The sequence below is a fragment of the Brevundimonas sp. Leaf168 genome (assembly GCF_001423685.1).
GTDB classification, from domain to species: Bacteria; Pseudomonadota; Alphaproteobacteria; order Caulobacterales; family Caulobacteraceae; genus Brevundimonas; species Brevundimonas vesicularis_C.
The window spans coordinates 1-56,041 of record NZ_LMOY01000010.1 but is presented as its reverse complement, the minus strand read 5'-3'; the positions used below and the strand labels follow the sequence as shown (position 1 = coordinate 56,041).

General features: G+C 66.4%; 55 protein-coding genes and 1 pseudogene (1 of these 56 cut by a window edge). 26 read left to right on the top strand and 30 right to left on the bottom strand.

What is annotated here, in order from left to right; genetic code table 11:
• Positions 1–84, bottom strand: partial view of a FeoA domain-containing protein gene (locus tag ASF81_RS11000; RefSeq protein ID WP_055754847.1) — the 5' portion only. It extends 183 nt beyond the left edge of the window; the window shows 84 of its 267 coding nt (coding positions 1–84); it begins with the start codon at positions 82–84; the stop codon falls past the left edge of the window.
• A gap of 151 nt (positions 85–235) precedes the next feature.
• On the opposite strand from ASF81_RS11000, the gene ASF81_RS10995 reads away from it, so the two are divergent.
• On the top strand, positions 236–739 hold the full coding sequence (locus ASF81_RS10995; RefSeq protein ID WP_055808545.1) for a cytochrome c family protein: 504 nt from the start codon (positions 236–238) through the stop codon (positions 737–739).
• Positions 740–743: 4 nt separating this feature from the next.
• Here ASF81_RS10995 and ASF81_RS10990 read toward each other — a convergent pair whose 3' ends face one another.
• From ASF81_RS10990 to ASF81_RS10975, 4 genes are all read right to left on the bottom strand, one after another.
• Positions 744–3,950, bottom strand: coding sequence for an efflux RND transporter permease subunit (locus tag ASF81_RS10990; RefSeq protein ID WP_055754845.1), 3,207 nt, complete (start codon positions 3,948–3,950; stop codon positions 744–746).
• Positions 3,950–5,053 (bottom strand): efflux RND transporter periplasmic adaptor subunit, encoded by a 1,104-nt coding sequence (locus tag ASF81_RS10985; RefSeq protein WP_055808544.1) that lies wholly within the window; start codon positions 5,051–5,053, stop codon positions 3,950–3,952. Before ASF81_RS10985 ends, ASF81_RS10990 begins: the two co-directional genes overlap by 1 nt.
• A 112-nt stretch (positions 5,054–5,165) precedes the next feature.
• Complete coding sequence (locus ASF81_RS10980; protein ID WP_235559335.1) at positions 5,166–5,900, bottom strand: hypothetical protein; 735 nt, start codon at positions 5,898–5,900, stop codon at positions 5,166–5,168.
• A 35-nt stretch (positions 5,901–5,935) separates the two neighbouring features.
• A complete protein-coding gene (locus ASF81_RS10975; protein WP_055754843.1) occupies positions 5,936–6,700 on the bottom strand; it encodes a class II aldolase/adducin family protein in 765 nt (254 codons plus the stop codon).
• 173 nt (positions 6,701–6,873) lie between these two features.
• Here ASF81_RS10975 and ASF81_RS10970 point away from each other — a divergent pair, with 173 nt between their 5' ends.
• From ASF81_RS10970 to ASF81_RS10960, 3 genes are all read left to right on the top strand, one after another.
• The gene (locus ASF81_RS10970; protein ID WP_055808543.1) at positions 6,874–7,998 is read left to right on the top strand and encodes a DUF2336 domain-containing protein; all 1,125 of its coding nucleotides are present in this window, start codon (positions 6,874–6,876) and stop codon (positions 7,996–7,998) included.
• A 73-nt stretch (positions 7,999–8,071) separates the two neighbouring features.
• The gene (locus tag ASF81_RS10965; RefSeq protein ID WP_156363234.1) at positions 8,072–8,824 is read left to right on the top strand and encodes an NAD kinase; all 753 of its coding nucleotides are present in this window, start codon (positions 8,072–8,074) and stop codon (positions 8,822–8,824) included.
• A gap of 61 nt (positions 8,825–8,885) precedes the next feature.
• Complete coding sequence (locus tag ASF81_RS10960; RefSeq protein WP_055808734.1) at positions 8,886–9,362, top strand: hypothetical protein; 477 nt, start codon at positions 8,886–8,888, stop codon at positions 9,360–9,362.
• 118 nt (positions 9,363–9,480) lie between these two features.
• Here the strand turns inward: ASF81_RS10960 and ASF81_RS10955 are convergent, their stop codons facing one another.
• Positions 9,481–10,620: a DUF2336 domain-containing protein gene (locus ASF81_RS10955; protein WP_055808542.1), complete on the bottom strand. Its 1,140-nt coding sequence runs from the start codon at positions 10,618–10,620 to the stop codon at positions 9,481–9,483.
• Positions 10,621–10,708: 88 nt separating this feature from the next.
• Positions 10,709–11,506, bottom strand: a complete 798-nt coding sequence (locus ASF81_RS10950; protein WP_055754840.1) for a transglycosylase SLT domain-containing protein — start codon at positions 11,504–11,506, stop codon at positions 10,709–10,711.
• Between the two features lie 166 nt (positions 11,507–11,672).
• On the opposite strand from ASF81_RS10950, the gene ASF81_RS10945 reads away from it, so the two are divergent.
• A complete protein-coding gene (locus tag ASF81_RS10945) occupies positions 11,673–12,404 on the top strand; it encodes a TonB family protein (protein ID WP_055808541.1) in 732 nt (243 codons plus the stop codon).
• On the opposite strand, the gene ASF81_RS10940 is transcribed toward ASF81_RS10945, so the two are convergent.
• The gene (locus ASF81_RS10940; protein ID WP_235559334.1) at positions 12,401–13,414 is read right to left on the bottom strand and encodes an FAD-binding oxidoreductase; all 1,014 of its coding nucleotides are present in this window, start codon (positions 13,412–13,414) and stop codon (positions 12,401–12,403) included. The genes ASF81_RS10945 and ASF81_RS10940 overlap by 4 nt on opposite strands.
• A 48-nt stretch (positions 13,415–13,462) precedes the next feature.
• Positions 13,463–15,295 carry a phosphoenolpyruvate carboxykinase (GTP) gene (locus tag ASF81_RS10935; RefSeq protein ID WP_055808539.1) on the bottom strand — a complete coding sequence of 611 codons (1,833 nt, stop codon included), beginning with the start codon at positions 15,293–15,295 and terminating at the stop codon, positions 13,463–13,465.
• A 211-nt stretch (positions 15,296–15,506) separates the two neighbouring features.
• On the opposite strand from ASF81_RS10935, the gene ASF81_RS10930 reads away from it, so the two are divergent.
• Positions 15,507–16,142, top strand: coding sequence for a DUF938 domain-containing protein (locus ASF81_RS10930; RefSeq protein WP_055808538.1), 636 nt, complete (start codon positions 15,507–15,509; stop codon positions 16,140–16,142).
• Here the strand turns inward: ASF81_RS10930 and ASF81_RS10925 are convergent, their stop codons facing one another.
• Entirely contained in the window at positions 16,143–16,634 is a 492-nt protein-coding gene (locus ASF81_RS10925) for a hypothetical protein (RefSeq protein ID WP_235559330.1), read from the bottom strand.
• A 279-nt stretch (positions 16,635–16,913) separates the two neighbouring features.
• Between ASF81_RS10925 and ASF81_RS10920 the strand changes: the two genes are divergently transcribed.
• Positions 16,914–17,693, top strand: a complete 780-nt coding sequence (locus ASF81_RS10920) for a pseudouridine synthase (protein WP_055808537.1) — start codon at positions 16,914–16,916, stop codon at positions 17,691–17,693.
• Here ASF81_RS10920 and ASF81_RS10915 read toward each other — a convergent pair.
• The 7 genes from ASF81_RS10915 to ASF81_RS10885 all read right to left on the bottom strand — a co-directional run bounded on the left by ASF81_RS10915 (position 17,690) and on the right by ASF81_RS10885 (position 24,022).
• A complete protein-coding gene (locus ASF81_RS10915; protein ID WP_055808536.1) occupies positions 17,690–18,442 on the bottom strand; it encodes an ATP12 family chaperone protein in 753 nt (250 codons plus the stop codon). The genes ASF81_RS10920 and ASF81_RS10915 overlap by 4 nt on opposite strands.
• A 17-nt stretch (positions 18,443–18,459) precedes the next feature.
• Positions 18,460–19,944 (bottom strand): putative 2OG-Fe(II) oxygenase, encoded by a 1,485-nt coding sequence (locus tag ASF81_RS10910; protein ID WP_055808535.1) that lies wholly within the window; start codon positions 19,942–19,944, stop codon positions 18,460–18,462.
• A complete protein-coding gene (locus ASF81_RS10905) occupies positions 19,941–20,966 on the bottom strand; it encodes an RluA family pseudouridine synthase (RefSeq protein WP_055808534.1) in 1,026 nt (341 codons plus the stop codon). The genes ASF81_RS10910 and ASF81_RS10905 overlap by 4 nt, the downstream gene beginning before the upstream one ends.
• Positions 20,963–21,358, bottom strand: a complete 396-nt coding sequence (gene crcB, locus ASF81_RS10900) for a fluoride efflux transporter CrcB (RefSeq protein WP_055808533.1) — start codon at positions 21,356–21,358, stop codon at positions 20,963–20,965. The genes ASF81_RS10905 and crcB overlap by 4 nt, the downstream gene beginning before the upstream one ends.
• Before the next feature lie 40 nt (positions 21,359–21,398).
• The gene (locus tag ASF81_RS10895) at positions 21,399–21,887 is read right to left on the bottom strand and encodes a hypothetical protein (RefSeq protein WP_055808532.1); all 489 of its coding nucleotides are present in this window, start codon (positions 21,885–21,887) and stop codon (positions 21,399–21,401) included.
• A 64-nt stretch (positions 21,888–21,951) separates the two neighbouring features.
• Positions 21,952–22,677: an RluA family pseudouridine synthase gene (locus ASF81_RS10890; protein WP_055808531.1), complete on the bottom strand. Its 726-nt coding sequence runs from the start codon at positions 22,675–22,677 to the stop codon at positions 21,952–21,954.
• A gap of 16 nt (positions 22,678–22,693) precedes the next feature.
• A complete protein-coding gene (locus tag ASF81_RS10885; protein ID WP_055808530.1) occupies positions 22,694–24,022 on the bottom strand; it encodes a replication-associated recombination protein A in 1,329 nt (442 codons plus the stop codon).
• A 74-nt stretch (positions 24,023–24,096) separates the two neighbouring features.
• Between ASF81_RS10885 and ASF81_RS10880 the strand changes: the two genes are divergently transcribed.
• Positions 24,097–24,519 carry a VOC family protein gene (locus tag ASF81_RS10880; protein ID WP_055808730.1) on the top strand — a complete coding sequence of 141 codons (423 nt, stop codon included), beginning with the start codon at positions 24,097–24,099 and terminating at the stop codon, positions 24,517–24,519.
• A gap of 4 nt (positions 24,520–24,523) precedes the next feature.
• On the opposite strand, the gene ASF81_RS10875 is transcribed toward ASF81_RS10880, so the two are convergent.
• The gene (locus tag ASF81_RS10875; RefSeq protein WP_055808728.1) at positions 24,524–25,927 is read right to left on the bottom strand and encodes a Do family serine endopeptidase; all 1,404 of its coding nucleotides are present in this window, start codon (positions 25,925–25,927) and stop codon (positions 24,524–24,526) included.
• 218 nt (positions 25,928–26,145) lie between these two features.
• Between ASF81_RS10875 and ettA the strand changes: the two genes are divergently transcribed.
• The gene (ettA, locus tag ASF81_RS10870) at positions 26,146–27,813 is read left to right on the top strand and encodes an energy-dependent translational throttle protein EttA (protein ID WP_055755177.1); all 1,668 of its coding nucleotides are present in this window, start codon (positions 26,146–26,148) and stop codon (positions 27,811–27,813) included.
• Positions 27,814–27,842: 29 nt separating this feature from the next.
• The gene (locus ASF81_RS10865) at positions 27,843–28,769 is read left to right on the top strand and encodes a 2-hydroxyacid dehydrogenase (protein ID WP_055808529.1); all 927 of its coding nucleotides are present in this window, start codon (positions 27,843–27,845) and stop codon (positions 28,767–28,769) included.
• 2 nt (positions 28,770–28,771) lie between these two features.
• Here ASF81_RS10865 and ASF81_RS10860 read toward each other — a convergent pair whose 3' ends face one another.
• Positions 28,772–29,176 (bottom strand): EF-hand domain-containing protein, encoded by a 405-nt coding sequence (locus ASF81_RS10860; protein ID WP_055808528.1) that lies wholly within the window; start codon positions 29,174–29,176, stop codon positions 28,772–28,774.
• A 119-nt stretch (positions 29,177–29,295) separates the two neighbouring features.
• Between ASF81_RS10860 and ASF81_RS10855 the strand changes: the two genes are divergently transcribed.
• The 4 genes from ASF81_RS10855 to metH are packed head-to-tail and all read left to right on the top strand — an operon-like array spanning position 29,296 to position 34,957.
• The gene (locus tag ASF81_RS10855) at positions 29,296–30,255 is read left to right on the top strand and encodes a metalloregulator ArsR/SmtB family transcription factor (protein WP_055808527.1); all 960 of its coding nucleotides are present in this window, start codon (positions 29,296–29,298) and stop codon (positions 30,253–30,255) included.
• Positions 30,255–31,211, top strand: a complete 957-nt coding sequence (gene metF, locus ASF81_RS10850; RefSeq protein WP_055808526.1) for a methylenetetrahydrofolate reductase [NAD(P)H] — start codon at positions 30,255–30,257, stop codon at positions 31,209–31,211. The genes ASF81_RS10855 and metF overlap by 1 nt, the downstream gene beginning before the upstream one ends.
• Entirely contained in the window at positions 31,208–32,290 is a 1,083-nt protein-coding gene (locus ASF81_RS10845) for a homocysteine S-methyltransferase family protein (protein ID WP_055808525.1), read from the top strand. Before metF ends, ASF81_RS10845 begins: the two co-directional genes overlap by 4 nt.
• Complete coding sequence (gene metH / locus ASF81_RS10840) at positions 32,291–34,957, top strand: methionine synthase (RefSeq protein ID WP_055808524.1); 2,667 nt, start codon at positions 32,291–32,293, stop codon at positions 34,955–34,957.
• 45 nt (positions 34,958–35,002) lie between these two features.
• On the opposite strand, the gene ASF81_RS10835 is transcribed toward metH, so the two are convergent.
• Together ASF81_RS10835 and ASF81_RS10830 are read right to left on the bottom strand one after the other, a co-directional pair.
• Complete coding sequence (locus tag ASF81_RS10835; protein WP_055808523.1) at positions 35,003–35,557, bottom strand: hypothetical protein; 555 nt, start codon at positions 35,555–35,557, stop codon at positions 35,003–35,005.
• A 142-nt stretch (positions 35,558–35,699) separates the two neighbouring features.
• Positions 35,700–38,657, bottom strand: coding sequence for a TonB-dependent receptor domain-containing protein (locus ASF81_RS10830; protein WP_055808522.1), 2,958 nt, complete (start codon positions 38,655–38,657; stop codon positions 35,700–35,702).
• A gap of 253 nt (positions 38,658–38,910) precedes the next feature.
• On the opposite strand from ASF81_RS10830, the gene ASF81_RS10825 reads away from it, so the two are divergent.
• Positions 38,911–39,450 (top strand): hypothetical protein, encoded by a 540-nt coding sequence (locus ASF81_RS10825; protein ID WP_156363230.1) that lies wholly within the window; start codon positions 38,911–38,913, stop codon positions 39,448–39,450.
• Between the two features lie 4 nt (positions 39,451–39,454).
• On the opposite strand, the gene ASF81_RS15280 is transcribed toward ASF81_RS10825, so the two are convergent.
• A complete protein-coding gene (locus ASF81_RS15280) occupies positions 39,455–39,601 on the bottom strand; it encodes a hypothetical protein (protein WP_165116191.1) in 147 nt (48 codons plus the stop codon).
• 66 nt (positions 39,602–39,667) lie between these two features.
• On the opposite strand from ASF81_RS15280, the gene ASF81_RS10820 reads away from it, so the two are divergent.
• Positions 39,668–40,570, top strand: a complete 903-nt coding sequence (locus ASF81_RS10820) for an MBL fold metallo-hydrolase (protein ID WP_055808726.1) — start codon at positions 39,668–39,670, stop codon at positions 40,568–40,570.
• Here ASF81_RS10820 and ASF81_RS10815 read toward each other — a convergent pair.
• Both ASF81_RS10815 and ASF81_RS10810 read right to left on the bottom strand, forming a co-directional pair.
• Entirely contained in the window at positions 40,567–41,235 is a 669-nt protein-coding gene (locus ASF81_RS10815) for a DUF1499 domain-containing protein (RefSeq protein WP_055808520.1), read from the bottom strand. The genes ASF81_RS10820 and ASF81_RS10815 overlap by 4 nt on opposite strands.
• Positions 41,236–41,253: 18 nt before the next feature.
• Positions 41,254–42,882 (bottom strand): long-chain-fatty-acid--CoA ligase, encoded by a 1,629-nt coding sequence (locus ASF81_RS10810; RefSeq protein WP_055808519.1) that lies wholly within the window; start codon positions 42,880–42,882, stop codon positions 41,254–41,256.
• A gap of 158 nt (positions 42,883–43,040) precedes the next feature.
• Here ASF81_RS10810 and udk point away from each other — a divergent pair, with 158 nt between their 5' ends.
• Complete coding sequence (gene udk, locus ASF81_RS10805; protein WP_055808518.1) at positions 43,041–43,688, top strand: uridine kinase; 648 nt, start codon at positions 43,041–43,043, stop codon at positions 43,686–43,688.
• Between the two features lie 58 nt (positions 43,689–43,746).
• On the top strand, positions 43,747–44,046 hold the full coding sequence (locus tag ASF81_RS10800; RefSeq protein ID WP_055808517.1) for a hypothetical protein: 300 nt from the start codon (positions 43,747–43,749) through the stop codon (positions 44,044–44,046).
• Between the two features lie 578 nt (positions 44,047–44,624).
• On the opposite strand, the gene ASF81_RS10795 is transcribed toward ASF81_RS10800, so the two are convergent.
• Both ASF81_RS10795 and thiS read right to left on the bottom strand, forming a co-directional pair.
• Complete coding sequence (locus ASF81_RS10795; protein WP_055808516.1) at positions 44,625–45,407, bottom strand: HisA/HisF-related TIM barrel protein; 783 nt, start codon at positions 45,405–45,407, stop codon at positions 44,625–44,627.
• Between the two features lie 61 nt (positions 45,408–45,468).
• Positions 45,469–45,675: a sulfur carrier protein ThiS gene (gene thiS, locus ASF81_RS10790; RefSeq protein ID WP_055755162.1), complete on the bottom strand. Its 207-nt coding sequence runs from the start codon at positions 45,673–45,675 to the stop codon at positions 45,469–45,471.
• 344 nt (positions 45,676–46,019) lie between these two features.
• On the opposite strand from thiS, the gene aroQ reads away from it, so the two are divergent.
• The 5 genes from aroQ (at position 46,020) to lepB (ending at position 49,881) form a co-directional block, all read left to right on the top strand.
• A complete protein-coding gene (gene aroQ, locus ASF81_RS10785; protein WP_055808515.1) occupies positions 46,020–46,466 on the top strand; it encodes a type II 3-dehydroquinate dehydratase in 447 nt (148 codons plus the stop codon).
• A gap of 47 nt (positions 46,467–46,513) precedes the next feature.
• Entirely contained in the window at positions 46,514–47,005 is a 492-nt protein-coding gene (accB, locus tag ASF81_RS10780) for an acetyl-CoA carboxylase biotin carboxyl carrier protein (RefSeq protein WP_055808514.1), read from the top strand.
• A 3-nt stretch (positions 47,006–47,008) separates the two neighbouring features.
• A complete protein-coding gene (accC, locus tag ASF81_RS10775) occupies positions 47,009–48,361 on the top strand; it encodes an acetyl-CoA carboxylase biotin carboxylase subunit (RefSeq protein WP_055808513.1) in 1,353 nt (450 codons plus the stop codon).
• Positions 48,331–49,038 (top strand): leucyl/phenylalanyl-tRNA--protein transferase, encoded by a 708-nt coding sequence (gene aat, locus ASF81_RS10770; RefSeq protein WP_082503542.1) that lies wholly within the window; start codon positions 48,331–48,333, stop codon positions 49,036–49,038. Before accC ends, aat begins: the two co-directional genes overlap by 31 nt.
• 78 nt (positions 49,039–49,116) lie before the next feature.
• Complete coding sequence (gene lepB, locus ASF81_RS10765) at positions 49,117–49,881, top strand: signal peptidase I (protein ID WP_055808512.1); 765 nt, start codon at positions 49,117–49,119, stop codon at positions 49,879–49,881.
• On the opposite strand, the gene ASF81_RS10760 is transcribed toward lepB, so the two are convergent.
• From ASF81_RS10760 to ASF81_RS10750, 3 genes are read right to left on the bottom strand one after another with little or no spacing between them, the layout of a single operon-like run.
• Positions 49,878–50,216: an EF-hand domain-containing protein gene (locus ASF81_RS10760; RefSeq protein ID WP_055808511.1), complete on the bottom strand. Its 339-nt coding sequence runs from the start codon at positions 50,214–50,216 to the stop codon at positions 49,878–49,880. The genes lepB and ASF81_RS10760 overlap by 4 nt on opposite strands.
• Positions 50,217–50,242: 26 nt before the next feature.
• Positions 50,243–50,896 (bottom strand): DUF2155 domain-containing protein, encoded by a 654-nt coding sequence (locus tag ASF81_RS10755; protein ID WP_055808510.1) that lies wholly within the window; start codon positions 50,894–50,896, stop codon positions 50,243–50,245.
• On the bottom strand, positions 50,893–51,285 hold the full coding sequence (locus tag ASF81_RS10750) for an NADH:ubiquinone oxidoreductase subunit NDUFA12 (protein ID WP_026108621.1): 393 nt from the start codon (positions 51,283–51,285) through the stop codon (positions 50,893–50,895). The genes ASF81_RS10755 and ASF81_RS10750 overlap by 4 nt, the downstream gene beginning before the upstream one ends.
• 206 nt (positions 51,286–51,491) lie before the next feature.
• Between ASF81_RS10750 and ASF81_RS10745 the strand changes: the two genes are divergently transcribed.
• The 3 genes from ASF81_RS10745 (at position 51,492) to ASF81_RS10735 (ending at position 55,580) form a co-directional block, all read left to right on the top strand.
• Positions 51,492–54,062, top strand: a complete 2,571-nt coding sequence (locus ASF81_RS10745) for a hypothetical protein (RefSeq protein ID WP_055808509.1) — start codon at positions 51,492–51,494, stop codon at positions 54,060–54,062.
• A 57-nt stretch (positions 54,063–54,119) separates the two neighbouring features.
• Positions 54,120–54,611 (top strand): pentapeptide repeat-containing protein, encoded by a 492-nt coding sequence (locus ASF81_RS10740; RefSeq protein ID WP_055808508.1) that lies wholly within the window; start codon positions 54,120–54,122, stop codon positions 54,609–54,611.
• Between the two features lie 81 nt (positions 54,612–54,692).
• Positions 54,693–55,580: a pentapeptide repeat-containing protein gene (locus ASF81_RS10735; protein WP_055808507.1), complete on the top strand. Its 888-nt coding sequence runs from the start codon at positions 54,693–54,695 to the stop codon at positions 55,578–55,580.
• Positions 55,581–55,823: 243 nt separating this feature from the next.
• On the opposite strand, the pseudogene tuf reads toward ASF81_RS10735, so the two are convergent.
• Positions 55,824–56,041 (bottom strand): annotated as a pseudogene (gene tuf / locus ASF81_RS10730) (elongation factor Tu); the annotation flags it as partial.

The following is a 56,041-nucleotide window of genomic DNA, read 5'->3' as shown; positions in this document are numbered from 1 at the left end:
CTGATGGTGACAATGGGCGCCCACCTGAACGATGACGCCGCGATCGCCGCGTCGGGCCTGGCTCAACTTGATGGTGTCGGTCAATTCTACGCTCGCACGGGCGAGGCCGCTCCCCGACGGCTCCGCGTTTCTTTGACACTGATTATCAGGTGCGAGGGGTCTACGTCCAGCAGGACAGCTTGACCAATTGCCGCGCCGGTGCGTTGCGGTATCACAAGGCAAACAGGAAGCCGCCATGACACGCCACGCCCTCGTCGCCCCCCTTCTTCTGGCCCCGCTTTTGACCTTGGCCGCCTGTGGTCAGGGCGAGCCGTCCACGACTACGCCTGCCGCGCCGGTTCACGTGCTGACGGATGCGGAAAAGGCGACCCTGCTGGCCTCCCTGCCCGCCCCCTACAATGCGGGCGATCTCGAGAACGGGCGTCGGGCGTTTGCGCGCTGTCGCGCCTGCCACACCATCGGCGAGGGCGGCCCCGACATGGCCGGGCCAAACCTGTATGGCGTGTTCGGCCGCAAGGCGGGAGATCGTCCGCACTATAACTATTCCAACGCCATGCGCACGGCGACCTTCACCTGGGACGCCGAGAAGCTGGATCACTGGCTGGAAAATCCGCGCACCTTCCTGCCCGGCAACAAGATGACCTTCCCCGGTCTGCCCGACGCCACGGATCGCCGCGACGTCATCGCCTTCCTGAAGGTGGAGACGGGCTACAAGCCGGAGCCTGCGCCCGCCGCTTGATCCGTCAGGCCTCAGGCAGTTCCTTGGGGCCGCCTTCGCGCAGTTCTTGGGCTTCCCACTCCTCGATCTTGCGGGCGGTCCATTCCGGCGACTTGGTGAAGCGCGCCAGGACACCATAGATCACCGGCACCACGAACAGGGTCAGGACGGTGGCGAAGATGGCGCCGGTGAAGATTACCACGCCGATCGTCTGACGGCTGCCGGCGCCTGCGCCTTGCCACAGCACCAGCGGCAGGGCGCCAAAGGCGGTTGCGATGGAGGTCATGATGATTGGACGCAGACGCAAGGACGACGACTCAATGATCGCCTCCCTGATCGACCGGCCCTGGTCGCGCAGCTGATTGGCGAACTCGACGATCAGAATGCCGTTCTTGGCCGCCACGCCGATCAGGATGATAAGGCCGATCTGGCTGTAGATGTTCAGGCTGGAGCCCGCCATCAGCAGGCCGAACAGACCGCCCGCCGCCGCCAGCGGCACCGTCAGCATGATGACCGCAGGCGTGATCCAGCTTTCGAACTGGGCCGCCAGAACCAGGAAGACGAGCAACAGCGCCAGACCGAACGCCGCGAACACCGCCCCGCCCGCTTCCTGCTGATCGCGCGCCGCCCCACCCCACTGGGTGACGACGGCGCCTTGCGGCTGCTTGGCCGCCTCGGCGTTCAGAAACTGTATCGCGTCGTCGATCGTGGTGCCGGGATTGAGGTCGGCCTGCAGGGAGATCGCGCGCTGCCGATCCAGACGGCGACGGTCCGGCGTGTCCCCGCTGGTCTTGGTCGTGACCACGGCCGACAGCGGCACGAGTTGGCCGCCCCCGGTCGCGACATACAGGGCTTCCAGGTCGGCGACCTCGCGACGATTGTCGCGCTCGGTCTGCAGGATGACATCGTATTCCTGACCACCCTTGATGTAGGTCGTGGCGCGGCGAGAGCCAAACATTGTCTCCAGCGTGCGGCCGATCGACTGGGACGAAACGCCCAGCGCGGCGGCTTTCTGCGGATCGACATCGACCAGCAGACGCGGCGAGTTCGGCTCATAGTTCAGGCGTGGACGCGAGAAGCCGGGATTGGCCTGGGCCGCAGCCAGCATAGGCTGGAGCCAGGCGTAGATTTGCTGATAGTCGCTGCCGGTCGCGATCAGCTCGATGGAGTTGGAGTTGCCGCCGCCGCGCTGGAAGGCGCCGGGGGTCGAGGCATTGACCTGGGCGCCCGTCTGGCCGCGCAGCTTGCCATTCAGTTCCTGAGCGATCTCGGCCGCCGAGCGGTCGCGCTTGGACCAGTCGGCGAGCGTGAGGACCGCATTGCCCGAGTTGAAGCTGCCGCCGCCGAAGCCGGGCGCGGACACCAGATAGCTGTCGGCCTCGCCGCTGGTCTTGTATTCGGCCAGCAGAGGCTCCAGCCCCAGCATGATCTTCCGGGTATAGTCGAAGCCCGCGCCTTCGGGGCCGGCGACGCGCACCGTGACCCGGCCGCGATCTTCGTCCGGCACCAGTTCGTTAGGCAGGGTCAGGAAGATGCCGCCCGCGCCCGCTGCGACCAGCAGGATCAGGGCGCCGACGCCGATCACCGCGATGCGACGGCCCAACAGCATGTCCAGCGACCGGCCATAGGACGACTTCAGCCGGTCCATACCCCAGTCGACTTTGCGCGCCACCCAGCCTCCGCCATGTGCGGGTCGCAATATCTTGGAGGCCAGCATCGGCGACAGGCTGAGCGCCAGGAAGGCGGAGAACGCCACGGCCGCCGCGATCGCTGCGGCCAGTTCGACGAACAGACGTCCGACATACCCCGGCAGGAACAGCAGCGGCGCAAACACTGACAAGAGGACGATGGTGGTGGCCACGACCGCGAAGAAGACCTGGCGCGCGCCGCGTTCGGCGGCGACCAGAGGCGGCTCGCCCAGATCCAGACGGCGCTGGATGTTCTCAACCACCACGATGGCGTCATCGACCACGAGGCCGATGGCCAGAACCAGGGCCAGCAGCGTCAGAAGGTTCAGCGAGAAGCCTAGCGGGGCCAAGACGATGAAGGTCGCCAGCAGACAGATCGGCGCCACGATGGAGGGGATCAGCGCGGCTCGCAGGCTGCCAAGGAAGATGAAGTTCACCAGGGCCACCAGGGCCATGGAGATGCCGATGGTGATCCAGACCTCGTCGATCGCGTGCGAGGTGAAGACCGAGTTGTCGGATCCGACCTCGATGGTCACACCCGGCGGCAAGGTCGGCCGGATTTCCTCGATCATCTTGTGGACGCCGTCCGAGATGGCGAGGTCGTTCGACTGCGCCTGACGGGTCACGGCCAGGCCAATTTGATCCATCCCGTTGCCACGGAACAGACGCCGGTCTTCTTCCGGCGCTTCCTCGACGCGGGCGATGTCACCAAGGCGCGTCACATAGGTCGGCTGCCCCTGGATGATGGCCGACGATCCGCTGCCCGTGCCTGTGGCGACCGTCGCTGAGGCCGAGGCCGAGCCTCGCGTGCCGATGGGCAGTTGGCGGAAGTCTTCCGGCAGCGCGTAGGTGCGCGCCACGCGGACGGTGTAGTCCTTGTCCGTCGATTCCAGCGAGCCGGCGGGCAGTTCGACGTTCTGGTTCGTCAGGGCCGTCTCGACGTCGTTGACCGTCAGGCCCCGCGCCGCCATGGCAGCGGAATCCAGCCAGATGCGCATCGAATAGCGCTGCTCGCCATAGATGTTGACCTGGGCCACGCCGGGCACCGTCGCCATCCGGTCGATCAGATAGCGGTCAGCGTAATCGGTCAGCTGCAGCCGGTTCATGCTGGTCGAGCGCAGGAAGACGATGATGATCGGCTGGCTGTCGGAGTCGGCCTTGGCCACCTCAGGCGGGTCGGCCTGGTCCGGCAGGCGGCCGACCACGCGGCTGACGCGGTCGCGTACGTCGTTGGCGGCATCGTCGATGTTGCGGTCCAGCGAGAACTCGATGTTCACGTTGGAGCGTCCGTCGCGGCTAGTCGAGTTGATGCGTTCGACGCCCTGGATGCCGGCGATCTGCTGCTCAACCGGCTCGGTGATGCGGCTTTCGATCACCTCAGCCGAGGCGCCGGCGTAGCTGGTGTTGACCGACACGATCGGCGGATCGACGTCGGGCAGTTCACGCACGGGCAGGAAGAAGAAGGCCGCCGCGCCGATGACGCACAGCACGATGGCCGCGACGGCCGCGAAGACTGGCCGCCGGACCGAAACGTCGGACAGCATCATTTGGCGGCGCCCGACTTGCGACCCTGGCCGCCCACGCTGACCGGTGCGCCCGGCTGAATACGGTTCAGGCCCGATCCGACGATGCGGTCGCCGGCCTCGATGCCGGACAGTATCTCAACAAAGCCGTTCTCGACGGCCCCGGTTTCGACCTCGACCCGCTGAGCGGTGGAGCCGTTCTGACCGGGTGCGATGCGATAGACGAAGGCGCCGGCGCCTTCATATTGCACGGCTGACTCTGGCACGGCGGCGCTCTGACGCTGGCCCTGCTGGACCGCCACGCGCATCAACATGCCGGGACGGATGCGACCGCCGGGGTTGGGGAACTCCGCGCGCGCGGTTGCGGCGCGGGTCGTTTCGTTGACGCGCGTGTCGATCAGGGCGATCCGCCCAGTGAACGGCTCGTCGCCATAGGCGTCTGCCGTCGCCGTCAGCTGGGCGCCGGGACGCAGCAGGTTCAGATAGCGCTCAGGCAGGGGGAAATCGACGCGGATCGTCGATGTGTCGTCCAGCGTCGTGATCACCGCGCCCGGGTTGATCAGCGTGCCGGGCGTCACCGTCGTCAGACCGACGCGCCCGGAGAACGGCGCCCGGATCACCCGGTCGCCACGACGCGCCTGGGCCGCCTGCAACGACGCTCGCGCGGTTTCCAACCCGGTCTCGGCCTGTTCCAGCATGACCTGGGGCGCAACGCCCCGGTCGGCCAAGGCCTTGTAGCGATCGTATTCACGCTGGGCTTGATTGACGTTGGCGCGAGCCTCGATAATGGCCGCGTCTTCTTCACGCGCTTGGAGTTCGACCAGTGGCGCGCCGGCCGAGACGTACTGGCCGTCCGCGAACAGGACGCGGGTGATCAGTTCGGTGGTCGAAGAGGTGACGTTCACCGACCGCTCGCCGCGCGCCACGCCCAAAACGCGAATCTGATCCGAGAAGGGCCACTGCGCGACGACGGCCTCGGACACCTGCTGCGCCCCGCGTCCGCGACCGCCGCCCGGCCCTGCCGCCTTCTTTTCGTCTCCAGCGGAGACTTTGACGATGGCGGCGACGACCATCAGGGCAAGCAGGACGGCGGCGGCGACGAGGAAGAAGTGACGTTTGATCACGCGGGGGTCTCTCGGTCAGGGGGACGCCGCATGCATTACCGGGTAATGAAGTGCGCGCAATGTTACGTATCAGTAACGTGCCGGATCACATTTTCCGTCGCAGAAATCTTGCCTAAAATCGTCTCCAGATCGAAAGAACAGGCCCGCGGCTGATGGGGATCTCCTGGCCTGCGACGGTTTGTCTCCATCCGGCCTGCAAGCTCCAGGCGCCGAAATCACGCACCACCGAGGCTTCCAAGGACAGCCAGCGCGCGCCGCCGTCGGCCGCGCCGCCAAACGTCTGACCCAGCACCATCCAATCCTCGCCGAGCCGGGCGCCCGCCGTGGCGTCGATGCGGGTTTCATCCGGCAGGCCGTCACGCAGACGGCGTGCGGCCTGAAGCTCGACGAATGCGCCGGCCATTCCCCAGCGCTCGCCCATCTCGCCGAGAGACCGGCTGACCGACACGCGCGCCTCCCAATCGTGATCGCCGACGCCCGGCGCGGCATAGCCGGCGTTGCGCCCCTCCCCGGCTTGGGTATAGCCGCCGTAAAGGCTGACGGCGTTCCGGTCGTCGCGCCAGACCTGCCAGGTCGCACCGATCTCGATGGGGCCGCGCCCGCTGTAATCAACGAAGGCGTCCTCGCCGTCCTGCAAGTCCGCCTTCAGCTGAAGCGTCAGCCGATCCGACACGCCGTATTCGGCGAACAGACCCAAGGTCGCGTCGCGCCGCTGGCCAGGCAGATCACGCTCCTCGCCAGCAGCGTCGAAGCCCGTGTCGGCGCTCAGCCGCTCATATTTGACGATGGCCTGGCCCTTGCCCTTCGGCTGGGTCCAGGCGCCGGCGAGAGCTTGGGTCGGCGTCAACGCCGCGAGGACCAGCGTCCCCGCGACAACGGCACCTAGGCGTCGTAGCCCGGCGACTTGCGATCCAGCTGTCGCAGAGCGCCCGGCCAGGCCAGCGACGAGATGAACCCAATGCCGCGCCCCTGCTCCTTGGTCTCGGCCTGCGCTTCGTCCGGCGCCAACAGGATGTGCTCGCGCCCGCCAGACAACGCCGCAACCTGCTGCGCGCAGGCTCTCTCCAGGAAGAAGATGCCGATCCATGCCTGAGCCGCCGTTTCCCCGACCGCCAGCGTGCCGTGGTTTCGCAGCAGCATCAGCGGTTTGTCTCCCAAGTCGGCGACCAGACGTTCGCGTTCGTCATGGTTCAGAGCCAACCCCTCGTATCCATGATACGCAACCTGATGCTGTAGTAAACACGCGTTCTGACTGACGGGGAGCAAACCTTCGGCCTGAGCGGCGACGCCCACGCCGTTCACTGTATGCAGATGGATGACGAACTTGGCGTCCTCGCGCGCGGCATGGACGGCCGAGTGGATGGTGAAGCCCGCCGGATTGATGAAATAGGGCGTGTCCTGGACGATGTTCCCTTCCAGATCGACCTTCACCAGCGACGAGGCCGTAATCTCGTCGAAGTAAAAGCCGTAGGGATTGATCAGAAAATGATGCTCCGGCCCGGGCACGCGCGCCGAGATATGGGTGAAGATCATGTCGTCCCAACCGTTCAAGGCGACGAGCCGATAGAGGGCCGCCAGCTCGACACGGACCTGCCATTCGGCTTCGGACACCCGCGACTTGATCGAGGGACTGGTTCCGTCCGCCATGATTTCCTCCTGCCTCTGGATGGGCTTTTACAAACCGTCACCCCGCGCGGTCGCGTCGTCAAGCCGACAAGGCCGCGGTTGACGTGACGTCACCCCCTGCGGCGGCCTTGCTTAACCCGGTCTTCATCACGCAAGCATATGGTTAAGCATCGTCGCCGGTTCGGGGAGCCGCCTTGTCTGTCGTTCAACTGGAGCCGCCCCGCGACGCCTGGGACGACCGGACTGTGTCTGAGCTTCTGGCGCTGGCCAGCAGCCGTTCGGCCGACGACCGTCAGCGCCTGCTGCTGAAGGTCACCTCGCTGTGTGAATCCAATCCGCCGCCACCCAAGGTCGCGCCGCTGCTCAGCGACATCTTCCTCGCTCTGACAGCCCAGGCCGAGCGGGATATTCGACTGGCCCTGTCCGAACGGATCGCGGGCGTCGACTGGGCGCCGCCTGCGCTGGTCAACATGCTGGCGCTGGATGAGATCGAGATCGCCCGCCCGGTCATCACCTCCAGCCCGCTTCTTCAAAACGCCGACCTCATACGCCTGCTGATCGAGGCGACGCTGGAACATCAGATCGCTGTCGCACGGCGCCCACAACTGGCGCGGCCGGTCGTGGACACGATTGTCGATCGCGCCGAGCCCGTCACCATGACGGCGCTGGCGTCCAACCGTACGGCCGACATTGGCGAAGACGCCATGCGCAAGCTGGTCGATCATTCGCGCCGCATCGCGGGCCTGCGGGCGCCGTTGACGCGTCACCCCAGGCTGAACGAACAACTGGCTCAGCAGCTTTATCAATGGGTCGGCCAGGCTCTGCGTCAGTCGATCGGCGAACGCTTCCGCATCGACGACGCCCAGTTGAATGCGGCGGTTCAGGACGCGGCGGCGAAGGCTGTCGGCAGCCCGGAATGGCGCGCCATGTCCGCCCGGATGACCGAGGATCGCGCACGCATCGACGCGGAACGACGACTGGTGGAAAAACTTCAAGCCGCCGGCCAGCTCCGCCCCGGTCTGCTGGTCCGCGCGCTACGAGAACAGCGTTTCGAACTGTTCGAACAAACCCTGGCGGCCCTGGGCGGCTTCAGCGAGGCTCAGGTGCATCACGCCATCCGCGCGCCGACTGCCGAGCCGCTTTACCTGGCCTGCATCGCCGTGGGCGTGGACAAGGCCGTCTTCGCCTCCCTTTTGGTCGAGGTGCGCAAGCTTTCGGGCGGAATGCCTGCCGACGGCGGCTGGAAGGCGACCCCAATGAGCGCGCATGCAGCCTCTCGCGCCTTCCATCAGATGATGCACAAGCCCGCGACCGTTTGACTCTGCGCCCAAGCTGGGGCCACGTCGCCAAGTGACTCAGTCAAGCTCCCCTCCCCTGCCGTCATCGCCCCGATTGGCCTTCGTCGCCAGCGACCGGCCCGAAGCCCAGGCGGCGCGCAAAGCCCTGATCGACCGCTATGGCGCCGTGCCCGAAGACGAGGCCGATGTGATCGTGGCGCTTGGGGGCGACGGGCAGATGCTGGAAACCCTGCACGGCAACCTGCGGCAGCGCACGCCCGTGTATGGGATGAACCGGGGGTCGGTCGGCTTTCTGATGAACGACTACGACGACAACGGTCTGCTGGAGCGGATCGCGACGGCCGAAAGGACAGTCATCCATCCGCTGCAGATGGACGCCTGGACCGAAAGCGGCGAAGTGCACACCGGCCTGGCCATCAACGAGGTGTCGCTGCTGCGCCAGACGCGCCAGTCAGCCAAGCTGCGGATCACCGTCGATGAGCGCGTTCGACTGGAAGAACTGTCCTGCGACGGCTGCCTCGTGGCGACGCCTGCGGGATCGACCGCCTATAACCTGTCGGCGCACGGCCCGATCATTCCTCTGGACGCCCGCATCCTGGCCCTGACGCCGATCAGCGCCTTCCGTCCCCGTCGCTGGCGCGGCGCCCTGTTGTCGCACGGCGCCAAGGTGCGGTTCGAGGTCCTGGAGGCCGACAAACGCCCAGTCTCGGCGACCGCCGACAACTTCGAGGTCCGACGCGTCGCCCGCGTCGAGGTGCGCGAGCGTCGTGACGTCACCCTGACCATGCTATTCGATGCGGGCCGGTCGTTCGATGAGCGGGTGATGGCCGAACAGTTCGCGAACTGATCGGTCACGGCTTCTTAAGCCCGCTACCGTATCTTGGCGTGAACGTCCTATGGAGCCCGCCATGAGCAATCCGGCGCAGATCACCCCTCCGACCAACTCGCTACGTCTCAAGGTCGGCGGCGGCTTCGGCATCAACGCCGACGCCATCGCTCGTGCAGAGGAGGCGCTGAAAGCCATGTCGGCCCAGTTCGGCCAGTGGCTGAACGACGAGATCGTCAAGCTGGACAAGGCTCAGGGCGACATCCGTGAGCAGGGCTACACCGCCGCCACCGCCGAGGCTCTGTATTTCCGCGCTCATGATCTGAAGGGCTTGGGCACCACCTACGAATATCCGCTAGTTACCCGCATCGCCGGTTCGCTGTGCAAGATGCTGGACGACGCCGATCGCCGCATGACTGCGCCGATCGCCATCCTGGACGCCCACATCGACGCCATCCGCGCCGTCGTCCGCGACCAGATCAAGACTGACGAACACCCGACCGGCCGCGCCTTGGCCGAGACCCTGGAAGCGCGCGTCGCAGATCACCTCGCAGGCTGAAGTCCCTCCAGCCGTTTGCGAAGGCCCGTCGTCTTCGGCGGGCCTTTTTCTTGAAGCTTGATCGGTTGAGACGAGTCACTTCGCGACTTCGTCGATGCCGTGAATCAGGCTCTCAGGATCAGGCCGCGTTGGCGGCGGTCAGGCTGAGCGACGGGGACTGATCCAGCCGCTCCATCAGATAGGCCAGATCGTCGCGCAGTACGGCCGGACGCTGGGTCAGGAACCGCTCCAGCATCTGATCTCGGAAATAGGCGCTCGACGTATCGATCCCCTCCGCCGCCAGCGCACGCCAGGTGTCGACGCCCGCCCTGAAGACCTGGAACAGGCGCGGCGGCAAACCCGCGCGATCATAGATGGCCTTCAGCCCCAGCGGGCCGGCGTCATGCACCATCAACCAGGCGCGGTGATGCGGCGTGTTGGCCAGTTCGGCCAACCCATATTCGAACATCGCCATCTGACCTCGCGCCAGTCCGCGCAGCAGCAGCGATGCATTCAGCACGCGACGGGCGTTCAGCTGGGCCATGAAGGCCGCCAGATCGGTGCTGACGCTGGCCTGATCGACCAGATCCACCGTCATCCGCTCACGAGAGTATTGGGCCAGACGGATCGCAGTTTCCGGCGCCACAGCGTGATGGCTGATCAGATGTTCGCGCACCGCCTCGCTGGCCAGCTGGATCAACCGTTCGGTCACATGCAGCGGCAGGACCTGGCGATAGGCTACGGCGGCCAGGACTTCAGGCGCTTCGGCGAAACGATCGACGACGGTCGCCAGCGCCCCTTCGGACAGGTCGGCGTTGTCATTCGCCGCCAAGGTGCGAACCGACTGCTCGCAGCCTTCGGCCGCCAACACGGTTGCGACATCGCGCGACACCCGCGCCCGCCCCGCCACGGCGACCTGACGCACGACCGATCCGGCACGCACGATCTCGATCAGATCTTCGTCGCTGAACGCCGGCGAGGAAGCGATGATCGGCAGGGCGATGCTGTCCAGATCGCCGGCCAGTTTGCGCGCCACGTCGTTGGGAATCAGATCGGACGCCTTCAGCGTGACAGCCATGGCGCGACGCACCAATTCGGCGGCGTCATTGGCCAGCAGACGCAGGATTTTCTGCGCCGCCGCCCGGTCGTCCTCATTCAGTTCCGCGCGCTCCATGTTGCGGCACAGCTTGTGCGCCGCCTCGGCCCGCTCATCGTCGTCCGTCGCCTTGATCAGGCGTCGAATGTCCACTTCTGTCAGGCGGGCGCGGAAGGCGGTCATGGACGGCTCGTGATGGAATCGGACGTTGATCCCAGAATGAGACTGCCATGCTTAACGGGTGGTTTACCATCGGTTGCAATGCAACGACTCAGGTCGATTCCTTGCCATTTGGCGAGAAAGCGCCGCCGAAGCCGCTGCTGGATGATCCATCCTGACCGAGCAATAGCGCCAAAAGGCCTTGATCCTGCTTCAGCCGATCCAGACGTGCGGCCAGCATCTGGTCCTTGTCGCTCAGGTTCGGCACGGCGTATTTCGTCTCGCCGGCTCCGGCGGCGGGTGCGCCCTCGCCTGCCGTGCGCTGCAGATTGGCGTGGACCTCGGCGACGGTGGCGGCGCGTCCATTGCGATAGAAGATGCTGCGGTTGGCCCGCGCAGCGTCGGGGAACAGCGCTGCGGCGCTGCCGCCCGGATTACGATCCATCGCCTCCATCAAACCGGCGGCCCCAGCCGGCCCCAGGAAATGAGCCGCATACAGATCGCCTGCGCCCGGTTCCTTGCCCGTACGTCCGCGCAGATATGCGGCATTGGACGCCGTCAACTCAGCCGCCATGGTCGAGGCCGCGTGGGGATCGAACCGCAGGTCCAGCACCACGTTGCGCGCCGAACCCTCGACGCGCCAACGTCCGTCCGACCCGCGATGGATCAGATCGGCGTATTGGCCGTAGCCGTGCTGGGCCCCGTGCTGCTTGACCGTGCCCAGCCAGGTCTGTTCGATGAATTGAAACAGGCCGGCGGCCGACGAGGTCGGGGCCTTGGCCGACGGGTTCATCGCGCTCTCGCGCCGCGCGGTCTTGACCAGGAAGTCATAGTCCACGCCAACGGCGTTCGACGCGCGCCGGATGGCCGCCTCTACTCCGCCTGTCGATGGAATCGCTCCGATACCCATGTGCGAAGGGTCGGCGAACGTAGTTAACCAACTCTTAATTCTTAACGATCGCGTTAACGCCTCGACCTTCGTCGAACAGGAAAACTTCGCCGTAAAGCCGCCACAACCTGCGCGCTCAACTTGCAGTTACGGGCGCTGCGGGGGCGGTGAACGAGGGAGTGACGTTATGATGATCCGTGCTGCCGGTGGTCCCGGCTTGATCAGCCCGATCGACTTCGGGGAACGCAAGAAACCCATCCCGCGCTGGATGCTGGGCGCTATCGGCGTCTCGCTGGTCCTGCACGTTGCGGCGGGCGTGGCGCTTTATAATCAACGGTTCGAGTTGAGTGCGGCGCCCATCGAAGACATCCTCGACCCGCCGGTCTCGGTGATGATGGCGCCGCCCAAACCCAAGCCCTTGCCCACGCCTGAAACGGCGGCGCCGCCCACGCCCATTCACAAGTCGGCGATCCCCGTGCCCTCGACGGTGCAGACCATCCCGCTGACGCCGCCCGAGCCCGGCGTCGTGACCGCTCAACCCGGTCTGCCGACCATCAGCGTCGCTCCCACCGGCGTCGAGGGCGGCACGGCAACCGTCGAGACGCCACCGCGCCCGCCGTCGGTGATTAACAATCCAACCTGGGCCAGCCGGCCTTCGGCGGCGCAGATGGCGCGGGCTTATCCGACCCGCGCCGCAGAGAACGGCACGCCGGGTTCGGCGACGCTCAGTTGCGTGGTCAATGCGGACGGCGGCCTGAACGGCTGCCGAGTCGTGGGCGAGACACCGAGCGGCCAGGGCTTCGGCCGCGCCGCGCAGAGCCTGACGCGGTCGTTCCGCATGAACCCGCGCACCGTGGACGGCCGACCTGTCGACGGCGCGACCGTCAACTTCACCGTCCGGTTCGCGATGGAGGGCTAGAACCGACCAGGGTCGAGGGCGCGGGCGTGCGGCGACGCCGTCCGCCCCTCGATCGCATCGGCGACCACGGCGCCGACCAAGGGCCCCAGCAACCAGCCGTTTCGACGCGGCGCCAAGGCCAAGAACAGACCCTCTGCACCGGGCCCCGCGCCCGCGAGCGGCAGACCATCCGCCGTCGCGCCCCGGATGCCGACGCGCCATTCGATAGACAGCGGCTCAGGCGACCGACCCAGCGTAGCCCAAGCCGCCTGGGTCAGGCGTTTGGACGCCTCGGCATCCGGCGCCGTATCCCGCCGCCTCGGCTCCATCGTCGCTCCGATGGCCGCGCCAGACGCCATTGGCGCGACATAGGCGCCCGGCCCGCGCACGACATGATCGACAAGATGTCCGGCTGCCACGCCGATCTGTCCGCGGATCGGCTGGATTTCCTCGATCAATCGGCGCGCGGTCTCGGGCAGACCCGCAATGGCGTCACCGGCGCCGGTGGCCAGCACGACCGCGTCTGCATCCAACCACCGATCACAGACTTCGAGCCGCCAGCCGCCATCGGCGCGGGCGATCGTCGTCACCGTCCCCGCGATGACAGCCTCGCCCAGCGCCTGCCTTAGCGCCGCCAGAGCCTTGGTCGGCTCGACCTGATAATCGTCATCGGTCGTGACGCCGGCGCCATCGCGCCGCGCGTCGAAGCCCAGCGCGCGCAACCGCGCCTCCATCGCCTCCACGTCGCCGCCTCGCCACTCAGCGGGTCGATGCGCCAGAGCGATGCCGGCGGCGCTCGCGAACGTGGGCCACAAATCACGGCCGTCTCTAAACAGCCGCGCGCGATCAACCGACACGTCGTCGATGGCCGATTCCATCGCCGGGGCGATCATCCCCGCAGCCACGAGGGAGGCGTTCACCCCGCCCGGATCGACCACCAACACCGCCCGGCCGCGCCGATGCAGCTCGTACGCGGTGCAAAGGCCCAGCACGCCGGCGCCGACGATCACGATGGGAGAGGAAGACGTCACGGGCCGTCTGATCGACCCGCAACGCCCCTATTGCAAGATGACTTTCGCCTATTCCGCCGCCATCGAGGCCGCGCCGGCGTCGTCCAGGCGCGCGACCAGGGCCGCGTGCTGGTCCCACAGGGCGGTCGGCAGACGCTCGCCGAACTGGCGATAGAAGTCCGGGATCAGCGCCGCCTCTTCGGCCCAGACGCCCGCATCCACGTCCAGCAGGATCGACAGTTGCGCCGACGTCAAGTCCAGGCCTGACAGGTCCAACGCGGAGACGGACGGCACGCGCCCGACCGCCGTATCGACCGCCTCGGCCTCGCCGTCGATCCGCTCGCTGATCCACTTCAGCACGCGCGCGTTGTCGCCGAAACCGGGCCAGACGAACCGGCCGTCCTGATCCTTTCTGAACCAGTTGACGAAGAAGATGCGCGGCAGTCTCGAGGCGTCCTGCCCCTGCCCCATCTTCAGCCAGTGGGCGAAATAATCGCCCATGTTGTAGCCGCAGAACGGCAGCATGGCGAAGGGATCGCGGCGCAGTTCGCCGACCTTGTTCTCGGCCGCCGCGGTGCCTTCGGACGCCACGGTCGAGCCCATGAAGACGCCGTGCTCCCAATCGAAGGCTTCGGTCACCAGCGGCACTGCGCTGGCGCGGCGGCCGCCGAACAGGATCGCGTCGATCGGCACGCCCTTGGGATCTTCCCATTCCGGGGCGATGGCCGGGCATTGGCTGGCGGGCGCCGCGAAACGGGCGTTGGGGTGCGCGGCGGGTTCGCCGGACGCCGGATCGTGCGGCTGCCCCTTCCAGTTCGTCAGGCCCTCAGGCGCCTGTTTCGTCAGACCTTCCCACCACACGTCGCCATCGTTGGTCAGGGCGGTGTTGGTGAAGATGGTGTTGGAGGCCAAGGTCTCCAGCGCATTGTGATTGGTGTTGCGGCTGGTGCCCGGCGCGACGCCGAAGAAGCCGGCCTCGGGATTGACCGCATACAGCCGCCCGTCGTCGCCGAACCGCATCCAGGCGATGTCGTCGCCGATGGTCTCGGCCTTCCAGCCCGGCAGGCTGGGCTGCAACATGGCTAGGTTCGTCTTGCCGCACGCGCTGGGGAAGGCGGCGGCGACGTATTTCGCCCGGCCCTTCGGATCCGTCAGCTTCAGGATCAGCATGTGCTCGGCCAGCCATCCCTCATCGCGAGCCATGATCGAGGCGATGCGCAGGGCGTAGCATTTCTTGCCCAACAGGGCGTTGCCGCCATAGCCCGAACCATAAGACCAGATTTCCCGCGTCTCCGGGAAATGCACGATCCATTTGTCGTCGTTGCAAGGCCAGGCCACGTCCGCCTGACCATCGGCCAGCGGCGCGCCCAACGTATGGACGGCCGGCACGAAGACGCCCTTATCGCTCAACTGAGCCAGCGCCGGTTTACCCATGCGGGTCATCACACCCATCGACAGTGCGACATAGCCGCTGTCGGTGATCTCCACGCCCAGGGCGCTGATCTCGGACCCCAGCGGGCCCATGCAGAACGGGACGACATACATTGTCCGCCCGGCCATGCAGCCGTCGAACAGACCGTCCAGACGCCCACGCATCTCAATCGGATCGGCCCAGTTGTTGGTCGGGCCGGCGTCAGCCTCGTCGTCCGAGCAGATGAAGGTGCGGCTCTCGACCCGCGCCACGTCGCGGGGATCGGAGGCGGCGTAGTAGCAGCCCGGCCGTTTGGTCTGATCCAGCGCCTTCAGCGTACCCTTGGCCAGCAGGTCGGCGGTGATGGCCTCTTTCTCGGCCTCGGAGCCGTCGCACCAATGGACCTTGGCGGGCTTGGTCAGGGTGGCGATCTGCTCGACCCAGGCGATCAGCCCGGCATGGGCGGTGGGCGCCGGGCGCAATCCGGGCATAGTGAGAATGGACAAGGGCGTCTCCTGAGCGAAAAGGTCCGACGATCTGACGCCGTCGTGGCCTTCAGAGCGTGACGATCACGCACTGTTACAAGCGAATTGCGCCGGGCCTCGGTGATCGTCAAATTGCGCAAAAAATGCACAAACAACCGGCCTTTCGCGGTGAGAAATCGCAGATGTGTTCGTCGCGTTTCGACGATACTTTGGACGAATGAACAGCCTGGACTCCATCACCGTCTTGCCGGACGGCGCACTGACATCGCCCGCTGCGCGGCGCAATGCCGAGGCGATTCTTCGCGTGCTCCGCGCCCATCTGTCGGCGCGTGGATCGGTGCTCGAGATCGCGTCCGGATCGGGCGAACACGCCGCCGCCTTCGCCGCCGCCATGCCGGATCTGGACTGGACGCCCAGCGACCCCAGCGATCAAGCCCGCGAAAGCATCGCCGCCTGGAGCCGCCAGCTCGATCTGTCGAACCTGAAACCGCCGTTGGCGCTCGACGCCGGCGACCCCACGACATGGCCGACCGACACCTTTGACGCCCTATATTGTGCGAACATGACGCACATCAGCCCCTGGTCGGCGACCGAGGGGCTGATGGATCTGGCCGGTCGGGTCTTGCGACGGCCCGGCGGCCTGCTGGCGCTTTACGGCCCCTACCGCGAGGCCGAGGTTCCGCTAGCGGAGTCGAATGCTACCTTCGAGGCCAGTCTGAAGGCGCGAAACGTGGAATGGGGTCTGCGTGATCGCGAAGCGGTCGAGGCCCTGGCCCGCTCGCATGGCCTTGCGGCCACGCTGCGGGTTCAGATGCCGGCGAACAATCTCATCCTGCTGTTCCGCGCCTTCTGATCAGACGATCGCGCCGACCAGCTTGGACAGTTCGGCCCGCTCGTTTAGGAGGGTCACCCCCCCGTCCTTGAACACCGCGCCCTCGGCCTGGGCCGATAAGCCGAAGCTGTCGGCCGCCAGCGCAACGCCGTCCGCGAAGGCGATGACCGTCAGGCCGCTTGTACGCGCCAAGTCGATCAGCGACCGCACGGCCGCCAACGACGCCTCTTCCGTCGAACCGCCCGGAACGACCAAACCCTTCAGGCGGCCTTCGACGATGTCCTTGGCTGTAGCGGTGGCCAGCACGGTCACGCCGCCGGCGATCAAACTGGCGTCGCCCGTCGAGATCGGGGCCAAGCCCACGCCTTCGGCCCGCAACGCGCCCTCCACGTCGCCCAACTCGCCGAACGCCATGTCACGCCGCATCACCAGCCCCATGCGCAGACGGGTGGGAACAGGACGGTTGTAACCGGTGCGACGGGGGCCTGCGGAAGATTTGTTTTGAGCGAACAAGACGTCTCCTTGAGATGTTTCAATACTGATCCAGATCCGACAAGCGACGCTGTCGAACCACCCACGCCGATGACCAGAAAAATGAAAATCGACGGGTCCGACGCGTGTCGTCCCGCACTCTGGCTCATTTGTGGAATGCCGTCAGATATAGTGACGATCCCGTCTGGATCAACCTGCCAGTTCAAACGGACCGGCCTTGCTAATCCTGAAAACGGCGACCCGCTTGCTCGCGATCCCGCCCGGCTCTAGACAGCCGCATCGACTGGACGACGGAATCGCATGGCCTTCACCCGCACCTATGATGGCGACGAACCCGTTCGCGTGAACAAGTGGCTGGGCCAGACCGGCGTCTGTTCGCGGCGCGAGGCCGATACCCTGATCGCCAATGGTCTGGTCTCCATCGATGGCGAGACGATCAGCGACGCCGGCCGAAAGATTCAACCGGGCGAAACCCTGAGCCTGAACGACACCGCCCAGGCGGCCTTGGCGACGGGCATGACCCTGGTGCTGCACAAGCCGGTCGGTTACGTCTCGGGCCAGCCCGATCCCGGCAAGATCCCGGCCGTGCGACTGCTGAAGACGCCCAATCGTATCGGCGAGGGCGAGACGCCTGCCCGCGACGCTTCCCTGCCCCCCATCGGTCGGCTGGACGAAGATTCGCGCGGCCTGCTGCTGCTGTCGTCCGACGGCGTCGTCGCCAAGGCGGTGATCGGCCCGGCGTCCGAGTTGGACAAGGAATATCTGGTCGTTGTCGAAGGCCAGATCACCGAAGGCAAGCTCAGCAAGCTGCGCCACGGCCTGTCTCTGAACGACAAGCCGCTAAAGCCCGCCCGCGTCACCCAGATCGAGCCGCAGCGCCTTCGCTTCGTCCTGACCGAGGGCAAGTATCGCCAGATCCGCCGCATGTGCGAACTGGTCGGGCTGGAGGTCGTAGACCTCTATCGCACCCGCATCGGGCCGCTGGTATTGGGCGACCTGCCCGAGGGTCGCTGGCGCCACCTGACCGATCAGGAACGTGCGATGCTGATCTCAGCCTCGACGACGCCTCCAGCGCCCTAACCGAGCGCTCTGAACCACCGGTCCAGCAGCTGGGCCTCCGCGCGGCGCGACTCGGTGCGTTCGGCGGCCTCCGCGTCCACGCCCCACTGCTCTTCCTGAAACAGCTCGTCGATCCGCGACAGGTCGAACGCCGCGCCGCCCTCCAGCGCGCCCTTCTCCACCGCCAAAGCCAACACGGCCGACCCCAGCAGAGGTACGGCCGTCGCCAGTCCGGTCAGGCGGAAATCGTCCAGCGACAGCGCATGCGCCTTGACCCGCGCAATGGCGTCAGGCGATTGCGGTCGATGCACGATGCCGGCGACCGGCTCCAGCGCCACCCCCATCTCGCGCGCGGCCCAATCGCGCCACGCCCCCCACTCGCGCGCCTGCCTTTCGACCAGCGGCGTCGGATGTTCGGCCAGATAGCAGACCACGTCCGATCCGGCATAGGCCGCGATCTCGTCCGCCACCGGCTCGCGCGCCTGACCGATCCGATCGATGGCGGTCGAGGCCAGCCGGGTCGCCGGCATGGTCGAGGGATCCAGAAACTGCCCTTGCGCCGCCCATTCGTCCGCGACCAACTGCGCCGCAGCCTGGGTCGGCAAGACCAGTGCCGCCTTGTCCGGCGTCTTCGGCGTGCGTCCGTCCAACAGCACGGCCCAGCCCCCATCCGCATGCGGCCCGACGCCCGCATCGGTCCAGAAGCGGGAGATGCGATCCGGCGACTGCTCGACGAAACGTGGGCGATGCGGGGGGGGGTGATCGGTCATCAGAAGGTCCGTTGGAATCAGGCCGGCACGACGTCGAACGCCAGCGTCAGACGCGACGCCTCGCCGCCGAACGGCTGGGTGCCATGCCACATATAGGAAGGAAACAGCACCAACGTGCCGGGTCGGGGCTGCACATAGTGTTCTGCCGCCAAGCTCGGCAGGCCGGGCGGCGCGCCAAACCGCAACCAGCCCTCGCGGCGCTCGCCCTGCACCGCCGGCGGCAGTTCGATATGGCAGGCCGAGGACAGCCATCCGTTCGAATGGATATGGTCGGCGTGAAATCCGTTTGGCCTCAACCGCACCGACCAACTGCCTTGGATGCGATAGTCACCTGTATTCCGGGCCCTCAGCGGATCGTCGCCCTGACCCAACGCGGCCATATAGTCGCGGATCGGCTTGTCGATGGCCTGGAAAAAGGCGCGAATGGCCGGATTTTCGCTCTGCGCCAAGCACGCGCTGGTCTGCGATCCCCCGCGCAGCGACTGGCCCACCGGATGGGTCTTTAGCGTATGCAGGTCGTACAGCGCCTTCGCCAGATCGACCAGATAGGCCTCCAATGACGCCCACCCGTCAGGCGCCTGCAGCCGATACGGCCGCACGAAGGCGTCGTAGTCGTAAAGCCGGCCGTACCGCACATCGCCGAGCATCCGCCAGGCCGTCGCCTGAAAGGCCAGCACATGCTGGTTCAGCGGCTCGCGGCCCCGCAACGTCTCGATCGTGACCAGCGCCGCCTCGGCCTGACCCAGCGCCAGCAGGCATTCGGCCTGGGTCACCATGATCGCCGGAACCTCGCCGCCCGCCAGCGCCGCCGCCCGGTTCGCATGGTCCAGCGCCCCGAGGGGATCCCACGTCAGACACGCCTGCGCCGCCGCCAGTTTCCCGGGCCCATCCAGCGGTCCGGCGACCAGGGTGCGATAGGCCCACTCGCCCTCCCCTGCATATTCCAGCAGCTTCGCTTTGATCTGGCGCAGCAAAGGCGTCGCTGGCGATACGGCTATGGCGGCATCCAGCGGCGCGCAGGCGGTTTCCAGATCGGCATCTCGCATCCAGATCAACTGGCTCAGATCACGCAGCGCATCGCCGTAGCCTGGCCGCCGCAGCAGCGCCTGACGGTAGGCGTCCTCGGCCTCGTCGAACCGACTCTGCGCCTGCAAAGCCCGCGCCAGCACCAGCGAGGTTTCCGGCGCATCGCCGCCGATGGACATGGCGGCGCGACACGCGACCTCCGCCTCGGCCGCCCGCCCGAGATCGCCGAGGGTGGACGCCAGATTATGCCACGCCGGAATGCTGTGCGGCCGAACCTCGACGAGGCGCTGCGACAGCGCCGCACTCTCTTCCAGACGCCCCACACGCTTCATCAGATCAGCGTGGACAGACAGCGCCTGCCACGGCGCATCGGCCTGCTGCGCCATCGGCGCCAGCATTTCCAAGGCCGCGTTCAGCTGGCCGGCAGCGGCCAGAGCCTTGGCCCCTTCGACCCTCGCCTGAACCTCAGCAGTCACCGGATTCGCTTCACGCCCAGGAAGGGGTCGTCCTCAGCCTCGTCTTCAGAAAAGCCGAAGTGGGCGAAGCCGGTTTTCATCTCGGGGCTCAAGGGGGCGGTGACCTTGAGAACGCCGCCGCGCGGGTGATCCAGTTCGATGCTGCGAGCGTGCAGCTGAAGCTTCAGTGGCCCTGACAGTTCACGCGATTTCTCGTCGCCGTATTTTGGATCGCCCAGAATGGGATGGCCGATCCCCGCCATATGGGCGCGTAGCTGGTGCGTCCGTCCGGTGAAGGGGCGCAGGGCCATCCATGACGCCCGGTGCGCGGCGCGGCTGATGGTCGAGAACGCCGTTTCGGCCGGTTCGGCGCGCGGGTCCTTGCGCTCGGCCGGGCGCATCATCTCGAAATCGTTGATGCCGGTCTTCTTCAACGGCATGTCGATCTGGCCCGAATAGGGTTTCGGATTGCCGATGACGATGGCCCAATAGGTCTTTTTGGCCTGCCGACGCGCAAAGGCGCCCGCCAGACGCTTGGCCGCCTCTGGCCCCTTGCCCAGCAACAGGACGCCCGAGGTGTCGCGGTCCAGCCGGTGAACCAGGCGCGGTCGCTCCAACCCCTCGCCCCAGGCCGACAGCAGACGGTCCACATGACGGCTCGTCTTGGTCCCGCCCTGCACCGCAAGGCCATGCGGCTTGTTCAAGGCGATAACCATGTCGTCTTCGTAAAGTACCAGCGACTTGGCGAAGGCGATGTCCCTTTCGGACAGGGTGTGGGCGTCGCCAGCCTGGCGAGAGGTGTCATCGGGGATCGGCGGCACGCGCACAGCGGCGCCGGCAGTCAGTCGGCCTTCGGGCTTGATGCGGGCCCCGTCCACGCGGATCTGACCGCTGCGGGCCATCTTCTGCACTTGGATGTTGGACAGGTGCGGCCAGCGACGGCGGAACCAACGATCCAGCCGGATGCCGTCCTCGTCCTCGGCGACATAGATCGTCAGGACTTCGCGCTTGGGCGCATCTGCTGCGGGCGGCTGATCGGTCAAGCGGGAACTCCAAAGGCGCGGCGAGCGACCATCAGGCCGACGAACAGGGCCGCGATAGCCAGAACCACCGAGCCGATCACATAGGCGGCGGCCAGGCCGATCTGGCGGCGCTCGATCATCTGCACCGCTTCCAGCGAATAGGACGAAAAGGTCGTGAACCCGCCCAACACGCCGACGGCGGCGAACAGGCGCACTATCTCCTGCTGCGCCCCGCCCCGGAACGCCAGCCAGCCGACGAGCAGACCCATCATCAGACCCCCTGCGACATTGGCGGCGAAGGTGCCCACGGGCCAGCCGGCATTGGGCGCGAGCCGCCCGGCGGCGAGGCCCAGGCCATAGCGCGCCATGGAGCCGATCGCCCCGCCTGCCGCAACGAGAAGAAAACGTGTCATCGTGCGGCGATATATACGCCGCCCGCGCCGAAAGCGATGGTCAGCGCGGGATGGAGCTCTGCACCGAACGTGCGTCATAGGCGTTCGGACGATCGGGCTTCTGGCCGCGTCCCAGAACGACTTCCAGCGTCGTCGAAGTCGGCTGCGGTCCGCTGAAGTTCAGACCGACGCCCACGCCGACGCCAGACGCCGAATAGCCGCCATATCGGCTGCTGCCGCCGCCGATGGAGACGCTCGGGCTGACGCCGCCCGCGCCACCCGGCCGACCATCGGTCCAGCTCTGCGTCACCTCGAACCAGTCGTAGCCTTGTTCGGTAGTCAGGTCGGCGGCGCGCACCAGCGCCCAATCGGCGACACGGCCCGCAGCGCCGACGCCGTTGTAGGTGACACGGTAGCGGTTGGATTCGATCCGCTGCTCGGAATACCCCTGCCCGTTCGGACCCATCTGGGCGCCATAGGGCGCCAGGTTGGCGCAGGCGGTCAGGGCCAGGGCGGAAAGACCGGTCAAGGCGAGGGCGAGACGCTTCATCAGAGGTATCCTTTCAACGACATAGCGCCAAAACGCGCACGTCGTTCCCTGAGGCGCCCGCGCCCTAAAGACCCAGCGCCGTTCTCAGCTTCGCGAAATCCTCGGGCGGCGGCGCTTCGACCGTCGTCGTCCCGCCCTCGGGATGCGGAAAGCTCAGTTTGGCGGCGTGCAGCATCAGACGCGGCGCAGGTCCAACGGGCGTGGTCAGAGCGCCGCCGTAGCGCACGTCTCCGATCAACGGCCGACCGATATGGGCCATATGCACACGCAGCTGATGCATCCGCCCGGTCAGCGGCTCCAGCTCGACCGCAGCCCCTTCCGGTCCCGCGGCCAGGGTCCGATAGCGGCTCTGCGACCCTTGCGCGCCCGGCGCATCAAAGGCGACGACCCGCATATAGCTCTCGCGCCCGATTTCTTCGCGACGCAACGGCGCGTCGATGGTCGCCGCCTTGGGCTCAGGCGCTGCCGACAGCAGGGCCAGATACTGTTTCCTGAACCGCCGCATCTGCAACGCCTTGCCCAGAAAACTCGCCGCCGGCTTGGTCTTGGCCGCCAGAATCACGCCGGAGGTGTCGCGATCCAGCCGATGAACCAGCTCCGGCCGCTTGCCGTTCGAACGCGCAAACGCCCACAGCAGATCGTCCAGCGTATGCGCCTTGATCCGCCCGCCCTGGCTGGACAGGCCCGGCGGCTTTGAGAAGGCGATGACGTGCGCATCCTCGTGGATCACCCACGACCGAACGGCGGCGATATCATCTTCGGACAGGGCGACGGGCTGGCGTTCGAACATCGGGCGCTTCTAGAGGTCAGTCGCCCGCCGCGTCCACAGCACCGTTCACCGCCATCCGCGCCCGCATCTCGGCCCAACGTTCCAGCCGCGCCTTGACCTTCTCCTCGTGCCCCTCGCCCTTGGGCTTGTAGAAGGTGCGGCGGTCCATCTCGTCGGGGAAGAAGTTCGCGCCAGAGAAGCCTTCGGGCGTATCCGGATCGTACTGGTAGCCCTTGCCGTACCCCAGCGACTTCATCAGCTTGGTCGGGGCGTTGCGGATGTGGGCGGGGGGCATCAACGAACCCGTCTCATAGGCCGCCTTCTTGGCCGCTTTGAACGCCTCATAGACCCCCACCGACTTGGGCGCCGTCGCCAGGTGGACCACGGCCTGGGCCAAAGCCAGCTCGCCTTCGGGACTGCCCAGAAAGTCATAGGTGTCCTTCGCCGCATTGGCGACCAGGATCGACAGCGGATCGGCCTCGCCGATGTCCTCGACCGCCATCCGCACGATCCGCCGCGCCAGATACAGCGGATCCTCCCCCCCGTTCAGCATGCGCGCCAGCCAATAGAGCGCCGCGTCGGGGTCCGACCCCCGAACCGATTTATGCAAGGCGGATATGAGGTTGTAGTGCTCTTCTCGGCTCTTGTCATAAGCGGGCGCCCGGCGTTGCAGCACGCCCGCCAGCCCCTGCACGTCCAGCTTTTCGCCCTCAGCCAGGTCGAACAGCACCTCCGACATGGTCAGCAGATACCGCCCGTCGCCGTCGGCCAGGGCCAGCATCGCCTGCCGCGCCTCCGGCGTCAGCGGCAGGGTCCGGTCCATATGCGTCTCGGCCCGGCTCAGCAGCAGATCCAATGCAGCATCGTCCAACCGCTTCAGCACATAGACCTGACTGCGCGACAGCAAGGCGCCGTTAAGCTCGAAGCTCGGGTTTTCCGTCGTGGCCCCGACCAGGGTCACCACACCTGCCTCCACGAAAGGCAGGAAGCCGTCCTGCTGGGCGCGGTTGAAGCGGTGGATCTCATCGACGAACAGCAGCGTGCTCTGTCCCGCTGCACGCCGCATCCGCGCCGCCTCGAACGCCTTCTTCAGATCGGCGACGCCCGAAAACACCGCGCTGATCGCCTGATATTCATAGCCCGCGGCCTGGGCCAGCAGGCGCGCGATCGTGGTCTTGCCCGTCCCCGGCGGTCCCCACAGGATCATCGACCCCAACCGCCCCGCCTCGATCATGCGCCGGATCGGCCCGCCTGGCCCCAGCAGATGATCCTGCCCCACCACCTCGTCCAGCGTGCGCGGACGCAGGCGGTCGGCCAAGGGGGCGTCGGGGGGCAGAATGCCGGAGGCTTCGAACAGGTCGCTCATGGGTGCGACCTATGTAGGCGTTCGCCAAAGGCTTTTCACGCGTTAGTATGGCGAACCGCCACGGAGACCGCACCATGACCGACGCCAATCCGAACCAGGGTCCGACTTCTGGCGTGACGCCGCATCTGACAATCCCGTCGCGCGGGGCCTCTGCGGCGATCGATTTCTATATCATCGCCTTCGGCGCCGAGGTGTTGGACCGCCGTCTCGCCGACGACGGCGAGCGACTGATGCACGCCCACCTGAAGATCAACGGCGCCAGCGTCATGTTGAATGACGAGTTCCCGGAATACGGCGGTTCCCAAGATGTGCGGCCGGCCGGCGTCACCCTGCATCTTCAGGTCGCCGATCCCGACGCCTGCTGGACGCGCGCGATGACCGTCGGCGGCGCGGAACCTGTGCTGGACATGGCCGATCAGTTCTGGGGCGATCGCTACGGCGTCCTGCGCGACCCCTTCGGCCACACCTGGTCGATCGGCGGGCCGACGAAGGCCTGACGACCTATCTCAGCACGCCGCGGATCTGACGGCCGCCACGGTTGACGACGACCTCCCATGGGCCGCGACCGGAACTGGCGGCCTCGACATCGCGGGCCGAGCCGATGGCGCGGCCATTGATGCTGACGATCAGGTCGTTCTGGCGGAAGCCCGCCCGCGCCGCATAGCCGCGGCCGGAGACGCCGGTCACGATAACGCCCGTCGCGAACGGATCGCCGCCCAGCCGGTCCGCCAGAGCGGGACTAAGCGCCACGACCTCGGCGCCGGCGAAGGGGCCGGACTGGATCGTCACCCCCTGCTTGGGATCAGCGTCGCCCGGCAGGGTCTGCACCCGCGCGGTCAGCGTCTGCGCCCGACCGTCGCGCAGGATGGACACCTGCACCTGATCGTTCGGATTGCGCGACCCGACGCGGTAGTTCAGTCCGTTCTGGTCGTTGATCTCCTGACCATCGACGGCGGTGATGACGTCGCCCTGACGAATACCGGCGCGCGCGGCCGGGCCGTTGGCGTAGACGTCGGTGACGACCAATCCCTGCGGCCGGCTCAGACCCAGGCTGCCGGCGATGTCGCCAGTCACAGTGTCGCCCTTCACGCCTAGCCATGGCCGAACCACAGCCGTCGCGCCGCCCAGGGCGCTGTCCACCACACGCTTCACCATCGCGGCGGGCACGGCGAAGCCGACCCCGGCCGAGGAGCCCGAGCGCGAGAAGATGGCGGTGTTGATGCCGATCAGGTCGCCGTCCATGTCCACCAGCGCCCCGCCCGAGTTGCCGGGATTGATGGCCGCATCGGTCTGGATGAAGGAGCCACTGTCGGAAATGCCGGTCTCGGTCCGGTTCAGGGCCGAGATGATGCCGTTCGTCACCGTCTGCCCTACGCCGAACGGATTGCCGATGGCCAGGACCAGATCGCCGACCTGCTGCTCTTCCTGATCGTCGATAGCCAGGACCGGCAGGCGGTCGCTGACGTTCTCCAGCCTCAGCACCGCAATGTCGCTGCGTTCGTCGGCCAGGATGACGGTGGCGGGAAACTCGCGACGGTCGTTAAGCACGACCTTGATCTGCTGGGCGCCGTCGATGACGTGGTTGTTGGTCACCACGATCCCGTCAGAACGGACGATGACGCCAGAGCCCACGGATTCCGCCACCCGCGCCTGGGGAATGCCGCCGCCAAAGAATTGGAAGAAGGGATCTGCCTGCACGCGTTGCACGCTGCGCGCCGAGATATTGACCACGGCCGGCGCCGCCGATCGAACCACCGGTGCGAAGCTGGACTTCATTCCCGCCGCATCGGCCGGGGCGGTGCGCGTCGGCTGGGCGAACTCGCCCTCCTGCGCCTTGGAGTTCGAGGGATTGCCGCACGCCGACAGGGCGAAGGCGGCGGCGAGCACGAGCGATCGGGTCTTCATGGGCATCCGAAACTGGGGCATCCGAGACTGGCAAGCGTAAAGCGACGCCATTCCGCACCCGGTTTCGGGCTGGATCAAGGCGTATGATGTCATCAACGGACAAGCTTTACAGCCGTTCCGTTCGGCCCCCTGCCCGCCATATTTGCCCTTCGCGCGCAGGATCGCTACATCCGGCGCAACTCCCCATTCAGACGAACCCGAAGGGCGCACCGCACCTCATGGCGCAGCAATATATTTTCCAGATGCAGGGTCTGACCAAGACCTTCCCCGGCGGCCGCAAGATCTTCGAGAACATCTGGCTCAGCTTCTACAACGACGCCAAGATCGGCGTCGTCGGCGTCAACGGCTCGGGTAAGTCCACCCTGCTGAAGATCATGGCCGGCCTGGACAACGAGTTCAACGGCGAGGCCCGCGCCGCCGACGGCATCAAGCGCGGCTATCTGGAACAGGAGCCCCAGCTCGATCCGGCCCTGAACGTGCGCCAGAACGTCGAGGCCTGGTGCGAAGAGAAGCAGTGGGTCAACCGCTTCAACGAAGTCGCCGCCGAACTGGGCGAAAACTACACCGACGAACTGATGGAGGAGATGACCTCCCTTCAGGAGAAGATCGACGCCGGCGACGTCTGGGACATCGACAGCCGCATCGACCAGGCCATGGGCGCCCTGCGCTGCCCGCCCGACGATTGGGAAGTCACCAACCTATCCGGCGGTGAAAAGCGCCGCGTGGCCTTGGCCCGCCTGCTGCTGTCCAAGCCCGACATGCTGCTGCTCGACGAACCGACCAACCACCTGGACGCCGAATCCGTCGCCTGGCTGCAGCACCACCTGGAAAACTTCCCCGGCTGCGTCATCCTGGTGACCCACGACCGCTATTTCCTGGACCTCGTCACCAAGTGGACGCTGGAACTGGACCGCGGCAAGGGCCACCCGCACGAGGGCAACTATTCCTCGTGGCTGGAAGCCAAGACCAAGCGCGTCGTGCAGGAGCAGTCGGAATCCGAAGCCCGCCAGCGCGCCCTCACCCGCGAACTGGAATGGGTTCGTTCGGGCGCCAAGGCCCGTCAGGCCAAGTCCAAGGCCCGTCTGGCCGCCTACGAGCGGATGGTCGAGGAACAGGAATCGATGCGCGGCGCCCAGACGCACGCCCACATCCAGATCCCGCCCGGGCCGCGCCTCGGCAACGTCGTTCTGGAAGTCGAGGGTCTGCAAAAGACCTACGGCGACAAGACGCTGTTCGACAACCTGACCTTCAAACTGCCGCCCAACGGCATCGTCGGCGTCATCGGCCCGAACGGCGCCGGCAAGTCGACCATGTTCAAGCTGATCACCGGCCAAGAACAGCCTGACGGCGGCACGATCAAGGTCGGTGAAACCGTTAAACTGGCCTATGTCGATCAGTCGCGCGACGACCTGAAGCCCGACGAGACCATCTGGCAGGCCATCTCGGGTGGCACAGACGTGATGATGGTCGGCAAGCGCGAGATCAACACCCGCGCCTATGTCGGCAGCTTCAACTTCAAGGGCGGCGACCAGCAGAAGAAGGTCGGCCAGCTTTCCGGCGGTGAGCGCAACCGCGTCCACCTGGCCAAGACCCTGGCCTCGGGCGGCAATCTGATCCTGCTCGACGAACCGACCAACGACCTGGACATCGAAACCCTTCAGAACCTCGAAGAGGCTCTGGAAGAGTTCGCGGGCTGCGCCGTGGTCATCTCCCACGACCGCTGGTTCCTTGACCGCCTGGCCACCCACATCCTCGCCTTCGAGGGCGACGGCCACGTGGAATGGTTCGAGGGCAACTTCGAAGCCTACGAACAGGACAAGATGCGTCGCCTGGGCGCGGACAGCATCATTCCGAAGCGTATTCAGCACCAGAAGTTCGGGCGCTAATCGCCTAACCTGACAAGAGGAGCCGCTGCATGACCCAACGCCCCGCCGTTCTCATCATGCAGCGGCATCTCGCTCCGCTCTCGGGATTTCTGGAGAGCGCCTACGACGTCTATCGCTTCTGGGAAGGTCCGCCGATCGAGGCCGCCCACGACATCCGCGCCATGGTCGTCGCCGGCGAGGCGCCGCTGGACAAGGCGCTGATCGAACGCCTGCCCAATCTCGACCTGATCGCCTGTTTTACCTCCGGCTATGACGGGATCGACATCGACTGGTGCCGCCAGCGCGGTCTGCCCGTCACCCACGCCCCCGGCGTCAATCACGAGGATGTCGCTGATCACGCCTTGGGCTTGATCCTGGCAGCACGCCGCCAGATCACCTCGGGCGACCGTCAGGTCCGCGCCGGCGGCTGGACCTTCGAGACACGCACCATCACAACGTCGCTCGCGGGCCAGAAGCTGGGCATCGTCGGCTTGGGCCACATCGGCAAGGCCGTCGCCGACCGCGCCGAGGCCTTCCGAATGGCGGTCAGTTGGTGGGGGCCGCGGCCGCACGACGCCGAATGGCCACGCGCCGACAGCCTGCTGGCGCTCGCCAAGGCCAGCGACATCCTCGTCGTCGCCTGCAAGGCGGACGAGACCAATCGCGGTCTGATCTCGCCGGACATCATCGAGGCGCTTGGTCCCGACGGCCTGCTGGTCAACGTCTCGCGCGGTCAGGTCGTGGACGAGGACGCCCTGATCGCCGCCTTGAAGTCAGGGACATTGGGTCAGGCGGCCCTGGATGTCTTCATCGAAGAGCCGACAGACCCAGCCCGCTGGGCCGACGTGCCCAATGTCATTCTGACGCCCCACACCGCCGGGGCCACGACTGCCGGGGTGCAGGGCATGCTGATGCTGCTGATCGAAAATCTGCAGGCGCATTTCGCGGGCGAGCCGCTGAAGACGCCCGTCGTCTGACTTTAGCGGGAACGCTGCGGACGCTCGTCCGCCGTCACCACGCCGTCGCCGTTCTTGTCCATCGCCTTGAAGGCGGCGGCGAGGCCCACGTCGAACTCTTCGCGAGTAATGCGTCCGTCGGCATCGGCGTCGAAGCGCGTCAGCATCCGACCGCCGCGCGCATTGGCCAGTTCGCTGGCGTCGACCACGCCGTCTTCATTGGCGTCTAGGCGGTTGAACATCTGGGTCATGCGCGCCTGCATCTGGGCCAGATTTTCGCGCTCCGGCGGCCGCATCTGTCCGCCCATGGACCGTCCTGACATTTCAGGCCCAGACATTTGAGGCATGGGCGTCTCGGGAAAGTCGCTCTGGGCCAACGCCGTACCGGCGGTGGCGAGAGCAAGGGCGGCGATGAACAGGCTACGCATGAGATCACTCCAAGACGGGTCTGTGGGCTTTAACGCGCGCACAAACCATTCCCGTCGACGCGGTTCCAAGGAACCGATTTCACTTGCCAAATCATATAAGGATATCTTTATATGAGCATATGAGTTTGTCCGCAGATCAGACTGTCGAAGCCCTCCGCGCCGCCGGCGAACCCACCCGTTTGCGTGTTCTGTCGCTGCTGGCGGGCGAAGAGCTGTCGGTCATGGAAATGTCCCGCATCCTGGACCAGAGCCAACCCCGGGTGTCGCGCCATCTCAAGCTGATGACCGACGCCGGGCTGATCGAACGCTTTCCCGACGGCGCCCGCGTCTACTACCGCCTGTCGCATGACGCCCAGGCGCGCCGGCTGATCGACACGGTGCTGGACATCCTGGCCGAGGACGCCGGCGAGGCGGATCATCGGCGTCTGGACGAGGTCCGCAAGGACCGCGAGGAAGCCGCTGCCAGCTATTTCGAACAGGTTGCGCCCCAGTGGGACCGCCTGCGTTCGCTCTACGTCAGCGAAAGCGCTGTCGAGGCGGCGCTGGAAAAGGCGGTCGGTCCCGGCCCCTTCGAACGTGTCGTCGATCTGGGCACAGGTTCTGGCCGGATGCTGACCCTGTTCGGCAAGAAGGCCAAGATGTCAGTCGGGCTGGACCTCAGCCAGAACATGCTGAACATCGCCCGCACCAACGTCACCAAGGCGGGCGTGGAGCAGGTCGAACTGCGCCACGGCGACATCTTCGCCACCCGCCTGCCCGCCGCCAGCGCCGATCTGGTGATCGTGCATCAGGTGCTGCACTACCTGTCCGATCCGTCCGCCGCCGTCGCCGAGGCCGCGCGTCTGGTCAGTCCGGGCGGCCGCCTGGTCATCATCGACTTCGCCCCGCACGACTTCGAACATATGCGTGAGGCGCATCAGCATCGCCGCCTGGGCTTCGCCGACAGCGAGATCAACGGCTGGCTGATTGACGGCGGCCTGACGCCATCGGCCCCCATCGCCCTGCCCCACGATGCCGAGGGCCTGACCGTGACCATCTGGACGGCGGAACGCCGCGTCCAGGACAGAAAGACCGCCTGATGGCCTCCTCCGCCTCCCTCAATTTAGCCGACGCCCGCGCCCTGCTGCTGTCGCCGCTTGGCCCCGTTGCCCGCGCCGGATCGAACCGCGAAGCCGTGCGCGTCTCGTTCGAATTCTTTCCGCCCAAGACCGATGAGGCCGAGGCCAATCTGTGGAAGGCGATCCGTCGTCTGGAGCCGCTTAACCCCGCCTTCGTCTCCGTCACCTATGGCGCCGGCGGTTCGACCCGCGAGCGGACCCACCGCACAGTCCAGCGCATCATCACCGAGACTTCGCTCCGCCCTGCCGCCCACCTGACCTGCGTCGAGGCCAGCCGGGAAGAAGTCGACGAGGTCATCGAAGGCTACAAGGCGATCGGAGTCGATCACATCGTGGCCCTGCGCGGCGATCCGCCCGGCGGGGCTGGGATCGGCGGCGTCTATCAGCCGCGCGCCGACGGCTATGCCAACGCCACCGAGCTGACAGCCGCCATCAACCGCATCGGCGGATTCGACGTCACGGTCGGCGCCTATCCAGAACGCCATCCCGAAAGCCCTTCCATCGATAACGACATAGAGGTGCTGAAGGCCAAGGTCGACGTCGGAGCAACCCGCGCCGTCAGCCAGTTCTTCTTCGACATCGACGCCTTCCTGCGGTTCCGCGACCGGGTGCGGGCGGCGGGCGTCACCATCCCCCTGATCCCCGGCGTCATGCCCGTGTCCAACTTCGCCGGTCTTCAGCGGATGTGCGACGCGTGCGGCGCCAGCATCCCTGACTGGCTGAAGGCGCATTTCGACGGCCTGGACGACGATCCCGAAACCCGCAAACTGCTGGCCGCCTCGGTCGCCGCCGAGACTTGCGCGCGCCTGCAGGAAGAGGGCTTCTCGGACTTCCATTTCTACACCCTGAACCGCGCCGACCTCGTCTATGCGATCTGTCGCGTTCTGGGCGTGCGCGAGACGGCGGCAGCTCAATGACCTGCGCAGAACGCATCGCCGCCCTGCATCGGGCGGCCAAGGAGCGCATCCTGGTCCTCGATGGCAGTTGGGGTGTCATGATCCAGCGTCGCGGGCTGGACGAGGCGGACTTCCGCGCGGACCGCTTCGTCGCCGCCAACGGCTATGACGAGAAACACCAGATGAAGGGGAACAACGACATCCTCTGCATCACGCGGCCCGACGTCATCGCCGACCTGCACGACCAGTATTTCGCCGCCGGCGCCGACATTTCCGAAACCAACACCTTCTCCGGCACCACCATCGCCCAGGAGGACTACGCCCTAGACGCCCAGGCGGTGTGGGACATCAATCTGGAAGGCGCGAAACTGGCCCGCGCCGCCGCCGACCGCTGGACGGAAAAGGAGCCGCACAAGCCGCGGTTCGCCGCCGGCTCCATCGGCCCGCTAAACAAGATGCTGTCGATGTCGTCCGACGTGAACGACCCCGGCGCCCGCAGCGTGACCTTCGACCAGGTCTACGAGGCCTATCGTCATCAGGTGAAGGCGCTGAACGAGGGCGGGGTCGATCTCTATCTGATCGAAACCATCACCGACACGCTGAACTGCAAGGCTGCGATCAAGGCGATTAAGGATCTGGAAGACGAGGGCATGGACGCCCTGCCCATCTGGATCAGCGGCACCATCACCGATCGTTCTGGCCGCACCCTGTCGGGTCAGACCGCCGAGGCCTTCTGGAACAGCGTGCGCCATGCCAAACCCTTCGCCGTCGGCTTCAACTGCGCCTTGGGCGCCGACCTGATGCGACCCTTCATCGCCGAGCTGAGCCGCGTCGCCGACACCCTGGTCGCCGCCTATCCCAACGCCGGCCTTCCCAACGCCATGGGCCAATACGACGAAGAACCGCACGAGACCGCCCACTTCATCGAGGAATGGGCCGCCTCCGGCCTGGTCAACATCGTCGGCGGCTGTTGCGGCACGACGCCGGATCACATTCGTCACGTCGCCGAAGAGGTCGCGCCGCTGAAGCCGCGCGCCATCCCGGAACGGCCGGTGGCCCTGCGTCTGTCCGGCCTCGAACCTTTTGAATTGGTAGCGTAAGTGCGTCCTGTCTTCATCAACGTCGGCGAACGGACCAACGTCACCGGCTCGGCCAAATTCCGCAAGCTAGTGGTCGAGGGCGACTATTCGGCCGCGCTGGACGTCGCCCGTCAACAGGTCGAGGCCGGCGCCCAGATCATCGACGTCAATATGGATGAAGGGCTGCTGGACGGCGTCGTCGCCATGCGGACCTTCCTGAACCTTATCGCGGCCGAGCCCGACATCGCCCGCGTGCCGGTGATGATCGACAGCTCCAAATGGGAAGTGATCGAGGCGGGCCTGAAGTGCGTTCAGGGCAAGCCCATCGTCAACTCGATCAGCATGAAGGAGGGCGAGCAGGCCTTCCGTGACCATGCGATCAAATGCCTGCGCTACGGCGCCGCCGTCGTGGTCATGGCCTTCGACGAGGTGGGCCAGGCCGACACCGCCGCGCGCAAGATCGAGATCTGCACCCGCGCCTATGACATTCTGGTCAACGAGGTCGGCTTCCCGTCCGAGGACATCATCTTCGACCCCAACATCTTCGCCGTGGCGACAGGGATTGAAGAGCACGACAACTACGCCGTCGACTTCATCGAGGCGGTCAAGGTCATCAAATCCACCCTGCCCTACGCCCGTATCAGCGGCGGGGTGTCGAACGTCTCGTTCAGCTTCCGCGGCAACGAGCCGGTGCGCCGGGCGATCCACAGCGTCTTCCTGTATCACGCCATTGCGGCCGGCATGGACATGGGCATCGTCAACGCAGGCGACCTGCCAGTCTATGACGACATCGATCCCGAGCTGCGCGAGGCGGTCGAGGACGTGATCCTGAACCGCCCCCAGCGGACCAATGTCTCGAACACCGAACGGCTGGTCGACATGGCCCCCCGCTACAAGGGCGAGAAGGGTCAGGCCCGCGTCGTCGATCTGAAATGGCGCGACCAACCGGTCGGCAAACGGATCGAACACGCCCTGGTCAACGGCATCACCGAGTTCATCGAGGCTGACACCGAAGAGGCCCGACTGGGTGTCGAACGTCCGCTGCACGTCATCGAAGGCCCGCTGATGGATGGGATGAATGTGGTTGGCGACCTGTTCGGCTCGGGCAAGATGTTCCTGCCGCAGGTGGTGAAGTCCGCACGCGTGATGAAACAGGCCGTCGCCTGGCTGGAGCCGTTCATGGAGGCCGAAAAGGCCGGCAAGCCGCGCGAGCAGGCGGGCCGCATCCTGATGGCCACCGTCAAGGGCGACGTCCACGACATCGGCAAGAACATCGTCGGCGTCGTGCTGCAATGTAACAACTACGAGGTCATAGACCTGGGCGTCATGGTCCCGGCCGACCGCATCCTGGACGAGGCCAAGGCCCATAACGTCGACATCATCGGTCTGTCGGGCCTGATCACGCCTTCGCTGGACGAAATGGTCTTTGTCGGCGCCGAGATGGAGCGGCGCGGCTTCGACATCCCTCTGCTGATCGGGGGCGCAACCACTAGCCGCACCCATACGGCGGTCAAGATCGAGCCCGCCTACCGCCGGGGTTCGACCACCTATGTCGTCGACGCGTCGCGCGCCGTCAGCGTCGTTTCGGGCCTGCTGTCCAAGACCGAGCGCGCGAAGAACGAGGCCGCCACCCGCGACGAATACATTCGCATCCGTGAGCAATATGCTCGCGGCCAGGAGGTGAAAGCCCGCGCCACCCTGGCTCAGGCACGCGAGAACCGCTTCCGCATCGACCCCGCCCAGCCCATGCCCGGCAGGCCGTCCTTTATCGGCGTGAAATCCTTCGACGCCTGGGACCTGCAGGACCTCGCCGACCACATCGACTGGACCCCCTTCTTCGCCAGCTGGGAGTTGATCGGTCGCTATCCGCTGATCCTGGACGACGAGATCGTCGGCGAGGCCGCGCGCGACCTGTTCGCCGATGCGCAAGTCATGCTGAAGCGGATCATCGACGAGAAGTGGTTCACGGCCAAGGGCGTGGTCGGCTTCTGGCCCGCCCGCGCCGACGGCGACGATGTCATCGTCTTCGCCGACGAAGGCCGCGACGCGGAGATCGCCCGCTTCCACACCCTGCGCCAGCAGATCAAGAAGTCGAACGGCAAGCCGAACCTGGCTCTATCGGACTTCATCGCCGAGGAGAGCGACGACTACATCGGCGCCTTCGCCGTTACCGCCGGCCACGGCGAGTTGGAGATCGCCAAACGATTCAAGGACGTCGGCGACGATTATTCCGCCATCCTCGCCACAGCCTTGGCCGACCGCCTGGCCGAGGCTTTCGCCGAACGGCTGCACAAGGAAGTTCGCACCACCCTGTGGGGCTATGCCTCCGACGAAACGGCCGACATCGATGCGCTGATCGCCGAACAGTACCAGGGCATCCGCCCTGCCCCCGGTTATCCAGCCCAGCCCGATCACACGGAAAAAGCCACCCTGTTCCGTCTGCTTCAGGCCGAGGATAATGCCGGCATGGCCCTGACGGAAAGCTTCGCCATGACGCCGCCGGCCTCGGTTTCGGGCCTCTATTTCGGCCATCCGGGCAGCCACTACTTCGGCGTCGGCAAGATCGATCTGGACCAGGTCGAGGACTACGCCCGCCGCAAGGGCTGGGACGTCGCCACCGCCGAACGCTGGCTGGCCCCCATCCTCAACTACGACCAGTACGCCGCCAAACGCGAAACGGCGGCTTGAGCCGGGCTCAAGCCGCCGTCTGCCATCCGGTAACCGCCGAACCGATCAGTTGATGCCGACGCTCTCCAGCGTGGCGGGCGGCGTAGTGATGTTATCGCGCAGGCGGCGCGCGGCGTGCTCACAGCGGCCCGGCAGACCGAAGAACAGGCCGAACGACTGGCTGCGCGCCTCGGCGTCGGGATTGGCCATCAGCGGCGCCCACTGCGCCTTGACCGCGGCGACGGCCTGCTCGGCCTCGGCCTTCGAAGCCGCCGACTGGCGCGGCGCGGCCGCCGCCAAGGCGCTACGGAAATCCTGGGCTTCGAGACGGCCCAGACGCACCAACTCGACATCCTCCGGCGCACGCGACGTCAGCGTCTCGCCCAGATCGGCATGGCCCGTCACCAGGGCATCGCACCACGCCACCAGCGGATAGTCTGCACTCGGCGCGCCGCGCGGCAACGGCCGTGCATAGGCGATGGCCTCGCGCGTCTTCAACGCATCGGCGGTCTCGCCCGAGCGATTACCCGTCACGATCGGCCCATCCTGCGTTTGAGCGACAGCCGCGCCGGCAGCCAGCAGCGACAGGACCGATAGTCCGGGAACGACAAATTTCAGCATGATCTTCCTTGGAGGGGCGCGCCGCAAACAGGCGACGATCCGTAACGCTCGCCCGCCCGAATGGTTTTTCTACGGCGCCGCTTAAACGAAAAAGGCGGCGGAGCGTTGCTCCGCCGCCTCAGTCTCGTGTCGTTAACCGGCCTTAGAACTTGGCCGTCAGACCGACGTAGTAGCGGCGCCCCAGCACGTCATAGGTCGACGGGTCGGTGTTGGCCTGAACGCCCGGCGAGAAGATGTTGGGCTGCTCGTCGGTCAGGTTGTTGACGCCGGCGCGCAGGGCGACCGTGTCGCTGACGGACCACGAACCGTTTAGGTCGAAGTAGTCGATCGAAGGCAGAACCTCGGTGGTGTTGATCACCGTGACCTCGCCGACCCGACGCCAGCGTGCGCCGACGGAGAACGGACCGCTGGCCCAAGTCACCGAGCTCAAGGCTTTCCATTCAGGGAAGGTGTTGCCGAACGAGCTGTCGATCGTGCCTGTGCGATCCGTGAAGACGCCGCCTTCGACGACGTTGTCTTCATAGTTCTCAAGCCAGCTGATTACCGTGTTGAACTTCAGACGGCCCCAATCGCCACCGCCGATGTCGGCGATGTTGAAGGCCCAGTCAGCTTGGAAGTCGATGCCCGATGTCTTGATCATGCCCAGGTTGGCCTGGTTTTCGATCGCACCGACGATGTTGCCCGACAGAGAATCGCGACGGAACAGCTGGCAGTAGCTGTTGGACGCGTCAAACGTCGGGTTTTCGCCCGTCACGTTGAAGCAACCCGCCAACGAGTCAGGCGCGTCAATGGAGCCGATCGCGTCAGTGATCTCGATATTGTAGTAATCGATCGAGGCCGAGAAGCCCGAAAGCCAGGGCGAAGCGAACTGCGACTGATACACCAGACCGGCGGACCAGCTGTCCGAAGTTTCCTCGAACAGGTCGGGGTTGCCGCCTGTACGGCTTTCGACTTGGTTATTCGAGTAGGTGTATTGGTCGATTGCCTGAGACGAAATGCCTTGAGCCAGGCAGAGCGCCCGAACTGCGGCGGCATTCGAACCTTGACGGAAGCTGCTGCGGATATCGCAGGGGTCACCGCCCGTACCGGCTGCCGAAGGCGCGCCGATGTTCGGGAAGTCCGTGCTGGCGGTAGCGAACAGTTCACCGATCGAAGGCGCACGAACCGAACGGCTGTAACCACCGCGAGCGCGCAGGCCGCCGGCGACGGTCCAGTCGAGTTCAGCACGATAGGCTTGGGTGCCGCCAGCGGTGCTGTAGTCGGCGTAGCGATAGCCGAGGTTCAGATCCAGTTGCTCGATGAAGGGGAGGTCCGCAAGCAACGGCACTAGGGCTTCGATGAACAGTTCCTTCGAGTTCGTGCCGCCGCTCAACGAAGGCGTCGGGTTGAAGCCGGCGATTTCCGAACCGCCGACATTGCCGCCATCCGGAAGGCCGTTGGCACCAAGGTGAGGCGTCACAGCGTTCTGTTGTGCGAGCGAGGAATCGGCGCCGAATGCGAAGTCATCCTGGCGATACTGAGCACCAAGAGCGACGCGCACTTCACCGGCAGGCAAGTCGAACGCCTTACCTTGCAGCGAAGCTTCGATGACACGTTGTTCCGTCACGGTCGAGTTGCGAGCCGAGCGACCGATGTAGCTGTTGCACTCGGCTGACAAGGTCGTCACGCCGAACGGATCGAAGCCACCTGCGCAAAGGCTAGCGCCGCCGTCCGCCGCGTCCAGCAGGCGCTGAACCGAAGAGCGCGACACGTTTCCCGTCTGGGTGGTCGTGTTCGAAACGCGACCATACGAACCGTAGACGTCATAGGTCCAGCTGCTTTGCGGAACCTGACCACGGACGCCCGTCGTGATTTGGTAGATGTTGTACTCTTCCGTCGAGTGACGGCCGCCCAGCGAGGTGAAACGCTTGTTGAGCAGGAACGAACCGTTCGGGTTGGCGCGCGTGTTCAGCAGGCCCCGAAGATCAGCAGTGATGAACGGGTTGGTCGCGGGAACGCGGAAGCCGGTGCCACTGGCTGCCGGACTGGCGGCCAGTTCGGTGTCGGCGATATACTGAGTGAACAGCGCATTCGCGTAAACTTCAGCGTTGTCGTTGATCTTGTATCGACCGCCGCCGTAAACGTTGTAGCGCTCTAGCGGCAACTGCAAGTAGTTCAGCGGACCGGTGTTGAACGTATAGTCAGCGCCCGGAGCCGTGTATTCATTTCCAGCGCCAGCCGGATTCTTGACGTTCAGCTTGCCTGTATACGAGAACAGCGAGTTGTCGTCATTGAAGCCAAAGGCGCCAGTGTTGGACAGGGTCGCGTTGCCGAAATAGGCGCGAACTGCGGCCAGGCTGGGCAGGTTGTTACCGTCGAAGATCGTCGAACCCAGCGGCGAGGTGCCCGAAGGACCGGACACAGCCGAGAAGTCACGCGCGGCGTTGAAGATCACATCGCGGGTCGAACGGCCAAGCGACAGCACCATGTTGCCGCGGTCATCGTCGAAGTTGCCGCCGACGGTGACCGAATAGCTTTCGGTCTTGCCGTCGCTGCGATCGGTTTCGCCGTACTGGGCGTCGACCTGAACGCCCGAGAAGTTCTCGTCCAGGATGAAGTTCGCGACACCCGCCAGGGCGTCCGAACCATACGCCGCCGAGGCGCCGCCCGAGATAACTTCGATGTTCTTGATCAGGGCGGTCGGGATCAGGTTGACGTCAACCGAACCGTCCGAGTTCGACGGCACGACGCGACGGCCGTTCATCAGAACCAGCGTGCGGTTCGAGCCGAGGTTACGCAGGTTGATGTTGGCCTGGCCGCCATTGGACGGGTTGTTCGAGGTCGACGAGATCGACGGCGTGAACTGCGGCAGATCGTTGATCAAGGTGTCGATCGTGACCGAACCCGTCGCCTGGAAATCCTGGGCGGTGACGGTGACGATCGGGCTGGTCGAACGATAGTCCTGACGGGCGATGCGCGAACCCGTGACGACGATCTCGCCGACGTCGGTCGCTTGGTCGTCAGCCGACTGTGCGAACGAGGGCGTAGCGGCCATCGCCAAAACGGCGCCGCCGATGATCGTGGTTGCCAGCAGGCCGCGACGATATCTGTTGGTGTTCAAGGCTTGTTCTCCCAGAAGAGCCAAGATCGTTAGAAACGAACTGCTCAATACATTAGCCATTTGCCGACCATGCGATCGGTTGGGCGCGAGAGCATACCAACGCAGGCGCCAAGTCCAGCGAGAAGGTGGCGCTTGGACACATTGGCGACACGCCTGTCGCAAAGACGACACACCGTAGTCGCTACAGCGACATCGGACACACCTTGATTTCTAGTGATATACTGGCCGCCAACTTAACGAGACGAAGAAGATTATGACCCGCTCAGCTGTCGTAAGCGCCAAGAAAATCACCGTTCTATCGGTTGCATCGGTTATTTTTTGGTCAAGCCATGCTCTGGCGCAGCAAGATTTGTCTTCGTCGGGGAGCGACCTGGTCGGAGCCGTCACGCAATGCATGACGATTGGGGCCGATGCCGCCCGACTGGCCTGTTTCGACGCCGCCGCGGCTCGATTGTCGGCCGCCGGCGAGGTTGCGATCGTCAGCCGGCAGGATGTGCAACAGAATCAACGTCGATTGTTCGGCTTCAACGTCACGGGCTTGAACCCTTTCAGCGGGTCAGGACGATCCGAAGAATTGCAGTCCATCTCGGCGACGATGACATCAGCCCGAAACCTTGGCAGGGGCGAATGGTCCATCACGCTGGATGACGGCTCGGTATGGCGAAAGACCGACGGCGTGGATGTGCTCTTTTCGGCGAACCGGCAGTATCCGGTGACCGTGCGAAGGGCTGCGCTCGGAAGCTACATGATGAAGGTGGCGAACGATCCAGCTTTCCGAGTCCGCCGCGAGTAGGCCTCTAGCGTTGGATCATCACCCGCGCCGCATAGGGCGCGGGCTCCGGCGTGCAGGAGGCGGCGATCAGTTGCACCGCGGCGAGACACAGGATCGCCGCCGCGACGAACGGAAGCCGATTTGATACAGCGTTGGCGATCGAACGGGCCATTGTGGGCGCTTCAGGCATGATTACCGAGACGTTAACGCAAGCTCTGCGCCAAACGCGGCCGTGACGATCATCCCGTTCGTAAGGGCGTTCGACTTCGCCTATGGGCGACGCGATCAGTTGTCGCCGTTGATCCAGCGGGTGATTGCAGACAATCCGGGGCCTTTCACCTTTACCGGGACGGGAACCTATATCGTCGGCAGGCCGGACCAGGAGGCCGAGGTCGCGGTGATTGATCCGGGACCGCTGGATGAGGCGCACCTAGCGGCGCTGATGGCGGCGGTCGAGGGGCGGCGGGTCAGCCATGTGCTGGTGACGCATACGCACCGGGATCATGCGCCTTTGGCCCGGCCGTTCGCCGAGGCGACCGGAGCGCGGATTTGGGCCGCCCGGCCTCCGGTGCGGGAAACGCATGCGTCGGGTGCGCTCGATGAAGATGACGATGCCGACTTCGCGCCCGATGTGGTGCTGACGGGCGGCGAGGTCATCGAAGGCGACGGCTGGACGATCGAGGCGATATTCACGCCCGGTCACGCGTCAAATCATATGGCTTTCGCTCTGCGCGAAGAGAACGCGCTGTTCTGTGGCGACCATGTCATGGGCTGGTCGACGACGGTCGTGGCGCCGCCGGATGGGAATATGCGTCAGTATATGGCCAGCCTGGACGCGGTGATCGCGCGCGACTTCGATGTGTTGTGGCCGACGCACGGAGCGCCGGTGACGGAGGTGCGCCCGTTTCTCGAGGCCTATCGCGCGCATCGGTTGGAGCGCGAGGCGCAAGTTCTTCAGCGGCTGGCCGCGGGGGATCGCACGATCGCGGCGATGGTCCCGGTTCTGTACGCCGCCGTCGATCAGCGGCTGTGGCCGGCGGCGTCGCTGTCGGTGCTGGCCCATCTGATCAAGCTGGTCGAGGACGGCGCGGCGACCAGCGATGAGGCGCCCGGCATGTCGGCGCAGTTCCGGCTGGCTTAGCGTCCCGCCTCCAGGTTTCGGGTGATCTTCGCGGCGAGGCGGCAGGTGGCGCCGCCGTCGGGACGGCTGTTGCGAGCAGCGACGCGAATGTCTGTGCGGCCGGGGCGGATGCGAACGACCGCGTCGGTGGCGAAACCGAACCAGGCGCCGGCGTGCACGGCCTCGACCTGGAAGGTTGTGGCGCGGGTGACGACGAAGCCAGCGTTGACCAGCGCCGAGGTCGCCTGCTGGGCCAGGACCTGGGTCGGGATGGCGTCCACACCGTCACAGGTCTGCGGCGCGCCGCTGCGCGGGCCGGCGGCGCGCGGCAGGCCAGGCGGCTCGTCCAGGTTGGTGCTGACGTCACGTGGATGGGGCGTCGCATCCTGCCCCTGACGCAGCACGAAGCCGGCGACGGTCGCACCCGAGAGAGCTAGCGCCGCCAGCGCATAAAGACCCCTGCCCTTCAGGTCGCGCAGCGCCAGCACCGCCGCCGCCAGAGCCGCCGCCAGACCGACCCAGGCCAGGATGCGCGCCACGGTCCAGGTCAGCAGGTCGTAACCGATCGCCAGATCGAGCCCGCCGAACCGCGTCGCCGTGACGGCCGCCACGATCAGCACGAAGGGTGCCGCCGCAAGCGCCGTCAGCCAGGGCAGAATGGCGGGTACGGGCTTTCTGGTCGGCATTCAGGCTCCTGTTCTAACTTAGGCAGCGGTCGGCAGACGATAGTCCTTCATCCGGTCGCGCAGAAGCTTCTTGTCGATCTTGCCGGTCGCGCCCAGCGGGATGTCGTCCACGGCGACCACGTCGTCGGGCATCCACCATTTTGCGATCTTGCCGGTCAGGAAGTCCAGATGCTCCTGCTTGTCCAGCGTCTCGTCTGGCTTGAGCTTCAGGATCAACACGGGCCGTTCGTCCCATTTGGGGTGGGCCGCGCCGATGACGGCTGCGATCTCGACCTTGGGGTGGCCCACGGCGATGTTCTCGATCTCGATGGAGCTAATCCACTCGCCGCCAGACTTGATCACGTCCTTGGCGCGGTCGGTGATCTGCATGAAGCCCAGGTCGTCGACCGTGGCCACATCGCCGGTGTCGAAGAAGCCTTCTTCGTCCAGGATCGAGCCGTCTTCCTTGAAGTAGGCGCGGCTGATCGTCGGCCCCTTGACCATCAGACGACCGAAGGTGGCGCCGTCGTGAGGCAGTTCGGCGCCCGCCTCGTCCTTCAGCTTCAGCTCAACGCCCAGCGGCGGCACGCCCTGCTTCAGGCGGTACTTCATCTGCTCGTCGTACGAGAGCTTCAGGATTTCGGGCGGCAGGTTGGCGATGGTGCCGATGGGCGAGGTCTCGGTCATGCCCCAGGCATGGGTCACCTCGACGCCGAAATCGTCCTGGAAGCCGCGGATCAGGCTTTCGGGGCAAGCCGAACCGCCGATCAGCACGCGCTTCAGGGTCGAGAAGCCCAGGCCGTTCTGTTTCATGTGGGCGAACAGGCCCTGCCAGACGGTCGGCACGGCGGCCGAGAAGGTGACGCCCTCCTGTTCGATCAGCTCATAGATCGACTGACCGTCCATCTTGGCGCCCGGCATCACCAGCTTGGTGCCGGCGGCGGGACCGGCGAAAGCGATGCCCCAGGCGTTGGCGTGGAACATCGGCACGACCGGCAGGATCACCTCCTTGGGCGTGGCGCCCATCACCGTGGCCTGAAGGCCCATGAAGGTGTGCAGGAAGTTGGAGCGGTGCGAATACAGCACCCCCTTCGGATTGCCCGTGGTGCCGGAGGTGTAGCAGAGGCCGCAGGCCGTCTGTTCGTCGAAGTCGCCCCAAACCACGTCGGTCGATTGACCGGCGATCGCGTCCTCATAGGCGACGGCCTTGGGCAGCTTCGTCTGCGGCATGTGGGCGGCGTCGGTCATAATGACGACGCGCTCGACCTTTGGGATATGCGGCAGGATGGCTTCCAGCAGCGGCACGAAGGTCAGGTCGACGAAGATGATCCGGTCTTCGGCGTGATTGATGATGTAGACGAGCTGTTCGGGGAACAGACGCGGGTTCAGGGTATGGCACACCCCGCCGATGCCCATGATGCCGTACCAGGCCTCAATATGGTTGGCGGTGTTCCAGGCCAGGGTGGCGACGCGGTCGCCAGGCTGGACGCCCCAGTCCTTCAGCGCGCTGGACACGCGTTTGGCCCGCTCGTGGATCTGGGCGTAGGTCGTGCGGACGATGGGCCCCTCGACCGAGCGCGTCACCACTTCGCGCTCGCCATGCCAGTTTTTGGCGTGGTCGATGATCTTGTCGACCGTCAGCGGCCAGTCCTGCATCAAGCCCAGCATGTCGTATCCTTGTCCCTTGGATGCGTCTGCTTTGATGCGACGCTTGAGCCGACGCTAACATCGGTGATCGGCGATAAGCAACGTGACGTAGCGTCAGCCACGGCGCGGCGGATCGTCCCCCGTGGCGTCGGCCGGATCGGCCGGCTAGAAGGCGCGCCATGACCATATTGATCGCGATCACGGGGGGCTCCGGCTCCGGCAAAAGCACCTTGGCGGAGGCGTTGGTGTCGGCCCTGCCGGAAGGTTCGGCCGTGCTGGTGCGCGAGGACAGCTATTATAAGGACGCAGCCTCCCTGCACGGCTTCGACGCCGCGACCTTCGACTTCGACGATGTGTCGGCGCGCGATCACGACCTGATGATCGCAGACCTGAAGGCACTGAAGGCCGGGCGCGCGGTGACGGCGCCGGTCTATTCCTTCATCCATCACGGCCGCGAGCCGGGCGGCGAGCCGATCCCGGCGGCCGAGGTGGTGATCGTCGAGGGCACGCATGTTCTGTGCACCCCCGATCTGACCGCTCTGTTCGACATCCGGGTCTTCGTGGACACCCCCGCCGACATCCGCTTCATCCGCCGCCTGCTGCGCGACCAGGCCGAGCGGGGCCGATCGGCTGATTCGGTCGTGGCGCAATATCTGGCGACGGTGCGTCCGGGTCACGAGCGCCTGACCGAACCGTCGCGCACACACGCCGACTTCATCGTCGCCGACGCAACGGCGGCCGTCCGCCTGGAAGACCCCCAGGCCGTGGTGCGCCTGGCGGCCCCGGTCCTGGCCCATCCGTTGCTGCAGGCGCTGCTGGACGACTAGCGAAGACATCTCCGACCCGAAATTCGGCGGGGCGAAGCGCGACCGGCTCGACGGGCGGATGACCATTGAGCGCCCTGATGCGCGCCCGTTCGGCGGCCTCGGCCTGTTTCTCGACCAGGATGGCGTCCAGGCGGATGTATTCGAGTTCCAGCAGGGCGCGAAGGCGCTCGTCCTCCGCCTCTTCCTCGGGCGTCTGTCTGTAGGGCGGCGGCAGGCCGCGACCGGGTTTTGGACGACGGGGTTTGGGACGGGCCATGCGGGTCTCCGGACACGGTTTATCGGCTTCGCGGCGTTCGGCCTGCGAAGTTTGGAGGGCTGGGCGGAGCGCCGGGCCTTCGCCCGGAGTGTGAGTTTATGAGTACCGTTTCGACGAAGGGTATGACGCTCCGCGCGGGGGGTTGGCCTGCAAGCTCGGGGCGCCGAGCGGTGGCGGTCTTATCGCCTAACCCCATAAGCCTGCGACGGGTCGGCGGTCCCTGCGAGGACCGGCCCGAGTCGACCCTGCGACGCGACTGCGGACGCCGGGGCGATTCCCCGACCGATCAGCCCCGGCGCCGCGATGGGATTTCACCATCGCCCCCGTTCCCTCCGCTCCCGCCGCCGCAAGGTCGCAGGCCAGGCGAGCCCTCCATGCGACGAGACGGGGGTATTATGGGGCCGTTTGACCCCCGGGATGGGAGACGGGGGACATAAATCGGCAAGCGGTTGAAATCGCTGGGGAGGGACCAGCGGCATTGCGATGGCTGAGCATCGTCTCCTCCCCATGTCATGGGGAGGTGGCTCGAAGCGCAGCGGAGAGACGGAGGGGCTCTTCGCGCCTCGCAGGCGTATGTGGAACGTCAAGCGCCCCTCCACCGCTCAGCCTGTCCTCGGGCTCGCCTTCGGCGAGACCCGGGGGCGGTCCACCTCCCCACAAGTGGAGAGGAGACGATTCGGTCAGATCAGTCCCGCCAGCGGCGACGACGGGTCGGCATACATCCGCTTGGCCATCCGCCCGGCCAGATAGGCGTCGCGGCCGGCGATGACGGCGTGCTTCATGGCCCGGGCCATGCGGATGGGGTCCTTGGCGCCGGCGATGGCGGTGTTCATCAGGACGGCGTCGCAGCCCAGCTCCATCGCGCGGGTCGCGTCCGAGGCCGTGCCTACGCCCGCGTCGACCAGCACCGGCACCTTGGCCTGTTCGACGATGAGGCGGACGTTGACCTCGTTCTGGATGCCCAGGCCCGAGCCGATCGGAGCGGCGGCGGGCATGATGGCGGCGGCGCCGGCGTCTTCCAGCCGCTTGGCCATCACAACGTCGTCGGTGCAATAGACCATGACGTCAAAGCCGTCCTTGATCAGCAGATCCAGCGCCCGCAGCGTCTCGATCATATCGGGATAAAGGTGGGCGGTGTTGGACAGCACCTCCAGCTTGACCAGGCTCCACCCGCCGGCCTCGCGCGCCAGGCGCAGAGTGCGCACCGCATCCTCGCCCTTGAAACAGCCGGCGGTGTTGGGCAGGAAGGTGAAGCGATCGGGCTTCACATAGTCGACCAGCATCGGCTGGGTCGGATCGGACAGGTTCACACGGCGCACGGCGACAGTGACGATCTCGGCCCCAGCCGCCTCGGCGGCGGCGGCGTTCTGGGCGTAGTCGGCATACTTGCCAGTGCCCACGATCAGGCGCGAGTTGAAGGTGCGGCCGGCGACGGACCAGGTTTCGTTGGCTGTATCGGTCATGGGGCCTGACCTAGGCCTCTCCGGCTCGCGGGGGAACCCGTCGTAGCCCGATTTGATCGGATCATCCGCCGCCGACGAACTGGACCAGCTCAATACGGTCGCCTGCAGCCACCGGCGTGGCGGCGTGCAGGGACTTGGGCACGATCTCGAGATTGCGTTCGACGGCGACCTTGCGCGGGTCCAGCGACAGTTCCTCGACCAGGGCCAGGATGGTGGCGGCCTGGACCTGACGTGGCTCGCCATTGAGATGGATCTGGTGCACGCGCATTCTTCCTGACCTTCGCCTCGCCGACCGTCGCACGTCAGATAGACGGTGACGGGCCGCTTCGCCAGACTGTGCGCTCAGCCGGCCTCGAACAGGAAGGTGCCGACCGCGACGGCCAGGGCCGCGAAGGTCGCCACCACGGTTCTCAGGATCAGTTTGCCGTCCTGGCGCATCCTCGGCGCTCCCACAGGCCGTCCCGACCAGGGACGATGGCAGCCGGCGCTGCGAAATCCACGCCATCGCACGTAACGTCGGGTAAGGTTCGACGCCGCGAGCGTTTGACCCACGCCCTGCGTCCGCTAAAAGGCCCCTCTTGCGCCGCGCTGCGCCGGATCGATTCTGGAACCATGGCCGAAACGCCCGTCATTCATGTGCTGAACGGCCCCAACCTGAACCTGCTCGGGGTTCGGGAGCCGGACATCTATGGCCGCGACACCCTGGCGGACATCGAGCAGCGCTGCGTCAGGGCGGCCGGTGAAGCGCAGATCGTGTTTCGCCAGACCAACCATGAAGGGGTGCTGGTCGACTGGATCCAGGAGGCGCGCGAGGGCGCCCACGCCCTGATCCTCAATCCGGCGGCCTATGGGCATACGTCGGTGGCGCTGCACGATGCGCTGAAGACGCTGTCGATCCCGGTGATCGAGCTGCACCTGTCCAATCCGGCGGCGCGCGAGGCGTTTCGCCATCATTCCTATGTGTCCTCCGCGGCGACCGGCGTCATCGCCGGCTTCGGCGCGGCGGGCTATGAACTGGCCGTCCAGGCGGCACTCACCCAGATTCGGGAACGCGGCTGAGCCCCGTCCCGTTTATCAAAGACCACGAAAGACAAGGCGCAACTCCAATGGCCGATGACAAGAAACACGCCGAAATCGACGCCGCCCTGGTTCGCCAGCTGGCCGAGATCCTGAACGAGACCGATCTGACGGAAGTCGAGGTCGAGCGCGGCGAACTGCGCATCCGCGTGGCGCGCGAAGTCACCGTCAACGCCGCCCCGGTTCAGTACGCCGCCGCCCCCGCTCCGGTCGCCGCTGCGCCCGCCGCCGCTGCTGCGCCGGCCGCCATGCCGTCGGACCCCGCCACCATCGTCGCCCGCGCCGGCGAAGAGGTGAAGTCGCCGATGGTCGGCACCGCCTATCTGCAGGCCTCGCCGGAGGCCCCGGCCTTCGTCCAGCCCGGCGACAAGGTCAAGAAGGGCCAGACCCTGCTGATCGTCGAAGCCATGAAGACGATGAACCCGATCCAGGCTCCGCGCGACGGCGTTGTGGCCGAAATCCTGGTCGGCGACGCCCAGCCGGTCGAGTTCGGCGAACCCCTCGTCCTGCTGGAAGCCTAAGCCGTGTTCACCAAGGTCCTGATCGCCAACCGCGGCGAGATCGCGCTGCGCATCCACCGGGCGTGCAAGGAGATGGGCATCTCCACCGTCGCCGTGCACTCCGAAGCCGACCGCGGGGCCATGTGGGTGCGGCTGGCCGACGAGAGCGTCTGCATCGGCCCCGCCTCCGCCGCCAAGTCGTATCTGAACATCCCCTCGATCATCGCGGCGGCTGAGATCACCGGCGCCCAGGCGATCCACCCTGGCTATGGGTTCCTGTCCGAAAACGCCCGCTTCGCCGAGATTGTTGAGGCCCATGGCATGACCTTCATCGGCCCCAAGCCCGAGCATATCCGGGTGATGGGCGACAAGATCAGCGCCAAACAGACGGTCAAGGACGCCGGCATCCCGGTCGTCCCGGGCTCGGATGGCGAAGTCGAGACCGTCGAGGCCGCGATTGAGGCGTCCAAATCCATCGGCTTCCCCCTGATCGTCAAGGCGGCGGCGGGCGGCGGCGGACGCGGCATGAAGGTCGCCTTGACGCCTGACGATCTGGTCGAGGCGGTTCAGACCGCCCAGTCGGAAGCCAAGGCCGCCTTCGGCAACGGCGCCGTCTATATGGAGCGCTACCTCCAGAAGCCGCGCCACATCGAGATCCAGGTCATCGCCGACAGCCACGGCAATGTCGTCCACCTGGGCGAACGCGACTGCTCGCTGCAACGCCGTCACCAGAAGGTGCTGGAAGAGGCCCCCTCGCCCGCCCTGTCGGCCGAGGGTCGCAAGCAGATCGGCGAGACGGTCAACAAGGCCATCGCCGCCATCGGCTATCTGGGCGTCGGCACCATCGAGTTCCTGTGGGAGGACGGCGAGTTCTTCTTCATTGAGATGAACACCCGCCTGCAGGTCGAACACCCGGTCACCGAAATGATCACGGGCGTGGATCTGGTTCGCGAACAGGTGCGCATCGCCGCCGGTCTGCCGCTGTCGTTCACCCAAGACGACATCGAGTTCAAAGGCCACGCCATCGAGGTGCGGATCAACGCCGAGAACCCGGAGACCTTCACGCCGTCGCCGGGCAAGATCACCGACTTCCACGCACCGGGCGGCCTGGGTGTGCGCTTGGATAGCGCCATCTACGCCGGCTATTCGATCCCGCCCTATTACGACAGCCTGATCGGCAAGCTGATCGTCCACGGTCGCGACCGCGAAGAGGCCATCGCCCGCCTGAAGCGTTCGCTGAACGAGGTCGTCATCGGCGGCGTCGACACGACCATCCCCCTGTTCCAGAAGCTGCTGGCCGAGCCTGACATCCTGTCGGGCGACTACGACATCCACTGGCTGGAGAAATGGGCGGCCCGTCAGAAGGGCGACGCCTGACCGACCCCGATTTCAGCGCCAGCGGGCCTTTCGGCGGTTTCGGCCCCGAGGACCTGCTGGCCTGTTACGCTCGGGGCGTGTTTCCGATGGCCGAGGCGCGTGATGATCCGCGCGTCTTCATCATCGAGCCGGAACAGCGGGGCGTCATTCCGCTGGACGCCTTCCACATTCCCAGCCGCCTGCGTCGCACCGTGCGGAGCGAACCGTTCGAGGTGCGGGTCGACACGGCCTTCGAAGCGGTGCTGGACGGCTGTGCGGCGGCGCAGGGGCCGGATCGCGAGGATACATGGATCAACGGCCCGATCCGGCGGCTGTATGCGGCCCTGTTCGCCATGGGGTTCGTCCACTCCATCGAATGCTGGCGGGACGAGCGGCTGGTCGGCGGGCTTTATGGCGTGTCGCTGGGCGGGGCCTTCTTCGGCGAGAGCATGTTCAGCCGCGAGCGGGACGCCTCCAAGGTCGCTTTGGTGCATCTGGTCGCGCGCCTGCGAAAGGGCGGCTGGACCCTGCTGGACGCCCAGTTTCTGACCGACCATCTCAGCCAGTTCGGTGCGGTTGAAACGCCGCAAGCGACATATATTGAGCGACTTCAGCCCGCGCTGTCGGTCAGACCCGACCAAGGGGCGTTGTGCGCGCCCCTGACCGGCGCAGAAGCCGTCGCCTTAGCCATCGCCTAGTCTGTCCGGACACGATTTGGGGCCTGTCCCGACAGCTTAGGATTGGCGTCTTCGCCCGGCCCGGCGGTCAATGGCGGCATGACACAGACCCCGCCAAAAGCCCCGCCCCGCCCGTCCCTTCTTCGCGAGGTGCGAGAGATCGCCCTGACGCTGATCTTCGCCATCATCCTGGCGCTCGCGATCCGCATCGTCCTGTTTCAACCCTTCACCATCCCCTCGTCGTCGATGGAGCCGGGGCTGGTGACCGGCGACTATATCGTCGTGTCGAAATATCCCTATGGCTGGAGCACGGCGTCTCTGCCGTTCAATCCGGCGATGTCGCCGGGACGGCTGTTCGGGCGCGAGCCGAGACGCGGCGACGTCGTGGTGTTTCGCCTGCCGCGCGATCCCAGCGAGGCCTGGATCAAGCGCGTCGTCGGCCTGCCGGGCGACACGGTTCAGGTGCGGGGCGGCGTAGTGCTCGTCAATGGCGACCCGGTGCGCCAGACCCGGCTGGATGTCGTCGCCGATCACGATGCGCCGCAGCGACGGGTCCAGCAGGTGCGCGAGACCTTAGCCGACGGACGATCCTACGTCACCTACGACGGCGGATCGGGCCTGCCGGGCGACGACACGCCTGCGCGCCGGGTGCCGGCGGGCTGCTATCTGATGATGGGCGACAATCGCGACAACTCGCTGGACAGCCGCTGGCCGCCCGAGATCGGCGTCGGCCTGCTGCCGGCCGAAAACATCATCGGCCGGGCCGAGGTGGTGCTGGCTTCCTGGAAGCCGGGCGCCGGCCTGTTCAAGCCCTGGACGTGGCTGAACCTTCAGTGGGACCGGTTCCTGGTCCGCATCCGCTAGCGTGCGCGGTATTCGTCGAAGCTGACGACGCCGTCGTGATTGCGGTCCAGCCGGTCGAAATCGGCGCGGGTGGGCGACGACTGGGCCAGGGAGGGCGCGGCGACGGCGCCCAGCGCCAGGCCCGCGACGGCAGCGGCCAGCAGGGGCCGCCAGCTCAGGCGGGGTTGAGGACGCGCGGATGACGTCGCGTTCAACTCGGCGTCTATGAAGCGGCGAATGGCGTCGCTGGCCGTCCGGCCCTCGTCACGGCACCGGGCCATGAAGGCGGTTTTGGTCGCGTGGGGCAGTCGGATTTCGACCGTTTCGGTCTTCTTGGGCGGCTTGTTGCGATCCATGGCGCGCCTCCTCGCGGCGTCAAAGCTCAGTTCTTACAGCCGACGACCCAGGCGTCGTAATAAGGGTTCTGGACCCCGCTGACGGCAGGCGACGAGGCGAACATCCAGCCGCGGAAGATCTGGCGGCCTTCCTGCCGGCCGCGCGCCTGAAGCGAGACGTCCATATAGGCGATGGCGTCTTCGGTCAGTTCGTCGGGCGTCGTCACCTCGCAGGCGCGGGCCGCGAAGATCAGATTCTGGTTGAAGCGCACGGGGCGACCGCCGACCTCGACCTCGAACTTCATCGTCTCGGCGGTGACCTTGTCGATGGCCTGGATGATCGCGAATTTGCGACGCTGGCGCCGCGCGGGCGTGGCGGGCTGATCGATGGCCTTGGTGGCGACGGGCTTCTCAGCCGCGACCTCCTCCTCGGCCTTTTCCTCGACGGCGGCGTCCTCGGCGATGACGACGTTTGGCGGCGGGGCCACGGCGACCGGAGAACGCGGAGCCGGCGCGCCCGCAGGCGGCGTCTCGGTCGGGACCGAGGGTTGGGCCGGGGTGGTGCGCAGAATGTCGCCGATTGGGTCCTGGACCGGACGCGCATCGCGCGGCGCGTCCTGAAGCACGCTGGCGGTCACCGCGCCGGCGCTCAGCACAGCCGCGACGGACGCCGCGCCCAACAGGATGCGGCGGATTTTCACTCGGGCGTCCAGGCCTGATAGTCGCCGGTCGCGGCCGGGCGCTTGGCGTCGCCCGCCAGCGAGCCGGGCGGACGCCAGGCCAAAGGCGTGCCGGTCAGATTGGGCAGATGCTCTTTCTCCCAGGCACGACGCGGCAGCGGCTGCTCGGTCGGCGGCAGGTCAAAGGTGTAGTGCAGCCAGCCGTGCCAGTCGGGCGTCACCTTGGACGCCTCGGCATAGCCGTCATAGATGACCCAGCGACGCTTGCGGCCGTCGTAGCTGACGTTGTCGCGGCTCTCGTAATAACGATTGCCGTTCTCGTCCTGGCCGACGAAGCGACCGCGCTTGGCGATGGTGAACCGGGTGCCGATCGTGGCGCCCTCCCACCAGCCGAAAATCTTGCTCAACACGTCGTGGAATCCAACCGTAAGGGGTCGCCGGAAAGGGAGGCGGCGTCTGGTGCGGATCATAGAAACCCGCGCCTTCTTCGTCCAGCGTTCAAGCGCCTCGTAATGAATCGATATCTTGTGGGCAAACCCGCCCTGCGACACCAGATGTATTGGCTAAGCCGCGTGCGCATCCTAGGCTTCCCCGAACCTTTCGGAGAGACGCCACCATGCGCTTTCAATCCGGCTTCGCCGCTCGCGCCGAACGAGTCGCGATGGAGACCCGCGCCATCGAGCGCCCCTCTGGCGTGCAACAGGTCCTGGCCCCTGCCGGCTGGTCCGACGTCCGGATCGAGGCCTGGCTGGATTGGGTCGAGGCGGAAGGGTTCGCAACGCCCCTGTCCGGCGACTGGCTGAACGGCGGCGTCGATGCCTGGGCCGAGCGGCTGGCGGCGACGGGCGTGGCCGAGGGCGTGTTCGACCGGGCCGAGGCCGCCGCTTTCGTCGGCGAGCTGTCGGGCGCCTTCAGGCTGGGCCTGGCGGCGCCGGCGGCGTCTGGTCCAGCGGCTGTCGGCGTCGTCGATCTGAACGACCCCGGCGTGGCGGCGCGGTTGAAGGCGCACGCCGGGCGGCGGGCGGCCGCGCGTCTGGGCGCCCAGGCGGCCGACGCCTTGGCCGAGGCGTTGGCGGGCGTGGCCGATGCGGTGGATCGCTGCGAAGGTCCGCGCGGCGACTGCGGCGATCCTTCGCGCAATCCGGCCCTGGGCCGTGCGGCGGCCTTGGCGCGGCGGTGCGGCGCCAGCGACGCCGATATCCTGAGAGCCATCGACGGTGAACGACCCGCAATGGCCTTGGAGCCGATAGTCGAAGGCGCGCCTCTGGTCGCCCTGGCGGACCGGACCCAGATCGCGGCGGGCGCGCCCGAAGCCTTGCTGGCGGCCGAGGCGGCGCTGGACGGCGGTCTGATCGTCGCCTTCGACCCGCGCGATGCGGAGACCGCGACTGCGCAGACCACGCGGGCTTTGATCGACCTAGGCGCCGTCTTGGCGCTCGACGGAGACATGGCGACCGATCTGGCGGATCTGACCCGCCTGCTGATGGTGGCGCTGGACCTTCAGTCCGCCCGGCCCGGTCCCATCGCGCTGGGACTGGACGGCCTGCTGGAGGCCCTCGCGGCTGACGACGACCGCACGTCTCAGGCGCGGACGTTCGCGGAACTGGTCGCGGCGACGGCGGCGATGACCTCGGCCGAACTGGCGAGCCTGCGAGGCCCCTGCCCCGACTGGGAAGACCCGGAGACGCCGCGTCGCCATTCGGCCATCGGCCTGTTCGTCGAGGATGCGGAGGCCCGTCTGCGGCTGGGGCTGGGCCGCGTCGCGGCGATCGACGTGTTCCAGACGGCCGATGGCGAGATCGGTCGCCGGCTGCACCCCGCGCTTGCCAAGGCCATCGCGGCGGCGGGCGGCGATGTCGAGGCGGCGGAACGGTGGACGTTCGGTCGCCGCACCCTGGTCGAGGCGCCGGGCATCGACCACACAGCCTTGCGCGCGCTGGGCTTCACCGACATCGAACTGGCCGCCATCGAGACCGCCCTGGGCTGGGCCGAGGATTTCGACACGGTCTTCGCCGCCCCCGTCCTGGACCCCGGCTTCATCCGCGACGTCTTGGGCGTCGATGACGGCGATGGTCTGCTGCTGACCCTGCTGGGCGTGTCCGAAGAGGCGGAGACGGCGGCGACGCGCTGGGTCTTCGGTCATGGCGATCTGAGCGACTGGCCCGAGGCGCCGGCGTCCGTCGCCGCCCTGCTGGCCGATCCGGCGGCGGCGGCGGCCGACCTGCGGCGCGCCGTCGAATCGTTCAGCGACATGCCGGACCTCGCGATCGAACTGATGGACTGGCGCACGACCTCCACCCAGGCCGCGCGACTGCTGAGCCAGGGCGCCTTGGACGGTCGTCGCGCCCTTCGTCTGTCGCGCGCCGCGCCGCCCGTCGGCCCGCTGCTGTCCCTGCCGTCGCTCGACACCGCCCGCCCCGAGCTTGGCCGCCCCGAGCCTGCCCGCGAAGCGCCTCGCCCGGCTCCGACGGAACGGGTCGTCGAACGCGTCGTCGAGCGCGAACGCGCGCGCCGGAAGCTGCCCGACCGCCGCAAGGGCTATATCCAGAAGGCCGCCGTCGGCGGCCATAAGGTCTATATCCACACCGGCGAGTATGAAGACGGCGAGCTGGGGGAGATTTTCATCGACATGCACAAGGAAGGCGCCGCCTTCCGCAGCCTGATGAACAACTTCGCCATCGCCATCTCCATCGGCCTGCAATACGGCGTGCCGCTGGACGAGTTCGTGGACGCCTTCGTCTTCACCCGGTTCGAGCCGGCCGGCCGCGTCACCGGCAACGACTCCATCAAGTCGGCGACCTCGATCCTGGACTACATCTTCCGCGAACTGGGCGTGTCGTATCTGGACCGCGCCGAACTGGCCAACGCAGGAACGGACGACCTGAACGCAGACGGGCAGAATTTAGGGAATTGGGGCGACGGAAAGCCCGACGCCGACGCGGCCGTGCCCGCCGCCCGCTTCATCTCCAAAGGGTTCGCGCGGGGATCGGCGCCCGACAATCTGGTCGTGCTGCCCTTCGGCAAGAAGGGCGAGCCCGGACCGCGCCCGATGATCGACAGTGTCGCCAATACCGAAGCCGTGGCCTGCCCCGCCTGCGGCGATTTCAGCCTGCAGCAGCGCGGCGCCGCCTGGGTCTGCGACACCTGCGGGGCGGCGCCGGCGCTGAAGGGCGGCGATCAGGGCTAGGTTAAGGGTTATGGCCTAGGGTTTGCTGACAGACGATCAAACGTCGGAGCCCGGTCCATGAAACGCACACTTTCCCTCGGCCTGATCGCCGCCCTGCTGGCCGTCGCCGCGCCTGCGTTGGCCCAGAACGCGGGCCAGATCGCCAGCGTGCGACGCGGCGCCTCCTGCGCCGGTTGCAATCTTTTTCAAGGCGACTTTTCGGGGCTGGAGGCGCGCGGCCTGAATCTGGCCGGCTCACGCCTGCGCCAGGCGGACCTCAGCCTCAGCGTCATGAACCGCACGCGCTTTTCCAACACCGACATGCGCGACGTCGAGGCCTATGGCGGCGTCTTCTCAGGCTCCAACTTCTCGCGCGCCAACCTGACCAACGCCAGTTTCGTCGGCGCCTATCTGGAGGGCGCAAGCTTCGCCGGCGCGACCCTGTCGGGGACCAATCTGTCGGGCGCCCAGCTGGCGCGGGCCACCGGCCTCACGCAAAACCAGCTGAACCAGGCCTGCGGCGACGGTTCCACCGTCCTGCCGCGTGGCCTTCGCATTCCGGCCTGCTGAGCGGCGCCGACCTTGCCTCGATTTCATGAAGTTACCTCGATTTAAGTAGGTGCGACGGGGCTTTCGAGGCATTCAGGCTGCGTGAAACAAATCGCTGAACATATCCGGGTCCGCCCCACATTGGCTCTGCTGACGCTGGGACTGGCGCTCGCCGCCTCGCCCGCCTTCGCCGGGGTCGAGATGTCGATGCAGGACCGCGACGTGGCCCGTTCGGTGTCGCTGGGCGGATCGTGCAACCGCTGCGAACTGTCCGGCCGCAATCTGTCGGGCGCCACCTTCACCGGCGCCAGCTTCATGAACGCCACCCTTGTCGGCGCCAATCTGCGCGGCGCCGAGATGATGGGCTCCAACTTCACCGGCAGCGATTTCAGCCGCGCCAACATGGGCGGGGTCGAGATGGTCGGCGCCAACTTCACCTCCGCCAACTTCACCGGGGCGCAAATCAACGGCGCCGAGGCGCAAGGATCGTCCTTCGTTCGCGCCAACCTGACCCGCGCCAACCTTTCGGGCAGCGAGATGCACGGGGTCAACTTCACCGGCGCGACCCTGGCCGGAACCAACTTTTCCAACTCCGAACTGTTCGGCGCCACCCTGGCCAATGTCCGGGCGTCCGGCGCCAACTTCGCCAGCGCCGAGGTCACGGCCTCGAACCTTTCGGGCGGCGATTTCTCCAGCGCGGACTTTTCGAACGCCAGCCTGGATGGGGCGCGGTTGACCGGCGGCAGCTTCTCGCGCGCCGACTTCTCCAACGCCTCGCTGCGTCGGACCGACATTCGCGGCGCCGACCTGTCGGGCGCGCGCGGCCTGACGCAGGACCAGATCAGTGAAGCCTGCGGCGACGGCTCGACCCGCCTGCCCGGCCGCCTGACGCCCCAGGCCTGCCGCAGCAGCTCCATCCGCATCATCCGCACCCCGCCCACGCCGCCGGTCCCGCCCCGCGTGCGCAACTTCGTCAACGCCGAAAACTAGGCCGTCCGCCTCGCGCGGACCGGCCCCTATCTCCAGGCCTGAGCCGCGCCCCGGAGGCGGGAGGCCTTGGGCTGCGGCGCCCCCCGATACAACTCACCCTCCAACGGCCGCGTCTGGAGAAGCCTGAAAATAGCCCGCACAGCAAAACGGCCCCCGGATGGCTCCGGGGGCCGTTCTGTTACGCTACTCAGTCTTTCGGCCTATGCGCGCCTCGCGGAGGCGCGCGACTTGAGGCCGGTCTTCTTACTCGACGATCTTGGCGACGACGCCGGCGCCGACGGTGCGGCCGCCTTCACGGATGGCGAAGCGCAGGCCTTGGTCCATGGCGATCGGGGTGATCAGCTCGACGTTCAGCTCGGCGTTGTCGCCCGGCATGATCATCTCGACGCCTTCCTTCAGGTGAACGATGCCGGTCACGTCCGTCGTGCGGAAGTAGAACTGCGGGCGATAGTTCGTGAAGA

Bases quoted from the DNA above. Each gene is read 5' to 3' on its own strand.
- ASF81_RS10740 (WP_055808508.1), top strand. From the start codon at position 54,120: ATGAAACGCACACTTTCCCTCGGCCTGATCGCCGCCCTGCTGGCCGTC.
- ASF81_RS10995 (WP_055808545.1), top strand. From the start codon at position 236: ATGACACGCCACGCCCTCGTCGCCCCCCTTCTTCTGGCCCCGCTTTTG.
- ASF81_RS10955 (WP_055808542.1), bottom strand. From the start codon at position 10,620: ATGACCGCCTTCCGCGCCCGCCTGACAGAAGTGGACATTCGACGCCTG.
- ASF81_RS10855 (WP_055808527.1), top strand. From the start codon at position 29,296: ATGAGTTTGTCCGCAGATCAGACTGTCGAAGCCCTCCGCGCCGCCGGC.
- lepB (WP_055808512.1), top strand. From the start codon at position 49,117: ATGACACAGACCCCGCCAAAAGCCCCGCCCCGCCCGTCCCTTCTTCGC.
- metF (WP_055808526.1), top strand. From the start codon at position 30,255: ATGGCCTCCTCCGCCTCCCTCAATTTAGCCGACGCCCGCGCCCTGCTG.
- ASF81_RS10895 (WP_055808532.1), bottom strand. From the start codon at position 21,887: ATGAAGCGTCTCGCCCTCGCCTTGACCGGTCTTTCCGCCCTGGCCCTG.
- aroQ (WP_055808515.1), top strand. From the start codon at position 46,020: ATGGCCGAAACGCCCGTCATTCATGTGCTGAACGGCCCCAACCTGAAC.
- ASF81_RS10950 (WP_055754840.1), bottom strand. From the start codon at position 11,506: ATGGGTATCGGAGCGATTCCATCGACAGGCGGAGTAGAGGCGGCCATC.
- accB (WP_055808514.1), top strand. From the start codon at position 46,514: ATGGCCGATGACAAGAAACACGCCGAAATCGACGCCGCCCTGGTTCGC.
- ASF81_RS10860 (WP_055808528.1), bottom strand. From the start codon at position 29,176: ATGCGTAGCCTGTTCATCGCCGCCCTTGCTCTCGCCACCGCCGGTACG.
- ASF81_RS10875 (WP_055808728.1), bottom strand. From the start codon at position 25,927: ATGAAGACCCGATCGCTCGTGCTCGCCGCCGCCTTCGCCCTGTCGGCG.
- ASF81_RS10990 (WP_055754845.1), bottom strand. From the start codon at position 3,950: ATGCTGTCCGACGTTTCGGTCCGGCGGCCAGTCTTCGCGGCCGTCGCG.
- ASF81_RS10800 (WP_055808517.1), top strand. From the start codon at position 43,747: ATGACCATTGAGCGCCCTGATGCGCGCCCGTTCGGCGGCCTCGGCCTG.
- ASF81_RS10865 (WP_055808529.1), top strand. From the start codon at position 27,843: ATGACCCAACGCCCCGCCGTTCTCATCATGCAGCGGCATCTCGCTCCG.
- crcB (WP_055808533.1), bottom strand. From the start codon at position 21,358: ATGACACGTTTTCTTCTCGTTGCGGCAGGCGGGGCGATCGGCTCCATG.
- ASF81_RS10815 (WP_055808520.1), bottom strand. From the start codon at position 41,235: ATGCCGACCAGAAAGCCCGTACCCGCCATTCTGCCCTGGCTGACGGCG.
- udk (WP_055808518.1), top strand. From the start codon at position 43,041: ATGACCATATTGATCGCGATCACGGGGGGCTCCGGCTCCGGCAAAAGC.
- ASF81_RS10945 (WP_055808541.1), top strand. From the start codon at position 11,673: ATGATGATCCGTGCTGCCGGTGGTCCCGGCTTGATCAGCCCGATCGAC.
- ettA (WP_055755177.1), top strand. From the start codon at position 26,146: ATGGCGCAGCAATATATTTTCCAGATGCAGGGTCTGACCAAGACCTTC.
- ASF81_RS10930 (WP_055808538.1), top strand. From the start codon at position 15,507: ATGAACAGCCTGGACTCCATCACCGTCTTGCCGGACGGCGCACTGACA.
- aat (WP_082503542.1), top strand. From the start codon at position 48,331: ATGGGCGGCCCGTCAGAAGGGCGACGCCTGACCGACCCCGATTTCAGC.
- ASF81_RS10960 (WP_055808734.1), top strand. From the start codon at position 8,886: ATGAGCAATCCGGCGCAGATCACCCCTCCGACCAACTCGCTACGTCTC.
- ASF81_RS15280 (WP_165116191.1), bottom strand. From the start codon at position 39,601: ATGGCCCGTTCGATCGCCAACGCTGTATCAAATCGGCTTCCGTTCGTC.
- ASF81_RS10845 (WP_055808525.1), top strand. From the start codon at position 31,208: ATGACCTGCGCAGAACGCATCGCCGCCCTGCATCGGGCGGCCAAGGAG.
- ASF81_RS10890 (WP_055808531.1), bottom strand. From the start codon at position 22,677: ATGTTCGAACGCCAGCCCGTCGCCCTGTCCGAAGATGATATCGCCGCC.
- ASF81_RS10825 (WP_156363230.1), top strand. From the start codon at position 38,911: ATGACCCGCTCAGCTGTCGTAAGCGCCAAGAAAATCACCGTTCTATCG.
- ASF81_RS10920 (WP_055808537.1), top strand. From the start codon at position 16,914: ATGGCCTTCACCCGCACCTATGATGGCGACGAACCCGTTCGCGTGAAC.
- thiS (WP_055755162.1), bottom strand. From the start codon at position 45,675: ATGCGCGTGCACCAGATCCATCTCAATGGCGAGCCACGTCAGGTCCAG.
- ASF81_RS10760 (WP_055808511.1), bottom strand. From the start codon at position 50,216: ATGGATCGCAACAAGCCGCCCAAGAAGACCGAAACGGTCGAAATCCGA.
- ASF81_RS10810 (WP_055808519.1), bottom strand. From the start codon at position 42,882: ATGCTGGGCTTGATGCAGGACTGGCCGCTGACGGTCGACAAGATCATC.
- ASF81_RS10915 (WP_055808536.1), bottom strand. From the start codon at position 18,442: ATGACCGATCACCCCCCCCCGCATCGCCCACGTTTCGTCGAGCAGTCG.
- ASF81_RS10835 (WP_055808523.1), bottom strand. From the start codon at position 35,557: ATGCTGAAATTTGTCGTTCCCGGACTATCGGTCCTGTCGCTGCTGGCT.
- ASF81_RS10975 (WP_055754843.1), bottom strand. From the start codon at position 6,700: ATGGCGGACGGAACCAGTCCCTCGATCAAGTCGCGGGTGTCCGAAGCC.
- ASF81_RS10885 (WP_055808530.1), bottom strand. From the start codon at position 24,022: ATGAGCGACCTGTTCGAAGCCTCCGGCATTCTGCCCCCCGACGCCCCC.
- ASF81_RS10880 (WP_055808730.1), top strand. From the start codon at position 24,097: ATGACCGACGCCAATCCGAACCAGGGTCCGACTTCTGGCGTGACGCCG.
- ASF81_RS10935 (WP_055808539.1), bottom strand. From the start codon at position 15,295: ATGCCCGGATTGCGCCCGGCGCCCACCGCCCATGCCGGGCTGATCGCC.
- ASF81_RS10795 (WP_055808516.1), bottom strand. From the start codon at position 45,407: ATGACCGATACAGCCAACGAAACCTGGTCCGTCGCCGGCCGCACCTTC.
- ASF81_RS10745 (WP_055808509.1), top strand. From the start codon at position 51,492: ATGCGCTTTCAATCCGGCTTCGCCGCTCGCGCCGAACGAGTCGCGATG.